The organism is Promicromonospora panici, assembly GCF_900608595.1.
In the GTDB taxonomy this organism is placed as follows: Bacteria; Actinomycetota; Actinomycetes; order Actinomycetales; family Cellulomonadaceae; genus Promicromonospora; species Promicromonospora panici.
On sequence record NZ_UWYY01000004.1, the window covers coordinates 228,836 to 284,078 of the forward strand.

At 70.6% G+C, this 55,243-nt stretch carries 60 protein-coding genes (2 of these 60 cut by a window edge); 19 read left to right on the forward strand and 41 right to left on the reverse strand.

From position 1 onward, the window contains the following. A protein-coding gene (locus tag EW117_RS06200) for a ClpP family protease (protein ID WP_129784756.1) crosses the window boundary here: on the forward strand, window positions 1-194 show its 3' end. The gene continues 394 nt to the left of window position 1, outside the view; the window shows 194 of its 588 coding nt (coding positions 395-588); the start codon falls outside the window, past its left edge; the stop codon is at window positions 192-194. A 61-nt stretch (window positions 195-255) separates the two neighbouring features. Here the strand turns inward: EW117_RS06200 and EW117_RS06205 are convergent, their stop codons facing one another. Next, window positions 256-642, reverse strand: a complete 387-nt coding sequence (locus EW117_RS06205) for a helix-turn-helix domain-containing protein (protein ID WP_129784758.1) — start codon at window positions 640-642, stop codon at window positions 256-258. Between the two features lie 224 nt (window positions 643-866). On the opposite strand from EW117_RS06205, the gene EW117_RS06210 reads away from it, so the two are divergent. Both EW117_RS06210 and EW117_RS06215 read left to right on the forward strand, forming a co-directional pair. Further along, window positions 867-1,604 carry a hypothetical protein gene (locus EW117_RS06210; RefSeq protein ID WP_129784760.1) on the forward strand — a complete coding sequence of 246 codons (738 nt, stop codon included), beginning with the start codon at window positions 867-869 and terminating at the stop codon, window positions 1,602-1,604. A 94-nt stretch (window positions 1,605-1,698) separates the two neighbouring features. Continuing rightward, window positions 1,699-2,841, forward strand: a complete 1,143-nt coding sequence (locus tag EW117_RS06215; RefSeq protein ID WP_242504112.1) for an ATP-binding cassette domain-containing protein — start codon at window positions 1,699-1,701, stop codon at window positions 2,839-2,841. Window positions 2,842-2,886: 45 nt separating this feature from the next. Here the strand turns inward: EW117_RS06215 and EW117_RS06220 are convergent, their stop codons facing one another. Next, window positions 2,887-3,702, reverse strand: a complete 816-nt coding sequence (locus tag EW117_RS06220) for a phosphotransferase enzyme family protein (protein ID WP_129784762.1) — start codon at window positions 3,700-3,702, stop codon at window positions 2,887-2,889. A gap of 42 nt (window positions 3,703-3,744) precedes the next feature. Beyond that, window positions 3,745-4,257, reverse strand: coding sequence for a histidine phosphatase family protein (locus EW117_RS06225; protein ID WP_129784764.1), 513 nt, complete (start codon window positions 4,255-4,257; stop codon window positions 3,745-3,747). Between the two features lie 179 nt (window positions 4,258-4,436). Here EW117_RS06225 and EW117_RS06230 point away from each other — a divergent pair, with 179 nt between their 5' ends. Then, window positions 4,437-5,609 (forward strand): UDP-N-acetylglucosamine--N-acetylmuramyl-(pentapeptide) pyrophosphoryl-undecaprenol N-acetylglucosamine transferase, encoded by a 1,173-nt coding sequence (locus EW117_RS06230; RefSeq protein WP_129784766.1) that lies wholly within the window; start codon window positions 4,437-4,439, stop codon window positions 5,607-5,609. A gap of 6 nt (window positions 5,610-5,615) precedes the next feature. Here the strand turns inward: EW117_RS06230 and uppS are convergent, their stop codons facing one another. The 3 genes from uppS to EW117_RS06245 form a co-directional block, all read right to left on the reverse strand. After that, on the reverse strand, window positions 5,616-6,386 hold the full coding sequence (uppS, locus tag EW117_RS06235; protein ID WP_129784768.1) for a polyprenyl diphosphate synthase: 771 nt from the start codon (window positions 6,384-6,386) through the stop codon (window positions 5,616-5,618). 2 nt (window positions 6,387-6,388) lie between these two features. After that, complete coding sequence (gene cysS, locus EW117_RS06240; protein ID WP_165362518.1) at window positions 6,389-7,777, reverse strand: cysteine--tRNA ligase; 1,389 nt, start codon at window positions 7,775-7,777, stop codon at window positions 6,389-6,391. Window positions 7,778-7,944: 167 nt separating this feature from the next. Beyond that, window positions 7,945-8,874, reverse strand: a complete 930-nt coding sequence (locus EW117_RS06245; protein ID WP_165362520.1) for a GNAT family N-acetyltransferase — start codon at window positions 8,872-8,874, stop codon at window positions 7,945-7,947. A gap of 151 nt (window positions 8,875-9,025) precedes the next feature. On the opposite strand from EW117_RS06245, the gene EW117_RS06250 reads away from it, so the two are divergent. Further along, window positions 9,026-9,382, forward strand: coding sequence for a VOC family protein (locus EW117_RS06250; RefSeq protein ID WP_129784774.1), 357 nt, complete (start codon window positions 9,026-9,028; stop codon window positions 9,380-9,382). A gap of 81 nt (window positions 9,383-9,463) precedes the next feature. Here EW117_RS06250 and EW117_RS06255 read toward each other — a convergent pair whose 3' ends face one another. Beyond that, window positions 9,464-10,543, reverse strand: coding sequence for an HAD family hydrolase (locus EW117_RS06255; RefSeq protein WP_207211770.1), 1,080 nt, complete (start codon window positions 10,541-10,543; stop codon window positions 9,464-9,466). A 10-nt stretch (window positions 10,544-10,553) separates the two neighbouring features. Here EW117_RS06255 and EW117_RS29320 point away from each other — a divergent pair, with 10 nt between their 5' ends. Further along, complete coding sequence (locus EW117_RS29320; RefSeq protein ID WP_165362522.1) at window positions 10,554-10,694, forward strand: hypothetical protein; 141 nt, start codon at window positions 10,554-10,556, stop codon at window positions 10,692-10,694. Window positions 10,695-10,729: 35 nt separating this feature from the next. Next, the gene (gene def, locus EW117_RS06260; protein WP_129784778.1) at window positions 10,730-11,296 is read left to right on the forward strand and encodes a peptide deformylase; all 567 of its coding nucleotides are present in this window, start codon (window positions 10,730-10,732) and stop codon (window positions 11,294-11,296) included. Between the two features lie 723 nt (window positions 11,297-12,019). On the opposite strand, the gene EW117_RS06265 is transcribed toward def, so the two are convergent. Continuing rightward, complete coding sequence (locus tag EW117_RS06265; protein ID WP_129784780.1) at window positions 12,020-13,204, reverse strand: epoxide hydrolase family protein; 1,185 nt, start codon at window positions 13,202-13,204, stop codon at window positions 12,020-12,022. An 82-nt stretch (window positions 13,205-13,286) separates the two neighbouring features. Here EW117_RS06265 and EW117_RS06270 point away from each other — a divergent pair, with 82 nt between their 5' ends. Continuing rightward, entirely contained in the window at window positions 13,287-13,868 is a 582-nt protein-coding gene (locus EW117_RS06270; RefSeq protein ID WP_129784782.1) for a CGNR zinc finger domain-containing protein, read from the forward strand. Between the two features lie 25 nt (window positions 13,869-13,893). On the opposite strand, the gene EW117_RS06275 is transcribed toward EW117_RS06270, so the two are convergent. Next, window positions 13,894-14,277, reverse strand: a complete 384-nt coding sequence (locus EW117_RS06275; protein ID WP_129784784.1) for a VOC family protein — start codon at window positions 14,275-14,277, stop codon at window positions 13,894-13,896. 77 nt (window positions 14,278-14,354) lie between these two features. After that, window positions 14,355-14,732, reverse strand: coding sequence for a hypothetical protein (locus EW117_RS06280; protein WP_129784786.1), 378 nt, complete (start codon window positions 14,730-14,732; stop codon window positions 14,355-14,357). Window positions 14,733-14,852: 120 nt separating this feature from the next. On the opposite strand from EW117_RS06280, the gene EW117_RS06285 reads away from it, so the two are divergent. Further along, the gene (locus EW117_RS06285) at window positions 14,853-15,428 is read left to right on the forward strand and encodes a shikimate kinase (protein ID WP_129784788.1); all 576 of its coding nucleotides are present in this window, start codon (window positions 14,853-14,855) and stop codon (window positions 15,426-15,428) included. A 128-nt stretch (window positions 15,429-15,556) separates the two neighbouring features. On the opposite strand, the gene EW117_RS06290 is transcribed toward EW117_RS06285, so the two are convergent. Together EW117_RS06290 and EW117_RS06295 are read right to left on the reverse strand one after the other, a co-directional pair. Further along, a complete protein-coding gene (locus tag EW117_RS06290; protein ID WP_129784790.1) occupies window positions 15,557-16,789 on the reverse strand; it encodes a hypothetical protein in 1,233 nt (410 codons plus the stop codon). Between the two features lie 17 nt (window positions 16,790-16,806). Continuing rightward, window positions 16,807-18,111: a hypothetical protein gene (locus tag EW117_RS06295; RefSeq protein WP_129784792.1), complete on the reverse strand. Its 1,305-nt coding sequence runs from the start codon at window positions 18,109-18,111 to the stop codon at window positions 16,807-16,809. A 422-nt stretch (window positions 18,112-18,533) separates the two neighbouring features. On the opposite strand from EW117_RS06295, the gene EW117_RS06300 reads away from it, so the two are divergent. From EW117_RS06300 to EW117_RS29675, 3 genes are read left to right on the forward strand one after another with little or no spacing between them, the layout of a single operon-like run. Further along, entirely contained in the window at window positions 18,534-19,217 is a 684-nt protein-coding gene (locus EW117_RS06300; protein ID WP_129784794.1) for a YceI family protein, read from the forward strand. 49 nt (window positions 19,218-19,266) lie between these two features. Further along, entirely contained in the window at window positions 19,267-19,767 is a 501-nt protein-coding gene (locus EW117_RS06305; protein WP_129784796.1) for a sigma-70 family RNA polymerase sigma factor, read from the forward strand. Next, complete coding sequence (locus EW117_RS29675) at window positions 19,764-20,612, forward strand: anti-sigma factor family protein (protein WP_129784798.1); 849 nt, start codon at window positions 19,764-19,766, stop codon at window positions 20,610-20,612. Before EW117_RS06305 ends, EW117_RS29675 begins: the two co-directional genes overlap by 4 nt. Here EW117_RS29675 and EW117_RS06315 read toward each other — a convergent pair. From EW117_RS06315 to EW117_RS06325, 3 genes are all read right to left on the reverse strand, one after another. After that, window positions 20,607-21,116, reverse strand: a complete 510-nt coding sequence (locus tag EW117_RS06315; RefSeq protein ID WP_165362523.1) for a nitroreductase/quinone reductase family protein — start codon at window positions 21,114-21,116, stop codon at window positions 20,607-20,609. The two genes, EW117_RS29675 and EW117_RS06315, sit on opposite strands and share 6 nt — an antisense overlap. A gap of 94 nt (window positions 21,117-21,210) precedes the next feature. After that, window positions 21,211-21,582, reverse strand: a complete 372-nt coding sequence (locus EW117_RS06320; protein WP_129784802.1) for a hypothetical protein — start codon at window positions 21,580-21,582, stop codon at window positions 21,211-21,213. A gap of 225 nt (window positions 21,583-21,807) precedes the next feature. Next, window positions 21,808-22,641 (reverse strand): SDR family NAD(P)-dependent oxidoreductase, encoded by an 834-nt coding sequence (locus tag EW117_RS06325; protein ID WP_129784804.1) that lies wholly within the window; start codon window positions 22,639-22,641, stop codon window positions 21,808-21,810. 66 nt (window positions 22,642-22,707) lie between these two features. On the opposite strand from EW117_RS06325, the gene EW117_RS06330 reads away from it, so the two are divergent. Then, a complete protein-coding gene (locus EW117_RS06330; RefSeq protein WP_129784806.1) occupies window positions 22,708-23,292 on the forward strand; it encodes a TetR/AcrR family transcriptional regulator in 585 nt (194 codons plus the stop codon). Window positions 23,293-23,296: 4 nt separating this feature from the next. Here EW117_RS06330 and EW117_RS06335 read toward each other — a convergent pair whose 3' ends face one another. The 9 genes from EW117_RS06335 to EW117_RS06375 form a co-directional block, all read right to left on the reverse strand. After that, window positions 23,297-24,835, reverse strand: coding sequence for a sulfatase family protein (locus EW117_RS06335; protein ID WP_129784808.1), 1,539 nt, complete (start codon window positions 24,833-24,835; stop codon window positions 23,297-23,299). Window positions 24,836-24,839: 4 nt separating this feature from the next. After that, window positions 24,840-25,814 (reverse strand): aliphatic sulfonate ABC transporter substrate-binding protein, encoded by a 975-nt coding sequence (locus EW117_RS06340; RefSeq protein WP_129784810.1) that lies wholly within the window; start codon window positions 25,812-25,814, stop codon window positions 24,840-24,842. Between the two features lie 103 nt (window positions 25,815-25,917). Further along, window positions 25,918-26,727 carry an ABC transporter ATP-binding protein gene (locus tag EW117_RS06345; protein ID WP_207211771.1) on the reverse strand — a complete coding sequence of 270 codons (810 nt, stop codon included), beginning with the start codon at window positions 26,725-26,727 and terminating at the stop codon, window positions 25,918-25,920. Beyond that, window positions 26,724-27,536, reverse strand: a complete 813-nt coding sequence (locus EW117_RS06350) for an ABC transporter permease (RefSeq protein ID WP_129784812.1) — start codon at window positions 27,534-27,536, stop codon at window positions 26,724-26,726. Before EW117_RS06350 ends, EW117_RS06345 begins: the two co-directional genes overlap by 4 nt. After that, a complete protein-coding gene (locus tag EW117_RS06355) occupies window positions 27,533-28,747 on the reverse strand; it encodes an ROK family transcriptional regulator (protein ID WP_129784814.1) in 1,215 nt (404 codons plus the stop codon). The genes EW117_RS06350 and EW117_RS06355 overlap by 4 nt, the downstream gene beginning before the upstream one ends. 113 nt (window positions 28,748-28,860) lie before the next feature. Further along, window positions 28,861-31,170, reverse strand: coding sequence for a glycoside hydrolase family 43 protein (locus EW117_RS06360; RefSeq protein ID WP_207211772.1), 2,310 nt, complete (start codon window positions 31,168-31,170; stop codon window positions 28,861-28,863). Between the two features lie 234 nt (window positions 31,171-31,404). Next, window positions 31,405-32,241, reverse strand: a complete 837-nt coding sequence (locus EW117_RS06365) for a carbohydrate ABC transporter permease (RefSeq protein ID WP_129784816.1) — start codon at window positions 32,239-32,241, stop codon at window positions 31,405-31,407. A 2-nt stretch (window positions 32,242-32,243) separates the two neighbouring features. Next, a complete protein-coding gene (locus tag EW117_RS06370) occupies window positions 32,244-33,191 on the reverse strand; it encodes a carbohydrate ABC transporter permease (protein ID WP_129784818.1) in 948 nt (315 codons plus the stop codon). Next, complete coding sequence (locus EW117_RS06375; RefSeq protein ID WP_479725107.1) at window positions 33,188-34,537, reverse strand: ABC transporter substrate-binding protein; 1,350 nt, start codon at window positions 34,535-34,537, stop codon at window positions 33,188-33,190. The genes EW117_RS06370 and EW117_RS06375 overlap by 4 nt, the downstream gene beginning before the upstream one ends. Window positions 34,538-34,724: 187 nt before the next feature. Here EW117_RS06375 and EW117_RS06380 point away from each other — a divergent pair, with 187 nt between their 5' ends. Continuing rightward, window positions 34,725-35,657: a sugar-binding transcriptional regulator gene (locus tag EW117_RS06380; RefSeq protein WP_129784822.1), complete on the forward strand. Its 933-nt coding sequence runs from the start codon at window positions 34,725-34,727 to the stop codon at window positions 35,655-35,657. 28 nt (window positions 35,658-35,685) lie between these two features. On the opposite strand, the gene EW117_RS06385 is transcribed toward EW117_RS06380, so the two are convergent. Continuing rightward, entirely contained in the window at window positions 35,686-37,182 is a 1,497-nt protein-coding gene (locus tag EW117_RS06385) for a mannitol dehydrogenase family protein (protein WP_129784824.1), read from the reverse strand. Between the two features lie 68 nt (window positions 37,183-37,250). Next, window positions 37,251-38,129, reverse strand: coding sequence for an SDR family NAD(P)-dependent oxidoreductase (locus tag EW117_RS06390; RefSeq protein ID WP_129784950.1), 879 nt, complete (start codon window positions 38,127-38,129; stop codon window positions 37,251-37,253). On the opposite strand from EW117_RS06390, the gene EW117_RS06395 reads away from it, so the two are divergent. Next, window positions 38,106-38,486 (forward strand): hypothetical protein, encoded by a 381-nt coding sequence (locus EW117_RS06395; RefSeq protein ID WP_242504113.1) that lies wholly within the window; start codon window positions 38,106-38,108, stop codon window positions 38,484-38,486. The two genes, EW117_RS06390 and EW117_RS06395, sit on opposite strands and share 24 nt — an antisense overlap. A 35-nt stretch (window positions 38,487-38,521) precedes the next feature. On the opposite strand, the gene katG is transcribed toward EW117_RS06395, so the two are convergent. Genes katG through EW117_RS06410 form a run of 3 tightly spaced genes read right to left on the reverse strand, consistent with a single transcriptional unit; the run spans window position 38,522 to window position 42,219 of the window. Next, entirely contained in the window at window positions 38,522-40,753 is a 2,232-nt protein-coding gene (gene katG, locus EW117_RS06400) for a catalase/peroxidase HPI (protein WP_129784826.1), read from the reverse strand. Between the two features lie 45 nt (window positions 40,754-40,798). Further along, complete coding sequence (locus EW117_RS06405; RefSeq protein WP_207211778.1) at window positions 40,799-41,206, reverse strand: Fur family transcriptional regulator; 408 nt, start codon at window positions 41,204-41,206, stop codon at window positions 40,799-40,801. A gap of 29 nt (window positions 41,207-41,235) precedes the next feature. Then, window positions 41,236-42,219, reverse strand: coding sequence for a helix-turn-helix transcriptional regulator (locus tag EW117_RS06410; protein WP_129784831.1), 984 nt, complete (start codon window positions 42,217-42,219; stop codon window positions 41,236-41,238). Between the two features lie 92 nt (window positions 42,220-42,311). Between EW117_RS06410 and EW117_RS06415 the strand changes: the two genes are divergently transcribed. Further along, window positions 42,312-43,490 (forward strand): epoxide hydrolase family protein, encoded by a 1,179-nt coding sequence (locus tag EW117_RS06415; RefSeq protein ID WP_422890348.1) that lies wholly within the window; start codon window positions 42,312-42,314, stop codon window positions 43,488-43,490. Window positions 43,491-43,559: 69 nt separating this feature from the next. On the opposite strand, the gene aztD is transcribed toward EW117_RS06415, so the two are convergent. The 4 genes from aztD to EW117_RS06430 form a co-directional block, all read right to left on the reverse strand. Further along, window positions 43,560-44,837, reverse strand: coding sequence for a zinc metallochaperone AztD (aztD, locus tag EW117_RS06420; RefSeq protein WP_129784954.1), 1,278 nt, complete (start codon window positions 44,835-44,837; stop codon window positions 43,560-43,562). Between the two features lie 137 nt (window positions 44,838-44,974). After that, window positions 44,975-45,301, reverse strand: coding sequence for an alpha/beta fold hydrolase (locus tag EW117_RS30080; RefSeq protein ID WP_242504127.1), 327 nt, complete (start codon window positions 45,299-45,301; stop codon window positions 44,975-44,977). Continuing rightward, window positions 45,186-45,620, reverse strand: a complete 435-nt coding sequence (locus EW117_RS06425; RefSeq protein WP_242504125.1) for an alpha/beta fold hydrolase — start codon at window positions 45,618-45,620, stop codon at window positions 45,186-45,188. Before EW117_RS06425 ends, EW117_RS30080 begins: the two co-directional genes overlap by 116 nt. A gap of 25 nt (window positions 45,621-45,645) precedes the next feature. After that, a complete protein-coding gene (locus EW117_RS06430; protein ID WP_129784833.1) occupies window positions 45,646-46,050 on the reverse strand; it encodes a (R)-mandelonitrile lyase in 405 nt (134 codons plus the stop codon). A gap of 126 nt (window positions 46,051-46,176) precedes the next feature. Between EW117_RS06430 and EW117_RS06435 the strand changes: the two genes are divergently transcribed. Beyond that, window positions 46,177-46,560 (forward strand): VOC family protein, encoded by a 384-nt coding sequence (locus EW117_RS06435; protein ID WP_129784835.1) that lies wholly within the window; start codon window positions 46,177-46,179, stop codon window positions 46,558-46,560. A 47-nt stretch (window positions 46,561-46,607) separates the two neighbouring features. Here the strand turns inward: EW117_RS06435 and EW117_RS06440 are convergent, their stop codons facing one another. Next, window positions 46,608-47,075, reverse strand: a complete 468-nt coding sequence (locus tag EW117_RS06440) for a MarR family winged helix-turn-helix transcriptional regulator (protein WP_129784837.1) — start codon at window positions 47,073-47,075, stop codon at window positions 46,608-46,610. Between the two features lie 117 nt (window positions 47,076-47,192). Here EW117_RS06440 and EW117_RS06445 point away from each other — a divergent pair, with 117 nt between their 5' ends. Then, window positions 47,193-48,647 (forward strand): MFS transporter, encoded by a 1,455-nt coding sequence (locus tag EW117_RS06445; RefSeq protein ID WP_165362525.1) that lies wholly within the window; start codon window positions 47,193-47,195, stop codon window positions 48,645-48,647. Window positions 48,648-48,703: 56 nt separating this feature from the next. Here EW117_RS06445 and EW117_RS30620 read toward each other — a convergent pair whose 3' ends face one another. The 5 genes from EW117_RS30620 to EW117_RS06465 all read right to left on the reverse strand — a co-directional run bounded on the left by EW117_RS30620 (window position 48,704) and on the right by EW117_RS06465 (window position 52,920). Further along, the gene (locus EW117_RS30620; RefSeq protein ID WP_340641072.1) at window positions 48,704-49,813 is read right to left on the reverse strand and encodes an HNH endonuclease; all 1,110 of its coding nucleotides are present in this window, start codon (window positions 49,811-49,813) and stop codon (window positions 48,704-48,706) included. Then, entirely contained in the window at window positions 49,774-50,205 is a 432-nt protein-coding gene (locus tag EW117_RS30625; protein WP_340641073.1) for a hypothetical protein, read from the reverse strand. Before EW117_RS30625 ends, EW117_RS30620 begins: the two co-directional genes overlap by 40 nt. Before the next feature lie 169 nt (window positions 50,206-50,374). Beyond that, on the reverse strand, window positions 50,375-51,568 hold the full coding sequence (locus EW117_RS06455; RefSeq protein WP_165362526.1) for a sulfotransferase family protein: 1,194 nt from the start codon (window positions 51,566-51,568) through the stop codon (window positions 50,375-50,377). Between the two features lie 87 nt (window positions 51,569-51,655). Continuing rightward, window positions 51,656-52,183, reverse strand: coding sequence for an RBBP9/YdeN family alpha/beta hydrolase (locus EW117_RS06460; RefSeq protein WP_242504126.1), 528 nt, complete (start codon window positions 52,181-52,183; stop codon window positions 51,656-51,658). Between the two features lie 5 nt (window positions 52,184-52,188). After that, window positions 52,189-52,920, reverse strand: coding sequence for a glutamine amidotransferase-related protein (locus EW117_RS06465; protein WP_129784845.1), 732 nt, complete (start codon window positions 52,918-52,920; stop codon window positions 52,189-52,191). A gap of 104 nt (window positions 52,921-53,024) precedes the next feature. Here EW117_RS06465 and EW117_RS06470 point away from each other — a divergent pair, with 104 nt between their 5' ends. Then, the gene (locus EW117_RS06470; protein WP_129784847.1) at window positions 53,025-53,879 is read left to right on the forward strand and encodes a LysR family transcriptional regulator; all 855 of its coding nucleotides are present in this window, start codon (window positions 53,025-53,027) and stop codon (window positions 53,877-53,879) included. Window positions 53,880-53,894: 15 nt separating this feature from the next. On the opposite strand, the gene EW117_RS06475 is transcribed toward EW117_RS06470, so the two are convergent. Both EW117_RS06475 and EW117_RS06480 read right to left on the reverse strand, forming a co-directional pair. Continuing rightward, window positions 53,895-54,524: a GyrI-like domain-containing protein gene (locus tag EW117_RS06475; protein WP_129784849.1), complete on the reverse strand. Its 630-nt coding sequence runs from the start codon at window positions 54,522-54,524 to the stop codon at window positions 53,895-53,897. A 64-nt stretch (window positions 54,525-54,588) separates the two neighbouring features. Then, window positions 54,589-55,243 carry the final stretch of a phosphoribosyltransferase family protein gene (locus tag EW117_RS06480; protein WP_129784851.1) on the reverse strand. It continues 695 nt past the right edge of the window, so the window shows 655 of its 1,350 coding nt (coding positions 696-1,350); its start codon lies beyond the right edge, outside the window; it ends in the stop codon at window positions 54,589-54,591.

The window sequence follows — 55,243 nt, forward strand, 5'->3', positions numbered from 1 at the left end:
GGGGCGCGATCCCGGACCTGATCCTGCAGGCCGACGAGGTCGTCCGCATCCGTGCCGACATGGAGACCGCGCTCTCCCAGCACACGGGCCAGACCGTCGAGACGCTCCGGGCCGACACCGACCGCGACCGGATCTTCACCGCCAGTGCCGCGCGCGAGTACGGACTCCTGGACCACGTGATCGACCAGCGGTGACACGGCTGGCCCGGGACACGGTCCCGGGTCAGCGGGTAGGGCGGGCAGGCCGCCCCCGAGATCACGCCGCCAGCGCGAACACCGCCTGGCAGGTCGGCGTCCGCACGGATTCGCGCACGGGGATGGCCTGGCGGACGACGATCAGCCGATCGGCGACCGCGACGACCAGATCGACCAGCGTGATGTCGAGCGCACCGGTGATCGCCGCGATCATCTCGCTCGACGGCTCCTTCACACCGCGCTCGATCTCCGAGAGGTACTGCGGCGAGATCCCGGCGCGGCGGGCGGTCTGGTCCAGGGTCTCGCCGCGGAGATGACGCAGGTGTCGCAGGCGTTCACCGACCATGTGCCGCCACAGCGGCTCTCGTCTCGTCGGCGTCGACGGGGTGCCTGGCCCTTCGGGCACCCCGTCGCGCCCTGGGCGCTGGGGCGGAGCGGTCTGGGTCATGTACCTGAGCGTAGAACTGACCCTTCGGCCGACGTCGGCGCTTCTGCTGACAGCAGCAGACCGGGCCCGGTCGAGCCACGACGACGCGCACCGAGCACCCGTGGCATGGCACGCCGTCGGAAGCCGATCGCGTCCTGACGGCGTTCTCCCTGCAAGAGCGGACGGGAGCGGCACACATTCCGGGCAGACGCCGCGAGCGACGCGGCCCACGCCGAGGAGCCGAGATGCGACGGAGCAGGTTGACGCAGGGCTGGACGGTCGCCCTGGTGGTGCTGATCGGTGGTTGCGCCCAGACGAGTGCAGCAGGTGGGGCGCCCGATGAATCCGGCGAGTACCTGTGCCAGGGCACACCGGTCCCGGCAGCGGTCCTGACCGACGGCGCCACCGCCGACCAGCTCGGCGACGAGGCCGCCGCGGCGCTGGAGGGGGCGAGTGTCCCCGACATCGAGCCGGAGCAGTGGCGCGTGCTGACCGAGACCAGCACAGAGGTCTACCTGATCCGGGAGCTGCCGGAGCCGCGCGACAGCGACGGCGAGCGGCGCACGCACGAGCTCCTGGGTGCCGGTTGGGTGGACGAGACCGAAGAGGGCGGCGAGGGCTGGCAGCTCCTGCGGCACGGCGACTGCGCCCTGCGCTACGACCTGGGCGGGCTCGGCGACGCGATAGTGGCACTCGACCCCGACAATCCGCCGGACGCCGCATCCTCGCAGGTGCACCTGCTCATCACGGAGATCGAGTGCGCAGGTGGTAAGCCGGCCGACGGCCGAGTCACGCTGGAGCGACTGGCCCAGCTCGAGGATCGGGTGGAGCTCGTGATCGGCGTCGAGACGCCGGAGGGCGACCAGACCTGCCCCTCCAACCCGCCGACGCCATTCACGGTCGAGCTGGACGAGCCGCTCGGCGACCGGACCTTGCTGGACGTCGCCGTCTACCCGGAGCGGGAACTGGCCGCGAAAGGGTAGTGTCTCCCGTCACAAACTTTCCCTCGCTCGAGGCGTTCCTGCCAGGATCTACGGCATGGCCAGCGACGGTGCATGGCAGCGGATGTGATGCTTCGTGCCCCTTCGTGAGTGGCTGGACAGGACACCCGAGACGTGGTCTGCCCCGACATCCCGTGACCTGACTAGCCCGTTCCGCCTCCTCTTCTGGCTCACCCGATCGCAGTCCCGACGGATCGCGCTGGGCGCGGTGCTGGGCACCTCGTGGATGGTCGGCCTGGCGGTGCCGCCGTGGGTGCTGTCCCGCGTGGTGGATGACGGGCTTGTCGCGGACAACACGGCTGCCCTTGTCAGGTGGGCGCTGGTCCTGCTGGCCGTCAGCGTCCTGAACGCGCTGCTGGCGATCGGCCGGCATCGCACCATGACCAAGATCCGGATGGACGCGTCGTTCCGCTCGGTCCGGGCGACGGTGCGGCACACGTCCCGGCTGGGAGCCTCTCTGGCACGTCGTGTCAGCGCGGGCGAGGTCGTGACGGTCGGCATCTCCGACGTCCAGATCGTTGCGCAGGCGTTGACCGTCACGGGGCCCGGCGTGGGCGCGGTGGTCGCCTACGCCGTCGTCGCGGTCGTGCTGTTCACGTCCGGTGCGGGAAAGTCAACGCTCGCGCGCCTGCTCGCCGGGCTCGACCGCCCACACACCGGGTCCGTGACGATCGGCGGTACACCGGTTGCCGACCTGCCGCCCGACCTCCTGCGCGAGCACGTCGTGCTGATCACCCAGGATCATCATGTCTTCCACGACACCGTGCGCGACAACCTGCGCATCGCACGTCCGAAGGCGACAGACGGCGAGATGCGCGCCGCGCTGGACGCCGTCGGTGCCGCGTGGCTGGCCGACCTACCGGGCGGGCTGGACACGGAGGTCGGCCACGACATCAACCTCGACGGCGCCGGTGCCCAGCAGCTCTCCCTGGCGCGCGTCGCCCTCGCGAATCCCCACACTCTGATCCTGGACGAGGCCACCGCACAGCTCGACCCCCGAACCGCGCGACGAACGGAGCAATCGCTGGCGGCTGTCCTTCGAGGCCGGACGGTCATCGCGATCGCGCACCGCCTGCAGACAGCGCACGACGCCGACCGGATCGCCGTGATGGAGGCCGGCGAGCTCGTCGAGCTCGGCACCCATGAGGAACTTGTCAGCGCTGGACGCACCTACGGCAAGCTCTGGCGGACGTGGCATTCCGGATCAGAGGCTCCGTAGTCCAGGCACGGCGTCTACGAGGCCGAGGCGCCGCCGCGACTGGGTTCAGGGCGGCCACGCATCGATGTGCTTGGCGATGATGCCCTGCACCTCGTCGAGCTCCTCGGCGGGGAGAGGGTGCGCGGCCTGGTACGAGTCGATGAACGCGTCGCGCGCGTCCGGCGGTGTGGGCACCCAGTTGTGGTAGCGCGTACCCAGCAGAGCGGCAGCCTTGGCGAGGTCGTCGACGCGCCGCTCGTACCGGGCCTCCTCCAGGTCGAGCACCGCGGAGATCCGGCCGCTCGCCCAGAGGATGTTGGCGGAGCGAAAGTCGTTGCCCACCAGCTGCGTGCCGGATCGCGGAGGCTCGGCCGTCGGGACGACGTCGGGGTAGGCAGCGAGCTCGGTGTGCAGGGTCGCGAGCATCTCCCCGGCCGCCCTGACCTGCGCGACGTCGGCCACGTCGAGCAGGTCGCCGGGCACGACGTTCTGCAGGCCGAGGGAGAACCCGTCGAGCTCCAGCTGGAGGCGCCCGTCCCGCGCGGGCTGCGGTGCCGACACCGGGAGGCCGCGCTCGTCGAGCCAGCGGGTGAGCCGGGCGATCGCGGCGAGGCGTCCAAAGACCGGCGTGTGCACCGACCACTTCGCGATCATCCGCCGCTCGCCCACGGTGATCCAGGCCATGATGTTGCCGCCGCTGATGACCAGCCGTTCGCACGAGCTCAACGCCAGGCCCCAGTGCTGAGCGAGGACGTCGGACAGCCAGCCGTCAACCGCCGTCGGCGACTCGAAGCGGAATCGCCGGGCCAGCGCCTCGGCCGGATCGGTGGGCTCCCACAGCATGCTCAACGACGGCGCGCTCGGCGCGAGAGGCTCAGGCATGGCCACGACCCAACCACGCCAGGCTGCGGAACACCAGGGCCTTTACTCCAGGGTGATCACGTCCGGCATCGCTAGGGCCAGCCACCGATCCAGGTCTGGCTCAGCCCCGGTGAGCGCAGCGGCAAGGAGCGTCCACGCCGTCCCGAGCCCGACCAGGACGACGTCGCGCCCAGGATGTTCCGCCAAGATCCTCCGCGCCGCGGCGACTACCCGCGACCGCGTCCGGATGAGCGGCTCCCACCCTGGGCGGGCCTCGGAGTGCGGACTCGCGAACGCTTCGCGGACCGCCTGCCTGAAGTCCGGAACCCAGGCCGTGCCGTGGCGGTCGTGCTCCCTCAGGTCCTCCACCACCGGCACCTCCCGCCCGGCCAGGAGGAACGCGGTGCGTGCCGCCTTCGGCTCGGGCGAGGTGAACCAGACAACGTCGTCAGGCCACGGCGCCCGCGCCGCGAAGTCGGTCACCAGGTGCTCGTGCTCCGGGTCCAGGACCCACGTCGAGGCCGGAACAGCCGGGTCGAGGATCGGACGCCCATGGCGGACCAAGTAGGGAGCCACCGCGCAAGGCTACTCAGCAGCTGAGCACAGCTTCCGCACGCTCGGCCGACGCCGGGAGACTGAGCCCGAATGTCGCGAGAACGCCAGGCGGACCACACCACAGCCGCGAAGCCGCCGACCCTCACAAATCGCCTACAGTTGGCCTCGCGCCCCCACCCACGCCGTCCTGGGAGATCTACGTGAGTTCACACCCGCGCGAGTTCCGCCTGCTCGTCACCGGTGGAGGGACCGGCGGACATACCTATCCGGCGCTCACGACTCTCCGCGCCCTCCAGGCCAGGCTGGCCGAGGCGGGCACCGCCGTCAGCGTCCTCTGGGCGGGCACGGCGAAGGGCCTGGAGGCCACAGTCACCGCGTCCGAGGGCATCCGTTTCGTGCCGGTCGCCACGGGCAAGCTCCGCCGGTCGAGCAACCCGCTGGGCATGCTGACGGCCGCCAACATGAAGGACATGGCGCGGGTGCCGCTCGGCGTCGCGCAGGCCAGGTCGATCGTGGCCGAGTTCAAGCCCGACGTGATCCTCTCGACCGGCGGCTATGTCGCGGTCCCGATCGGGATCGCGGCGGGCATGCTGCGCCGTCCGCTCGTGGTGCACGAGCAGACCGTGCGGCTGGGCCTGGCCAACCGCCTCCTGGCCAAGCGCGCGACCCGCGTCGCGGTGTCCTCGTCATCCACCCTCGAGCTGCTGCCCGAGGCCGTGCGCGAGCGGACCGTCGTGACCGGCAACCCGGTACGCGCCGAGGTGATGGCCGGCGAGCCGCTCAAGGCTGTCGACGCGCTCGGCCTGGACTCGTTCGACCCGGACCTCCCGGTCCTGTACGTGACGGGCGGGGCGCAGGGGTCGGTCCAGATCAACACGCTCGTCACCGAGGCGCTGCCGTGGCTGCTCCAGCGCGCGAACGTGATCCACCAGTGCGGGCCGAACAACCTCCAGGACATGTTCGACAGCACCGCCACCCTCCCGGCCGAGCTGGCGGCCCGCTACCGCGTCATGGGTTTTGTCGGCGCGGAGCTGCCGGACGTGCTCGCGCTGGCCGACGTCGTCGTCTCCCGTAGCGGCGCCGGGACCATCGCGGAGCTGACGGCGCTGGGCAAGCCATCGGTCCTGGTCCCGCTGCCGTCGGCGGCCGGGAACGAGCAGGCGCACAACGCGCGCCGGCTCCAGGACCTGGGAGCGGCCGTCGCCCTGGAGGGCGACGTCGCCGAGGCGGACCTCCGCGAGGCGATCGGCCCCCTGCTGTCCGACGCCGGACGGCGCGAGCGGATGTCCGGCCGTGCCCGCCAGCACGGGCGCCCCGACGCCGCCGAGCGGCTGGTCGACGTGCTGCTGGAGGCCGCGCGGCCGGCCAAATAGTGGAGGTCAGCGGAGACTCGTCCGGCGCCGTCCGTAGGTGCGCAGTGCGCGCAGCAGGTCCAGCTCACGAAAGCCCGGCCAGTACACGTCGCAGAAGATGAGCTCGGCACGAACCGAGCGCCAGGGGAAGCAGCCCGACAGCCGGCGTTCGCCGCTGGTCCGGATGATCAGGTCGATGTCGTCGTCGGGCGCGGAGACGCGTGCGTCGATCGCCTCGGGTTCGAGTGTGCGCGCCACGTCGCCCGCCGAGTCGCCGCGATCGGCTGCGTCCCACAGCACCTGGCGGACGGCGTCGACCACATCGCCGTACGGGTCGTAGCCGACGGCGAGCGTGAGTCGGCGTGGCCGTCCTCGCGTGGCGCCTACCGCTTCCTTGAGCGCACGCGCGGTCGCATCCGGCACGAGGTCGAGGTTCCCGGCGACGTGCAGCTCCCAGAGTCCGTCCGGACGTCGGAGCCGGTCGGGGATCAGCGTCTCCAGCAGGTGGAAAAGGAAACTGACCTGCGCGTCATCCCGCTTGGCGATGTTGTCGGCCGAGAGCACGTAGACGCTCACCGCGTCGATCCCGGCCTGGGCGCACCAGGTCAGGACCCGGTCGAGGTGCTCGGCTCCTGCTCGATGGCCGAACCGGATGTCGTCGACGCCGACGCTGCGTGCCCAGCGCCGGTTTCCGTCCATGATCAGGCCCAGGTGGGCTGGGGTCGGCAAGCCCTTGAGCTCGCGACGCAGACGCGCGACGAGGAGGCGCTCGATCGGGATGCGGAACCTGTGGGTCATGGTCATTCTCCTGGATCGGAGTCCTTGGCCAGCCACCAGCGAGTGCCGTCCGCAGAGTCCTCGATCACCACTCCCTTGCTGATTAGCGCATTGCGGATCTGGTCCGCGCCCGCGAAGTCGCGTGCGCTGCGTAGTTCGGCGCGACGCGCGAGCGCGGCCTCGATCTCGGCATCGTCGACCGTGTGGACGTCGAGGTCGAACGCGTCGAACAGGTCGTTCACGCGCCGAAGAAGATGCTCCGCAGACGGTCCCGGTGACAGATCGCTGCGGTTCAGCTCGCGGATGTACTCGAAGAGTGCGGCCAGGGCGGCGGGAGTATCAAGATCGTCGTCAAGGCGTTCGAGGATGGTCGCCCACGTGGCGTCCGCGGCGTCGACTGCCGCGGCCGACTCGTCCACGGACTCGTCGACCTGGCGGGCGAAGTTCTCCACCCTGCGGCGTGCGCCGCGTGCTTGGTCCAGCACCGTCGCGGAGAGCTCCATCGACGAGCGGTAGTGCTGGGACAGGAACGCGTACCGCAGTGTCCGGTAGTCAGTCATCGCCAGCGCGTCACGGACCGTGAGGAAGTTGCCCGAGCTCTTCGACATCTTCGCGCCGTCGACCCGGAGCAGACCGGTGTGCACCCAGTGGCGCACGAGCGGCTCCTTGCCCGACGCCGCTTCCATCTGGGCGACCTCCGCCTCGTGGTGCGGAAAGATCAGGTCGACCGCTCCCCCGTGCAGATCGTACTGAGGGCCGAACAGGGCCTCGGTGATCGCGGTGTCCTCGATGTGCCACCCGGGACGACCGGGACCCAGCGGCGAGTCCCAGAACGGCTCGCCCGGCTTACGAGCCTTCCAGAGCGCGAAGTCACCACGGTTGCGCTTGGCGTCGTTCTCGTCGATTCGGGCGACGGAGTCCTCCTCGGCGACCTCCGTCCGTCCGGACAGCTTTCCGTAGCCGGGGAACGTGGACAGGTCGAAGTACCACCCGTCGTCGAGCTGGTAGGCATGCCCACGGTCGACGAGCGTCCGGACCTGCGCGACGATCTCGTCGATGTGGTCGTGGGCGCGAGCGTAGACGTCGACGCTCGTGTTCCCGAGCGCGGCCATGTCCTGCTGGTAGGCGTCCTCGAACTCTGCGGCGAGGTCACGCGGATCGCGGCCCGACTCGGCGGCCCGCCGGATGATCTTGTCGTCGACGTCGGTGATGTTCTGCGCGTACGTCACCTCGAGACCGCGAGCCCGGAGGTAGCGGGCGAGGAAGTCGAACTGGGTATAGGTCTTCGCGTGCCCGACGTGCGCGAGGTCGTACACGGTGGGTCCACAGACGAACATCCGCACGACACCCGGCGTCATCGGCTCAAGCGGCTCGACGCGTCTTGTCAGAGTGTTGTACAAGCTGATCGCCATGCGTTGTCTCCAGACCTTTCTTGTGGGGCGAGGAAGGGCTCGACGAGCCTGCGAGACAAGGGGCGCATACCGTCCAACGCTCGCGATCCTCGGCGCTCGCATCTTCCCAGACCAGCGGCACGCCGTCGTGTCATGGTGAACGGCTGCTCCGGGCACGCGGCCGGACGCTATGCGAGGGAGAGGCCGAACTCACGGCGGTTGACGAAGTTGTCGAAGCCGTTCGTGGCGAAGGCGCGGGCAATGCCGGTGTTGGCGGCATCGCAGTCGCCGACGATGGATGTGGCGCCGGCCGCAGCGAGGACGGCGACGCCGCGGGCGACCACGGCGGTGGCGTATCCGCGGCGGCGGTGTTCGGGGACAACACCGACGTGGCCGATGACGGCTGCACTCGGATTGCGTGCCGGCATGCTGACGGCGGCAGGGCTGCCGTCGGGGGCGAATCCGATCTCGTACCACTCGTCGCGGTGGTCGAACTTCGCCATCAGGTCGAAGATCCATTCGCCTGCGCCGCGCGTGCCGTACTTGGTGACGCCGTCGGCGAGGTCGGTGTCGGCGGTGCCCTCCATCGTGCGTCCCAGCACGTCCACGAAGGTCTCGTTGCCGATCTCCGGAAGTGGCCGGAAGGTGAGCCGGTCGTCTTGCGGGAGTACCGGTGAATCGGTGGTCCACCGCCAGCGCATCCCGTCCCGCAGGAGCCGGAATCCGGCGGCGCGCAGTGCCGCCTCCTGCTCGGCCGGGTGGAACTGGAACCGCGGTGCGCTCGGTGGCGAGTCCAGCGCGTACTCCAGCTCGATGGCGCCCAGATCACGGGCTCTCGCGGCGACGAGCCCGAGCATCTCCCGGCCAGCGGCGGGCTCCTGCCAGTCCGTCTCCAGCAATGCGATCGACGCCGGTACGTCCGCGCCAGGCAGGGCGTAGAGCGCAGCGCTGCCGAGTTGCCTGCCGTCGCGCTCGGCGATGAAGCACCATTCGGGCCGGACGCTGCCGGCTTCGAGCTGGCTGTCCACATACGCCCGCAGGCTGGCCGCCTTCTCCGCGGTCTCACCCTCGCTGAGCAGGTCCTTCTCATCCGAGCTGATGCTGCGCAGGGTCGTCATGAGGGCTCCTCGTCGGCGGCGGACGGCCCAGCGAAGCAGTGCCATCCGCGACGAGTCAACCGAGTTCTGTGCGATCGCGCAGCGCGACCGGCAGCTCGGTTCTGCCGACAAGGACCGATGACTTTCATCCGGGAGACCCGTCTACTGCTGCATGAGTGAATTCCTTTCCGATGGTCTCGAGCTGTTCGCGGTCAGCTGCGTGGGTGACTATGCGGCCACGTATCCCTGGTGGGAGTCCTTGCTCGGCACACCGCCGTCGTTCAAGGCCACACCGACCGAGGCCGTGTGGGAGGTCGCCCCGCACCGCTGGATCGTGCTCGAAGAACGCCCCGAACGCGCCGGCAACGCGACGCACACGCTCTACGTGGGCGACCTCGATGCCCGAGTCGCGGCGATCTCCGCCCGCGGCATCGAGCCGAGTGATCACGAGACGTATGGCGACGTCCGCAAGGTGATCTTCCGCGACCCCGAGGGGAACGAGATCGGCTTTGGCGGCAACCCTGCGTGACAGGTTCTGATCTGCCCCGCGCGGCGGCGCGAGTGCTTGATATGGCTTCGACACGGTTTGAGGCTGGCCGAGGCTGAGGCGTCAGCGTGCGAGCGGCAGCTCGAACCCGGCAGGGCCGTCGTCCGTGAGGCTCGCCCGCCAATGGGCCCGACGGCGACCTTCGTCGCCTCGTGGATAGTTGAGCCCGGCCTCCCTCACAGCCGACTCGATCCCGCGCATCGTGACCCCGGCCCCTGCCGGGACCGGAGCATGCCGAATCCAGGAGCACTCACTCAGGACCCACACCTCGGTGCGGCTCAGACCCGTCGTCGGTCCGTGCCAGACCCGCACCACGACGGAGTGGCTGGGTGCCGTTCGGACGGCGATAGCCAGCTGGGCCGCGAGACGCGACATCGACGACGGATCGACCTCGGCAGGGAGCAATGAGTGCAGGACAGCGACGGCGCCATGCTGGTCGATCGTGCCCGTGACCTCGTCCGCGGCCTGCCGCACGAGCTCCGGGGCGTGACCCATCGCCACTCCACGTTCGGCCCAGCCCAGCATCTCCAGATCGTTGGCGCCGTCGCCCACGGCAACCGTAGCCTCGGACGCGATGCCGAGGCGCGTTCGCAGTCGTTCGAGGGCCGTGGCCTTGCTCGTCCCGGGCGCACTCGCGTCAATCCAGTCGGGTCCGGCGGGCGTGACCGTAGCGCCCGCCGTGGCCAGTGCATCAATGTGCCGATCCAGGCCAGGGGCGTGTATTGCGACCCTTGTCGCTGGTGCGGCGCACAAGTCGGCGACTGAGACCTTCTTCTGCTCGCCGTTGAGCAATCCGGGATCGAACAGCGCGTTGACGCGCCAGCCCCAGCCGACTTCTTCGACGCCGACTCGTGCGCCAGGCACCAGTGCCAGTGCCCGGTGGATCACCAGGCCGGGAGCGAACCGGCGGGCATCGTCGATGACGTAGCCCGACGGGACGTCGGCGTCCAGGCGCACGGTCATGGTGCCGTTCGAGGACGCCGCGAATCCCTGAGTCAGCCCAAGTCTGATGGCAATCGGCATCAGGCCGACCAAGGATCGACCGGTCGCCAGGACAACCTCGTGTCCCGCGGCCCGCACGAGGTCCAGCGCGTCGACCGTCCCCGCAGGGACCGGCGCGCTGCAGGTCATCGTGGACCCCACGGGGCGCACCATGGCGGGAAAATGGGTCGGGTTCGACAGCGAGTTTCAGGTGGACTCCGGGCCCTGGACCCTCGACCTCGTCGACGCCGCCACGGACGAAGCGACACTTGAGCGGTACAACAGGAGCCCCGTGGAGCCGGACGCCGATTGAGGCTCTCTCGACCGCCCGACAAGAACGGACCACGCATGCCCCTTCCCTGCAGCGACAGCTCCTGGATCGACGGAGCCGTCGACGACGACGTCGTCACGATCGGCGACCCACGGCTCAAGGCTCCCACTGCGGCGATCGACGCCGGGGAAGCAGCCGAGCTGCTGGGAATCCTGGTCACGCGCCTGCGGGAGCTCAACGGCGCCGGCCTGGCCGCGCCACAGATCGGCGTCTCGGTCAGGGCCGCGATCGTCGAGGTCCGCAGGACCGACGTCTTCCCGGACCGGCCCGAGACGGGCCTGATCCAACTGCTCAACCCCGTCATCATCGAGCGTTCCGACGAGACGACACTGGACTGGGAGGGCTGCTTCAGCGTGCCCGGCTACTTGGGACTGGTCCCCCGAGCCGAGGGCGTCACCGTCGGGTACACGACCGAGACCGGCGAGACGGCTACCAGGAAATTCGAGGGCTACACCGCCCGCGTCGTCCAGCATGAGATCGACCATCTCGACGGCCTCGCGTACCTCGACCGCATGCCCGACATGACCACCCTCACCACAGCCCAGAACTACCTCGACCACCACCGTCCGAAGTCAGGCCGGTAACACCCTGCACCTGAGCCTCGTGTGCCCTCCCGGCAACACGAGCTGACTCGTGTTCAGCAGGCTTCGGCAGAGCCATAACCCCTGGGGTTACGGCTCTGTCCGGGCCTGCTGAACCGGAGTCAGCCCACAGCCACCGCGGCGGCGCTCAGTCCGCAACGGGATCTGCGCGTTGCACTTTCCTCCGCGGCCACGACGTCGTCTGCGGGTTTCCGTGCATGTCGTCGAAGGACACCGTCGCCCGCATCGCACGGGTGACCCAGACATCGGCGTCGAACCGAGCTCGAATGGTGCCGTCCAGGAACGGGTCGACCCGCCCAGGAGAACCGTCTGCGCGAGGTCCAGAGTCATCGCGGGCTCGTCGGCGGTCCCGTCATGGCGCAGGCGCTGCACGGGACGGTCGAAGTGGAGCGTGCACAGGACGTTGTCGATCGGCATCCGGCCAGGGTTCGTCAGCGTGACCTCGAGGACCCACGCCGCGGACCCGTCAGCATCCGCCTTGTGCGGCGCGACCGTCGGTTCCCACATGACCGAGACGGCCTGGGTCTCCAGACGCTTGACCTCGCGCTGCTGCCGGACCAGCTCGCGAACCTGCCAGCCGGCGAACACGGCCGCTGCGACCGTCGCCACCGCAACGAAGAGGTCGGCCACTCCCTGGGCATCAAACACGGCCTCATCCTGGCACTACGCCTTACCGCGCAGGCGTCTGACCAGGAGAGTTCACCCTCAGGCTTCCGCACTGCCGGTTGCGGCCAGGACTGCCGCGAGGCCCTCCTGCAGGTCCTTGACGAAGTACTCGGGAACCTCCAGCGACGGGAAGTGACCGCCCTTCGCGGGCAGAGTCCATCGGACGATCTGCCGGTACCGCTCCTGCGCCCAGGGGCGCGGACACTTCTCGACGTCGCGGGGATACATCGTGAGTGCCGATGGGACGTCGACCCGAAGGTCGGGGTCCAGCGAGTTGTGGCTCTCGTAGTAGATGCGGGCCGCGGACGCGCCGGTCCGAGTGAGCCAGTACAGGGTGACGTCGTCGAGAACACGGTCTCTGGAGATCGTCTCGAACGGGCTGTCCTCGGTGTCCGACCACTCGGCGAACTTGTCGAGGATCCAGGCGAGAAGTCCGACCGGCGAGTCGACGAGCGAGTAGCCGATGGTCTGCGGCCGGGTCGCCTGCTGCTTCGCGTATGCCCCACGGCGGCGCCAGAAGTCGCGAGTTTCCTCAGCCCACTCACGCTCGACCGCCGTCAGCCCGTCCATCGTCAGCCCGGGCGGTCCCTCCGCGAACGTCGTGTGGATGCCGAGCACGTGCTCGGGGAACCTGCCGGCGAGGACCGTGGTGATGTTGCCGCCCCAGTCGCCGCCGTGGGCCGCGAACTTGCTGTATCCGAGCCGTCCCATCAGTTCCACCCAGGCGGCCGCGATCTTCTCGGTTCCCCACCCGGTGGTCACGGGCTTGTCGCTGTAACCAAAGCCCGGCAGTGACGGGACCACGACGTGGAACGCCGGTGCGTCCGCGTCTTTCGGATCTGCCAGCTCGTCCACGACGTCGATGAATCGAACGATGCTGTCCGGCCAGCCGTGCGTCAGGAGCAGAGGGGTGGCGTCCGCGCGGGTGGACCGGCGGTGCAGGAAGTGAATTCCCAGACCGTCGATGGTGGTGCGGAACTGGCCGATCTGGTTGAGGCGCGTCTCGAACGGCCGCCAGTCGTAGTCGGTGCGCCAGTAGTTCACGACGTCGACGACGTCGGCGAGAGGAACTCCCTGCTCCCATCGACGAGGGTCGGGCGCGGCACGGTAGACCGTCTCGGCTTCCGGCAGCCGTGCTGCGGCCAGTCGCGCGCGGAGGTCGTCGAAATCGGCGTCGGATGCGTGCGCTTCGAATGCCTGCACGTTGCTGGTCTGTGTGGACATGAGACCTCCCGGGCATCGGTGAACCGTCTATGACGGTTCTAGCAGACGTCGAGACGAGGGCGCAACCGGCTATGGTGGTTCCATGCCCGCTCAGTTTCCTGAATTTCGCCTCGGCAAGGTGCTGGCCACCAGCTTCACGGCGACCCTGACGGAGCGACGTGGCGACGCTCTGGAACGCATTCCCACGCCGAGCCGACTCGTGGACTGGCTGGCGGTGAGCGGCCTCGCCGTGGAGTCCTGCACCGCTGCCCAGCACGAGCGCGCCCGAGAGCTGAGGGAATCCATTCACGCCGCCGCGACAGCGGCCGCGCTCGGAGAGCCCCTCCCCGCGTCGGCTGTCGCGGTCATCAATGACTACAGCGCTCAGGGTCGGGCCGCGGCTGTCCTGACGCCCGAGGGCAATCGGCAATGGCGGCTGAGCTCGGCTTCCTCCGTAGAGGACGCCCTGGGCGTCATCGCCGCCGACGCGATCAGCATCATCGCGGGCGAACGCGACGGAAGGCTGGCCTTGTGCGCATCGCCGACCTGCCAGGCCGCCTTCTTCGACACCAGCCGAAGCCGCAGCCGACGATGGTGCGACATGGGCACGTGCGGCAATCGTGAGAAGAAGGCACGCTTTAACGCCCACAAGCAGGAAGTTCGCGCATCAGCGAAGCAGTCATAACGACGGCGTTCGCCGGCATTCACGCTCAGGAAGACATCGCTGCGCGCTCGGCCGCACCTTGGAGAACGCAGAATTCATTGCCTTCCGGGTCGGCGAGGACGACCCAGCCGCCACCGTCCGGTCCCCGGTGATCGGCCACTTGGGTGGCTCCGAGATCCATCAGCCGCCCGACCTCTTCTTCGCGGGTGGTCTCCGGACGGAGACACATGTGAAGCCGGTTCTTGATGGTCTTGGGTTCCGGCACCTGGTTGAAGAAGAGGACCGGGCCGCCGGGCAGCATCACTTCGGTCTCATGATCACCGGGTTTGTCCTCCGGATGCATCGCGGCGTCGAACACCTGACTCCAGAACCGAGCGAGCTCGTAGGCGTTCGCACTGTCGATCGCCACGTTCTGCAACATCGAGACCATGCGTGAGAGCGTGCCCGACGCTCCTCCAGGGCCGCAACCAGAATTCGGCCCTCCTGAACGACGATCAGAAACAGGCCCTAGTGCACCCAGCGTTCGTACTGTACGAAGAACCGCGCGGCCCCCGCCTCCACATCGATCACCCCGGCACACGCCCGCCGAAGGTCGAGCAGACCTCGGAAGGTGCACTCCCGACCGTCGGGCAGCGTCTCGGCCGCCAGCTCCTCGCCGGACATCCCGGCTGGGCCTTGAGCCGTCAGCTCCAGCCAGCAGCCGCCGGACGCGCAGCCCATGTCCTCGGCGGTCACGCGGGCGCCGTCGGGCAGCGCAGGGAGGGCCGACGCCGGAGGCATGGCCGACTCGTCCAGCGCCAGCGCCAACGGGGGCAGTACCAGGCCCACCGCCGCGACGACCGCGAGCGCCGCAACTCCCCTGACCACCGTTCGGGCTCGCGTCATGGGCGGACCCTACCGAAACCCCTCGAGGGCCGAGCCGGCCAGGACGCCGGAGCGTCTCCCCTCCTGCCAAGGGTCAATGGGTGATACTGGCGGACATTTCGCCCAGCTCAAGGAGCGCTCATGATTCTGGTTGGTCCGCTAGCGGCAGGGAAGTCCACGCTCGGCGCTCTCGTCGCGGAGCGCCTCGGGCACCCTTTCGTCGACATCGACGACATCGCCTGGTCCTACTGCGCCGAGGTTGGCTGGTCCCTGGACCGGCTCCTCGAACGCGACAAAGCCGTGGGATGGGCTGCCGCGGAACGCGAGTGGGAGCCGGCCCGCGTGCACGCCGTGGAGCGCACTGTGGCGGAGCACCCGGAGGCGGTCATCGCCCTGGGCGCCGGCTACACGAGCTTCACCACGCCCGACTACGCCGAGCAGGTGCGCCGGGCGCTGGCACCGATCCCCGACGTCGTTCACCTGGTGCCCAGCCCTGACCCGGCCCGTTCGGTCGTGGTGCTGCGCGAGCGTGCGGTCGCGAGCAGGGGGAAGGACTGGATCATCGACGGCCAGGACTGGATCGCTCGGTGGGTCGCCGACCCACTCGCCGCCGAGGTCGCCGCAGCCACCGTCTTCACCGACGGGATCAGCCCGGAGCAGTCGGCCGAGCAGCTCGTGCAGCTCCGCGAATGTCTGCTCGCGGAGCTGGCCGCTTAACCGGCGTCACCAGCGCCCGCCGGACCTGACCGGCCACACGACGCGGGTGACGGTGTCGCCGGTGGCGGCCTTGGTCCCGGACCAACGTCGCATGGAGGTCACCTCGGGCCGAAGCTGCAGGTCAGGTCTCACCGGTCGTAGAACTCCATCCTCCAGTCGATGGTCCAGTTGCCCGGCTCGTACTCCAGCACGATCGGGCCGCTCGTCCCGCCCACGATCTGGTACGGCGTGGTCTGGAGCGCGGTGTCGGGACCGCCGGAGATGTTCAGGATGCCGTCGAACTTGTCGAGAGTGGCGAACGCGGAGAACGGGCCGCCGCAGACCTCGGTGGTCTCGCCGACGTCGGTCCGGACCGCCATCGCGACGTAGGACCGTCCGCCCGGGACCATGCCTACGCCGAACCAGGGACTCTCGGGGCACTCGTCCGGGCCGTCCGACGACCACATCAGGACCCGGGACCCCCAGCTCGTTCCCACCGAGCGAGAGTAGAACCGGTGCTCCTCGCCGACCAGCCCGGCCCAGACCAGCCGAGTGCGGGAGTCGCTCGCGGCGAGCTCGGCCCGGCTGCTGGTGCGGAACTGGTAGGTCGGCATCGTGGTGCTGCTCGCCTGGCGCCAGAGCTTGTTGCGGGCGAGCAGCGTCTCCCGCCCCTCACCCTCGGTCACGAGCCTGAGCCGCGGCCTCGGGTGCTCCACGGTGCCGATCGGCACCGACGGCGACCAGGTGGTGGCCCCGGGCTGGATCACGGTGCGCCGGATCTCCGCCGTCGTCCCCTTCGGCACGGCCCAGACCACGGTGACCTTGCCCGCGTTGTTGATGGCCACGTCCCGGGGCACGTCGATCAGGACCGACGGGACGCGGTTGGTGACCCAGGAGCCGCCTCGTTCCAGGCGGCTCAGGTACGACCGTCCGCCCGGAGCGCTCCACAGCAGGGCGGCGTCGCCGTCCTTGTTGCCAACGAGCTTCGACGTCCCGATCTCCTGCGCAGTGATCGTCACGGGGTCGTCCCAGCCCGTCCCGTTGAACACGTAGGACGCGTTCCCGGCAACCGCCATCGCGTAGTCACCCGGGCTGCCCGCGATCACGCCGCCCGTGGTGACGGGTGGTATCTCGAGACGTTCCCACTCGAGCCACCGGCCGCGCTCCAGCCACGAATGGTCCTCCTCGCCAGGCTCGGGGAGGCTCAGGCTGTACACCCGGCCCGCACCGGAGACGGCGACGTCACGATGGACGTTCCCCTCTGGGGCTCGCCAGCCGAACGCCGGGTCTCCCGGGTCGGCCGACGCCGCCGTCGTACCGGCGACGAGCGATGTGGCAAGGACACCGGCCGCGATACACGCGGCCACGACTGTTCGACGCACGACGACTCCAGGTGGGTTCAACGGTTGAAGAACTGCATCGAGTACCGGCCGTCCGGCTGGTCCTCGCTGATCGGGTCGGCGTGGTCGTCCCAGTTCTTGAACTCCACGACGACGGGGCCGGCGGCCGCGGCCGCGACCTGGAACTCGTCACCGACGGCGAAGTAGCCGAGCGGCTGCTCGTTGAGGACGCTGTCTCTGCGATCGACGACGAGGAACGACGCGATGTCCGGGCACACGCCGTCGCTGTCGACACCTCGTTCGATGCCTGCCGCGACATACGACCGGCCGCCGGGGACCATGCCGATCCCGAGTGCGATGGCGCCGATCCCCGCGCCGGTGCGGCATTGGGACGGCGGCAGGGCGTGCGACCAGAGGGTGGTCTGCGGGCGCCGACCGCTGTCCTCGAATCGCACCGAGCGGATCGAGTAGCCGGTCTCGGTCGCGACGGGCCAGACGACGCGCGTCGTCGACTCACCCGTGGCGAGGAGCCCGCGAATGCCGATGCGCATCTGGTACTCGTGCGGTTCGCTCGTGTGCGGCTGCCGCCAGACGCGGTTGCGCGCGATGATCGTCTCGCGGCCTCTGCCATCCGAGTCGATAGCGAGGTGCAGCTGGGTGTTCTCTCCGGTGCGGTTCACCGTCCCGACCAGCTGGCGCCTGCCCTCCGAGGTGGTACCCGCACGCACGCTCGTCCGGACGATGCGCGAGTAGTAGTCGGTTGGCGTCGAGAACCCCACCGCCCAGACCGCCGTCGTCTTGCCCTGCTCGTTGATGACGACGTCGGCGGGGTAGTCCGTGTACACATATCTGAGCTCCTGCACGACCCACTCGCCGCCGTGCGGGAGACGCGCCAGCATCGTCCTCCGCGGGTCGGACAGCTTCAGGACCACCGCGACATCACCCGCGGAGTTGGCGTCCATGGTCGCCTCGCGGACCTCGCCGTCGTAGAACGTGGCGATGTCGCTCCACGCCTCACCGTCGTGAACGCGGTACCGGGCGGGCCCGTCCACGGTGAACCTGACGTCCACGGCGTAGCCGTCAGCGCCCGTCGCCAGGCCGGCCCAGCTGGCGCCTTCGGTCTCGGTCCGGACCCAGTCGTTCCGGTACCCGTGCTCCAGATAGGAGATCGGCTTGTACCCCGGCTCCGAGTTCGCGTCGACGAAGACCCGGCCGGACGGCGCGACGGAGACCTCCCGATGCGCCTCCTCGGGCCTCGGCTCCCAGCCGGGCAGCGGGTCGCCAGGCGCGGCCGACGCCGGTGGCGCGACCGCCCCCGCGACGAGAAATCCTGCCGCGAGAAGCACGACTACAGACCGACGCATGAATGCCTCCAGGAGTCAGCGTCACGTGCCGCTGACACCCGGGGCCGGAGGCGTCGTCGCCCGAGGCCGGGGTGCGCGCGGCCTGCTTCGATGGTGGCACGGCCCCGCGGAGCCCGCGCGCCCATTCACCCTGGTCCGGACCGTTTCACCCCATGTGTTGACGGCTCGCGCGTGAACCTCGGCGTCCGCTGGCTTGGCAGCAACTTCGGTCACATGTCATCGCGCGCAGATGAGATCGGTCGCCGACTTCGGTCCCATGCACCACCAGCAACCGACCGAAGTCACCGAGCCCCGTCACGCGCACCACCAGCACGCACCCCTCGGACCCCACTTCGAACCCGGATTGAACCGATCTCCCCATTCACCCGTAGTGAGGGGCAGAGGCCGGCAACGGGTCGGCCTGCGAACGAGAGGGGCGGAGCGTGCGCAGAGGGACAAAGGTGGCGGTCGGTATCGGTGCGGCGGTAGTCGTGGTCGGTGGGGCGGCAGCAATCTGGGGACCGGGCCTGTACGCGGACTGGGCCAACAGCGCGGCGGCGGAGGAGCCCACGCTCGAGCAGTCGGCGGTTCCGCTGCCCGACGCCGAGGCGGCCGCCGGCACCTGGACCGTCGGCGACGGGTCGTTCGCCGGGTACCGCGTCGACGAGGTGCTGAACGGCGAGGACGTGACGGTCACGGGTCGTACCGAGGAGGTGACCGGCTCGGTCACGGTCGCGGACGGCTCGATCACCGACGCCGCCATCGAGGTCGACATCGCGAGCGTGGCGACCGACGAGGCCCCCCGCGACGCGTACTTCCGCGACACGGCGATGCAGGTCGGCGAGTTCCCGACGGCGACCTTCGAGCTCACTGAGCCGGCGCCGATCGAGGAGGGCGCCACCGCCGTCGAGCTGACGGGCGACCTCACCATCCACGGCGTCACGCAGACCGCCACCGTCGAGGCCGAGGTCGCGGGAGACGCGACCAGCGGCGACCCCGTGCAGGTCATCGGCAGCGTTCCGATCACGTTCGCCGACTTCGGCGTCGAAGCGCCGTCGCTGGGCTTCGTGACGGTGGAGGATGAGGGCAGCATCGAGTTCTCGCTGCAGCTCCAGCCCGGGCAGTAACGGGGCGACGCGAGCGGCGGCGGGACCATGACCAGGAGAGGATCTGCCTGTGGGCGCCGAGGATGAGCTCCTCGCAGCGGTGCACGACACACATGCCGGTGCGCTGTACCGGTACGTCGTGCGCCGCACGGGCGACGAGGAGGAGGCGCGCGACGTCGTGCAGGAGACCCTGCTACGCGCGTGGCGGCACCCCGAGGTGCTCGAACGGTCCGAGGAGCACGTGCGCGCCTGGCTGTTCACGGTCGCCCGGAACCTCGTCGTCGACCACCTGCGCAGCGCCCGCCGCAACCGCGAGCACACCGGTCACGTGCCCGACCGCGAGGAGCGTGACGCGACCCAGGCCGTCCTCGACTCCTGGCTCGTCGCCGACGCGCTGGTGTCACTGTCGCCGGCGCACCGGGCGGTGGTCGTGGGCGCGTACTACGGCGGCCGCTCGGTCGCCGAGCTCGCCACCGAGCTGGGCATCGCGCCCGGGACGGTGAAGTCGCGGCTGCACTACGGGCTGCGTGCGCTGCGCCTGGCGCTGCAGGAGAAAGGAGTCACATCATGATCCCGGCGTCTGAGGCAGGACACGGCGGCGACTACTACGCCGAGTGGGACGCGGCGTACGTGCTCGGCGCCCTGAGCCCGAGCGACCGTCGCGCCTATGAGCGGCACCTGGCCGACTGCGACGCGTGCCGCGCCGCCGTGGCCGAGCTCGCCGGCATGCCCGGCCTGCTCGGCACGCTCAGCCCGGCACATGCGGAGGCACTCGTCGCGGAGGCACCCGGAGCGGCGGAGCTGCCCGACGGCGGTCCGGCCGGCCCGTCCGGCGTCGGCCGGGATGGCGACTCCCGTGGCGACACCGGTGCCGAGCTCGCGCCGGTGATCCCGCTCGCGAGCCTCGCCCACGCGGCCCGCAGGTCCCGGTTCCGACGCCGGACGCTGGGCGCCGTGGCCGCGAGCGCCCTGGTCATCGCGGGGACGATCGGCGGTTCCGTGCTGACCGACCGTGGTGTGTTCGGCTCGCCGGACGGTGCGGGCACGACGCCGCCGTCGGCTGCCGTCGTGGATGCCCGGACGATCCAGCTGCGCCCCGTGGCCGGGGCGGACATGCGTGCCCAGCTGGTCGCCACGCCCACCGACTACGGGACGAAGCTGGAGTGGCGCTGCCACTATCCGCCCAGGCCCGGGCAGCAGGGGTCCGATGGCGGCTACGTGCCGCCGGAGCCGATCAGGTACGAGCTCGTACTGGTCGGCCGGGACGGTGCGCGCACCGTCGCGGCGACGTGGACGTGGTCGGGCGGTACGTCGCCGGGCCTGGACGCGTCGTCGGCGCTGCCGCTGACCGATATGGACCGGATCGAGATCACTCTCGACGGGCAGGAGGAAGCGCTCGCCACGGCGACGCTATGAGTGCACGTGCGGCTCGGGGTGCGGTTCGGGCCGCGGTTCCAGGATCACGACCGCCGTCTCGACCGAGCGGAGCGCGGCGTAGCCGTCGAGGTTCGCGTCGATCTCCTGCCACCTGGCCCACAGCCGCTCCCGCTCCTCGCCCCGGGCGGCCCTGGCGGTGACGAACCGGGATCCGTCGGCCAGGTCCACGGTGGCCTCGGGATGTGCCTGGAGATTGAGCCACCAGGCCGGTTCGCCGTCGGCCCAGCCGTTCATCGCCAGGGTGATGAGGTTCGGGCCGTCCTCGACGTAGGCCAGGATCACGCTGTGCTCGCATCCGGTGCGGCGGCCCGTCGTGATCACGCGCAGGGTGCCCCAGCTGCGTGCCCTCGGACGACGGAGGCCCACCCGGCCCGCCGTGACCCGGTACAGACCGCGATGCAGCGCCCACGCGGTGCGGACGAACCAGCGCGGTGGGACCCGCGGCGCTGCCTCGCGCTCGGCTGACTTGTGTTCGTTCGACACGCTGACCCTCCGGGCTCGGATCGAGCCGCCTGCCAGTGCTCCACCCTCGCAGGCAAGCCTTCACCACCAGGATAGAAACCTCGCCCGGATGCGGCTATAGCCGAGCGACCAGGAAGCTCAGCACCGAAAGTACGAGGCACAACGGTGCCATGGTGTACCGCTCCGGCTTGCTCCGGGATATTCCGTTCATCCCGATGCCGAGCACGAAGTAGGCGAACACCACCCACATGGCCACCGCGGGGAACGCCCCCGGAAACACGTCGGTCAGCCCGGCGCGATCGAGCCCGACCAGCGCGATGAGCGCGTAGATGAGAATCGAGATTCCGCTGCCGACGCGCAGGCGGGCGGGCAGGACCCGGTGCTGACCGCCCCAGGCGAAGTGCCCGATCGGCGCGCCGAGGATCAGCGCGATCTGGAAGACCGCCAGCACGGCGAGCAGGACGGCGAGAAGCAGCGCGGCGGTCACATTCGGGAGTGTAGGGGCGCGCTGGTGCGGGCAGGAGGAAAGTACGGCGGGTTCACCCGGTGGCCCGCAGCACGGACAGCTTGCCGTGGAGCGGTGCCGAGCCGTTGTTCACCGTGCCGTTCCCGAAGTCGCCGTGCGACTTGGCCCAGACGTGCTGGTTGTGAGCGCGATCTTGGCGCCTACGCGCCCGTTCTAGGCGCAACGATCACGCCCACAACCAAGCGGTCAGTGGTTCTCGGGGACCGTGATCGTGCCCGGGTCCGCGATGACGGCCACCCCCATCCGGCCGCCGTCGACGTCGAGCACCGTGCCGTGCACGAACTTCGCGTCGTCGGAGGCGAGGTAGACCACAGCGGCGCCGATGGCGTCCGGGTGGCCCGGTCCGCCCGCAGGTGTGCCGAGCGTGATGCCGCCCGCGAAGTCGACGGACGGGTCGAGCTCCGGCGGGCGGATGACCCCCGGTGACACCGCGTTGACGCGCACGCCCTGCGGGCCGAGCTCGGCCGCCCAGGCACGGGTGAGCGTCTCGAGCGCGCCCTTGGTCGAGGCGTACAGGCCGCCCACGGGCAGCGCCAGCCGAGCGGCCCACGAGCCGAGGTTGATGATCGCGCCGCCGCCGTCCGCGACCATGTGGGGCGCCACGGCCTGGGTGAGGAAGAAGGGCGCCTTGACGTTCACGGCGTAGTAGCTGTCGAACGTCTCGGAGTCCGTGTCGGCCAGCACCGTGGCCGAGTAGATCCCGGCGTTGTTGACCAGGATGTCGATACGCCCGCCGAGCACGTCGGCCGCCGCGCCTGCGAGGGCATGGCTCGCCTCCGGGCTGCCGTCCAGGTCGGACGCGACGAAGTCGGCCTTGCCGCCCCGCTCGCGGATGCCGGCCACCACCTCTTCGCCGCGCCGCACGTTCCGCCCGGAGACGACGACGTGCGCCCCCTCCGCCGCGAGCGCCTGCACGATCGACCGGCCGATGTTTCTGGTGGATCCGGTCACGAGGGCGGTCCGGTCCTGAAGCCGCCGCCCGTAGCCCGGCTGAGCGTGCTGAGTCGTCTGCTGTGTCATGCGTCGGACGTTAGGAACCAAATTTTGGACTAGCAAGTCCAGAAAAACGCTCGTACTGTCGGAGCCGTGAAGCTCACGCCGAAGGGCCAGGCGACCCGTCAGCGCATCATCGAGGGCGCCGCCGAGTACCTGCGCAGCAACGATCCGGGCGCCGTCACGCTCGACGACGTCCGTGCCGTCACCCACACCAGCAAGGGGCAGCTCTTCCACTACTTCCCGGACGGCAAGGAGGAGCTGCTGCTCGCTGTCGCGCGACACGAGGCCGGCCGGGTGCTCACCGACCAGGAGCCGCACCTCAGCGCGCTCGACACGTGGGAGTCGTGGTCGGCGTGGCGCGGCACGCTCCTGGCCCGGTATCGCGCGCAGGGCCGGTACTGCCCGCTCGGCGCGCTGATGGACCAGGTGTCGAGCACTCCCGGCGCGGCCTCGGTCGTGTCCGAGCTGCTGGGCCAGTGGCAGGGGCGGGTCAGCACCGGGGTCGTCACTATGCAGGGCAACGGCCTGGTCAGCACGGACCTGGACGCCGACCGGATCGCCGGGGCCTTCGTGGCCGGCATCCAGGGCGGCGTCCAGGTATTACGCGCCACGGGCAGCACGGACCAGCTGGAGGCGCTGCTCGACCTGATGATCGACTATCTCCGCCGCCCCTGACCCCTTACTTCGCCGCGTACGTCGTCTCGTCGAGACCCGACTGGGTCGGGTCGTGGTCCACCTCGCCGACGTCGTACATCGTCGTCATCCAGTGGTAGAAGTTGTCGCCGCGTTCGCGGAGCAGCCGGTACAGCCGCCCCATCATGCGCCGCTGGACGTCCGCCAGCCCCGGCTCGTCGTAGACGTTGGCCAGCTCGTCCGGGTCGGTCAGCAGGTCGTACAGCTCGTTCACGGAGTCCGGGTTGACCACCAGCTTGTACCGGTCGTCCCGCAGCATGCGCTGCGGGTACGGGAAGTGGTGCCCGTGGAACTCGCACACGATGTCCTGCTGCCACGGCACGTCCTCCCCCCGGGCCAGCGGCAGCAGGCTGCGCGAGTCCACCGCCGGCTCGGGGTCGATCCCGGCCAGCTCCAGGATCGTGGCCGTGCAGTCCAGCAGGCTCACGAACTCGGTGCGCACCTGGCCCGCCGGTCCACCCGGCACCCGGAGCAGGCCCGGCGTGCGGTAGATGTCCTCGTACATCGCTGGGCCTTTGTCGTGCAGGCGGTGCGCCCCGGTGAACTCGCCGTGGTCGCACGTGAAGAACACCGCCGTGTCGTCGACCAGACCCAGCCGCTCCAAAGCGTCCATGACCCGGCCGATCTGCTGGTCGATCAGCGTCACGTACCCCCAGTAGACGGCGATCAGCTTGCGCGTCACCTCGATGGGCATCGTGTCGAACGTCCAGTGCGCGCTGTAGTTCGCCTGGACCGGCGGCTTGCCCTCGAAGGTCTCGGCGATCGAGGCCGGCAGCTCGACGTCGGCCGGGTCGAACATGTCGAAGTACTCGTCCGGCACGATGTACGGCAGGTGCGGCCCGAAGAAGCTGAGCTCCAGGAAGAACGGCCGCGCTCCCGACCGGTACTCGTCCGCGTAGCGCTCCAGCAGCTCTATCGTCCGGGTCGCCAGGTAGTGCTCGAACGTGGCCTCCACGGGCTGGTGCAGCCGCGCCGCGAGAAGGTTGCCCGGACCGCCGTTGGGCAGCGTGCCGCGCACCCTGTCGCTGATCTCGTACGGCGGCAGGTCGTGTTCACGCAGGTAGGCCAGGTAGTCCTCGTTCTCCACGGGGTTGTGCCACCCCGGCAGGTCCGGGCCGTCGAACCCGAAGTGACCGGCGTTCTTCACCGTCCCGGTGTGCCACTTGCCCACGAGCCCGGTGTTGTACCCGTGCTCGCGCAGCGCCTCGACGAAGGTGAACGTGCCGTCGGCCAGGTCCTCCTGATAGCCCACGTTGCGCTCGTGGTTCGCCAGCACCTGGTGCCGGAACGGCGCCTGCCCGGTGAGCAGGCTCGCACGTGACGGCGTGCAGATCGCCGTCGGCGTGTACCACCGGTCGAACCGTGTGCCGGTGCGGGCCAGCTCGTCGAGCACCGGCGTGGACGCGTGCGGGTTGCCGTAGGTGCCGAGCGTGTCGGCCCGGTGCTGGTCGGTCATCAGGAACAGGACGTTCCGCCGCGGCGTCGCCCCGGTCTCGGCGCCCGGATCGGTCGGTGCGTCTGCCACCGGGTCACTCACCCGCCTTGACGAACTGGTCGCCGGTGTAGAACTCGCTCGGCTCCACGGGCTCCTCGAGCTGCCCGGCCCCGACGAAGTAGTCCTGCATGCCGGTCAGCCACGTGTCGACCGTGCCGTCCTGCGTGAGCTCGTCGATCTCCTCGACCGTCAGGACCTGCACGTTGGCGGCGTCCGCCTCGACGTCGGCCACGTCGAGCTTGTTGAAGTCGGCGGTGAGCTGGATCGTCTCGTCCATGTGCTCCGACCGGTAGGTCATGGCCTCACGCAGCACCTTGAGCACGGCGTCCACCTTCTCGGGGTCCTCGGCGACGACGTCGTTGCCGGCCACGAACGCCGTCGGGAAGGCGACGGTCTCCTCGAAGTCGGTGTTGTCGGCGAGCTCGACCAGGTCGGGCACCTGCTCCTTGACGGTCGCGAGCGACGGGTACCAGAACCCCGCGGCGTCGACCTGGCCTGACGACAGCGCCGCCACGATGGCCGGCGGCTCCATGGGCACGAGCTCGACGTCGTCCTTGGTCATCCCCACCTCCTCCAGCGCGAGGGTGAGGATCATGTCGCCCGACGTACCCTCCGGCACGGCGACCGTCTTTCCCTCCAGGTCCTCGACGGACTCGATGCCGGGCTGCGCGACGACGCGGTCGGCCCGGCCGAGCGTGTTCAGCGCGACGATCTTCGCCTGGCCCGACGCGGGCAGCCAGAACGCGCCCGGGCCGATGTACCCGAAGTCGAGGTCGCCGGTGCCGAGCGCCTGGATCTGCAGCGGCCCGTTCGTGAACGACGACGTCATGGCGTCGATGCCGTGCTTCTCCCACAGCCCCTGGTCCTCGGCGATGGCCAGCAGGCTGGTGCCGTTGAAGTCGGGGATGTAGCCGAAGTTGACCTCGATGGTGCCGCCGTCGCTCCCGCCGGCGGCGTCGCCGGAGGAGCAGGCGCCGACCGACAGCACGAGGGCGAGGCCGGCGAGCATCGCACCAAAGCCTCTCTTGGAAAATGGCAGAGCCCTGGAAATTCGCATGGGGGTGTCCTTAGTAATGGTTCGGGGTACGGCGGGGAAGCTGGTGGACGGCGGGCTAGCGCCCGGCCGGCTGGTGGTAGACGGCGCGCCACACGCGGTTGCGCAGCTCGCCGAACTCGGGGCTCAGGCGCACCTCCTCGGTGCGCGGGTAGGGCAGGTCGACGTCGATCACCTCGTGGATGCGGCCCGGCCGGGCCGCCATGACCACCACGCGGCCGGCGAGGAACACCGCCTCGTCGACGTCGTGCGTGATGAACAGGACCGTGCGCTTCTCGCTGCTCCAGGTCTCGAGCAGCTGCTCCTGCAGGCGCACTCGCGTCAGGGCGTCGAGCGCGCCGAACGGCTCGTCCATGAGCAGGATCGACGGGTTGACGGCGTAGGCGCGGGCGATGGCGCAGCGCTGCTTCATGCCGCCCGACAGCGTCTTGGGCAGCGCGTCGGCGAACTGCTCCAGGCCGACCAGGCGCACGTAGTGCTCGGCGCGCTCGCGCCGCTCGGCGGCGGGCAGTCCCGCGACCTTGAGCCCGAACTCGACGTTCTTGCGCACGGTCAGCCAGGGGAACAGCGCGTACTGCTGGAAGATGACGCCGCGCTCCGGCCCGGGGCCGGTCACGCCGGCGCCGTCCACGAGCACCTCGCCCGACGTCGGCGTCTCGAGGCCCGCGACGATGTTCATCAGGGTGGACTTGCCGCAGCCCGAGGGGCCGACCACAGTCACGAACTCGTTGTCGGCGACGTCGAGCGAGACGCCGTCGAGAGCGACGAACTCCTCGTCCTTGAGCGCGAACGTCTTGCGGGTGTCGCGCACCGAGATCTTCGCGGCGTCCGTCATGGTCCTGGGGGTCTCCTGCGTGGTGGTGGTCATCGTCGCTCCTGCCATCCGGTGAGCTTGGTCTCCGCCGCGAGCAGCAAGCGGTCCATCACCAGGCCGAGGACGCCGATGACGACGATGCTGACGAAGATCGTCGCGAGGTCGTAGTAGGTCTGGGCCTGCTGCATGCGGGACCCGAGGCCCGCCTGCGCGGCGAGCAGCTCGGCGGCCACGAGGGTGGCCCATGCCGACCCGAGGCCCACCCGCATGCCGACGAGGATGAACGGCGAGGACGCCGGCACGACGACGCGGAGGAAGATCGTGCCGTCCTTCGCGCCGAGCACGCGGGCCGCGTTGATGAGCGTCCGGTCGACGCTCACGACACCCTGGTACGTCGAGATGACGCACGCCAGGAACGCCGCAAGGAAGATGACGAACACCTTGGGCAGCTCGCCGATGCCCATCAGCACCAGCACCAGCGGCAGCAGCGCCAGCGGCGGGATGGTGCGGAAGAACTGGATCCACGGCTCGAACAGGCCCCGGGCCGGCGTGTACCAGCCCATGAGGAACCCGACCGGGATAGCGGCGGCCGAGCCGAGCAGGAACCCGGCCAGGACGCGGCCGAGGCTCGCCGTCAGGTCCTCCATCAGGGTGCCGTCGGCGGCCAGCTCGACCGCCTTGGCCAGCACCTCCGGCGGGGTCGGGAGCTGGAGCCCGCTGAGGGCCAGGAGCCACCAGATCCCGATGCCGCCCACCACCGAGACGGTGTTCAGGACGAGCAGGGTGGTTCTCTTCCCCGTGCGACGCCGGGGTGGTGACCCGTTCTTCGCCGCGGTGGGGGTCGACACGGTCGACGTTGTCACAGGACTCTCCTCGGTACGTCAGTGGTCTCGGGCACGGGGTATCCGGCCAGCAGGGGGGAAAGGTGGAAGGCTGCGGCGAGCGCGCCGAGCGCGCCGTCGGTATCGCGCAGGCGCCCGGCGCGCACGACCAGCGACTCGCCGGTGGGCAGCGGGTGCAGCTCGTAGTGCAGGGTGGCCGCCGCCTGCTCGACGATCACCGGCGCGACGCGCGTGATCTCGCCACCGATCACGATCTCGGCCGGGTCGAGGGTCAGGGCCGCCATGCCGAGCACGCGCCCCACGGTCGCGCCGACGTCGCGCAGCACGCCCTCGACCACCGGGTCGCTGGTGGCGACCACCGCCGCGAGGTCGTCCAGGGACTCGACCTCGACGCCCTTGGCGCGGCACGCGGCGAGCACGGCCGGCGCCGACGCGACGGTCTCCAGGCAGCCGCGCTTGCCGCAGCGGCACTTGGTTCCGGCGGGGTCCACGGAGACGTGGCCGAGCTCGCCCGCGAACCCGTGCGCCCCCGTGCCGATCCGGCCGCGGACGACGAGGCCGCCGCCCACGCCGTCCGACAGCCGCACGTACAGGAGGTCGCTCGCGCTCTCGGGCTGCGACACGGCCTCCGCGAGCGCCGCCAGACGCGTGTTGTTGTCGACGACGACGGGCGCGCCGAACCGCTCGGCGAACGCCGCGTGGACGCCGTCGGGAGCGGAGCGGCGAGCCCACGACACCTGCTTGGCGTCGGGCCGCCGGCCGCCGTAGGGCCCGACGACGCCGATGCCGACCGCCTGGAGCTCGCCGAAGTGCAGGCCGTGCTCGCGGGCGAGCCGGTCGATGAGCTCGAACGCGAGGTCGAGCCGCTCGGACCAGGTGGTGTCGTCGTCGTAGTGCTCGACGCCGGAGGCGACCGTCTCGCGGGTGGCGTCGGCGACCGCGGCGCGGACGCGCCGGTGGCCGAAGTCGACGCCGAGGTACTGGCCCGAACCGGGGTCGAGGGCGAGCCGTTCGGCGGGCCGGCCGCTGCCCCGGCGGGTTGCGGCGTCGGTGTCGAGCACGACGATGGCCCCGCGCCGCAGGAGCTCGGCGGTGGTCTCGGAGAGGGTGGTCCGCGAGAGGCCTACGCGCCGGGCGAGCTCGGCACGGCTCAGCGGACCGTCGCGCAGCGCACCGAGGACGCGGCCCTCGTGGGTGCGGCGTGCGGTGCTGCCGGGTGTCGTCGTCGACATGCTGTGACCATAAGGACCCCCGAATTTTTCCGTCAACGACCCGGCAAAAAACACCCTGAATTTCGCCGAACCCCAACCAAAATCTCACCCCCTTTCGTTGGGTGGGCGGGCGGTCAGGGCATGTCGTAGGTGCGGACGTAGTCGAAGGTCGCCGTCGCGCCGGGGGTGTTCATCGCCACCAGGCCGATGCGCAGGTCCTTGTCGTTCGGCAGGGTCCAGACGCCGCCCCACTGCCAGGTCTCCCCGTCCGTGCTCGACGCCATGCGGACCTCGTGCTCGCCGTTCGCAACGTCCTCGTGGGCGTAGAGCCGCAGCCAGGTGGTGCGGGCGGGGGCGGCGCCCCACATGGGCGAGGCGTGCACCGCCGTCGGCGGCGTGGTGGTGGGGCGCGGGCCCTCCTTGGTGAACTCCACCTGCTGCGCGACGCTCCCCGGCTTCCGCGCGAGCCCGACCTGGGAGTGCACCAGCTTCACGAACTGGTCGTCGTCGCCGTACAGGACCAGGCCGGCCTGCTTGTTCACGCCGACGCCGTCGAGCTCCAGCTTCGTCTCGACCAGGTAGTCGCCCTCGGGCGCGTCGCGCGTGAGCACGGACGCCGTGTTGCTGCCGAGGTGCAGCTCGGCGGCCTGGGTCGGCCAGGTGAACGCGCCGTCCTCCTGGCGGACGCCGTCGGCGGGGCCGCGCACCCAGGACCAGCCCGAGCCGTCGTCACCGGGCGCGACGTCGCCGTCGAACTCGTCCGAGCTGTCCGGCAGCAGCTCGCCGGGCTCCGGGTCGGCGACACGTTCGGTCACCGGCTCGGCCGCGGTGGCGAGGCTGACGTTGTCGGCGTCGGCCGTACCGCGCGCGGTCACGCCGACGGGGACGCGGGTACCGAGGGTGCCGGTGGCCGCAACCGAGCCGGACCCGGGCGCCCGGATATCCAGGGTCACCGTGCCGAGCGGATCCTTGATGTTGTCCGCGGAGACGGTGGCCGTGAAGGTGCCGGAGGCCGCGTCCCGGTCGAGGGTCACGACGTTCCAGTCCTCGTACGGGAAGGTCTCCGGCAGGTCCGTTGCCGTCCGCAGGGCGCGGGGACCCCGGCCCACCTCGACCTGCAGCTCACCCGCGCGACGGTCGACCCAGGCGATGGCGCGGCCTGCACCCTCCCCGAGCGCGAGGCCGGCTGCGCCGTCGGCCCCGGTGACCCGCAGGTCGGCCTGGGCGCGCAGGTCGCCGTCGGCACGCGCGGCGCTGACCAGGGACGACTCGTCGAGGCGCACGTACGAGCCGGCGTCGGGATCCTCGGTGAGGGCGACTTCGCCGTCCGCCGTGAAGCCGTCGAGGGAACCGTCGGCGAAGGTGGTGCCGACCGCGCCCGAGGTGACCGGGGCAGGTTGCGGGCCCGACGACGGCCCGGCGCCGGCGTTGACGACCGGCCAACCACCGATCCAGTCCAGCCGGTCGATCATGAGCGGGCGCTTCGACAGCCTCAGCACGCCGTTGCGGGTGTCGACCGGCGGGAAGTCGGGGTCGTCCGTCGGGATCGCGTGGTAGGCCATCCAGTCCTGACCGGCCAGGTCCGTGAGCACCGCGTGGTGGCCCGGGCCGGCGAACCCGTTGCCGTTCGATGTCAGGACGTAACCGCCCTTGGACGACTCGGCCATGAGGTCGACGCCGTCGTCATCCAGGAACGGGCCGCGCGGGCTCTCGCTGCGGCCGACCTTGACCGTGTAGCCGCTGAACGCGCCCTCGCAGCAGCCCGCGTCGGAGTACATGAGGTAGTAGAGGTCGTCGTGCCGCACGACGAAGGCACCCTCCATGCGGCGCCCCTGCGCGACCTGGGTCACGGGACCGGTGAGCTCGGTGGCGTCGGGGCTCAGCTCCGAGACGCAGACGACGTCGTAGCTGCCCCAGTACAGGTAGAGGGTGCCGTCGTCGTCGGTGAACAGCGCCTGGTCGATGTTGCCGGTCGGGCAGCCCGCGACCGGGGCGGACGGGACCAGCAGCTCGTCGCGGTGCGTCCACGGCCCGGTAGGCGTCGGCGCGGTGGCCACCGCGAGGCCGCCCGTGGACAGGCCGTACGTCAGCACGTATTCGCCGTCGAGGTAGCGGATGTCAGGTGCCCAGGCGCGGGAGTTGTCGCGCCAGGTGCCCGGGACGTCGTCGGCGTCGATCACGTCGCCCGCGTACTCCCAGTGCGCCAGGTCCTCGGAGCGCAGGATCGGCAGGATGCGCTCCCCTGTCTCGCCCCGGCTGTTGAACACTGGGTTCTGCGTGCCGTACGCATACCAGGCGCCGTCCTTGCCGCGGATCACCGCGGGGTCCGGGAACGTGTCGGTGACCCCGGCGGAGACGGGGTTGGTGTAGGTGGTGGCGTCGGCGGCGTCCGCCAGCTGGGCCGGGACCATCGCCGAGGCGAGCACGGCCGCGGCCGCCGCCACAACCCATCCGGTCCGGCGTGAACTACCCGATCTCCATCGATCTGATCCACGGCGCATGCGCCCATCGAACGAACGCGGAGTTCTTCCGGCAAGTACCCGACAAAAAACATCGGAAACTCCGCAGCACCTGGGTCCGGAACACGTGCGCCCGGGGAAGGTAACGGAGAGCTAGCACTGCTCCCTGTCCGTTACCCCTCCCCGGGCGGCCGTGCTCCCCCGGCACGCCCCACCGTCCTACTTGATCGCGCCCATCGACAGCCCCCGCACGAGCTGCTTCTGCGCGATCCACCCCGCCAGAATGACCGGGAGGGACGCCAGCAACGCTGCCGCGCAGAGCCTGGCGAGGAACAGGCCCTCGCTCGTCATGGTCGACACGATGAGCACCGGCACGGTCGCCGCGCGCGACGCCGTGAGGTTGAGCGCGAAGAAGAACTCGTTCCACGCGAAGATCACGCAGATGAGCGCGGTCGCCGCGATCCCGGGCGCCACCATCGGGATGAGCACGGACCGCAGGGTCCGCATCAGCCCGGCGCCGTCGACGGACGCCGCCTCCAGCACCTCGCCCGGCACCTCCAGGAAGAACGACCGCATCATCCACACCGCGATCGGCAGGTTCATCGCCGTGTACAGGACCACGAGGGTCCAGATGTTGTCGAGCACCCTGAGCTGCCCGGCCACCACGTAGATCGGCACGATGACGGCAACGACCGGCAGCATCTTGGTGGAGATGAAGAAGAACAGCACGTCGCTGACCTTCTCCACCGGCCGGATCGACAGCGCGTACGCCGCCGGGATCCCGAGGAGCAGCACCAGCACGGTGGACACCCCGGTGGCGATCGCGGAGTTGCCCACATAGGCCGCGGACCCGCCCTCGATCACGGCGCGGAACTGGTCGAGCGTCGGTGTGAAGAACCACGTGGGCGGGTCGGACGCGGCCTGGTTCTCCTGCTTGAACGCCGTCATCGCCATCCAGAGGACGGGGAAGAAGAACCCGATGGCCAGCAGCCAGGTCAGCGTCGTCAGGGCACCACCCGTGGTTCGACGGCGGTACGCGCGCGTGACGTCGGACATGCTCACTCCTTGACCTCGAAGCTGCGGAAGATGAGGCGCAGCGCGGCGGAGGCCACGATGATCGTGGCGATCACGACGACGACGCCCATGGCGGCGGCCTGCCCGATGTCGAACCCGAGGAACGCGCGCTGGTAGATGTAGAACGGCAGGTTGGCGCTGGCGGTACCGGGACCGCCCGCCGTCATGAGATAGATCTGGTCGAACGTGTTGACCACGTAGATGATCCCGAGCAGCACGCCCAGCTCGATGTACCGCCGCAGGTGCGGCAGCGTGATCGACTGGAAGGTGCGCCACGGCCCGGCGCCGTCGACGGAGGCGGCCTCCAGCACGTCCTTCGGCTGGGCCTGCAGCCCGGCGAGCACGAGCAGCATCATGAACGGCGTCCACTGCCAGACCAGGGCCATCAGGATCGCGACGATCGGGTAGGTCGAGGTCCAGTCGACCGCCTCGATGCCGAACAGGCCGAGCGCCCAGTTGAACAGGCCGTACGTCGGGTTCAGCATCGCCACCGACCACAGCACCGACGTCGCCACCGGCATCACCAGGAACGGCGTGATGAGCATGGTGCGGGCCACACCACGCCCGAAGAACGGGCGGTCCAGGAGCAGCGCGAGCACGATCCCGAGGACCATCGCCACCAGGACGCAGCCGAGGGTGATGACCACGGAGTTCCAGGCGGTCTGGCGGAACGTCGAGTCGACGGCGATGTCGACGTAGTTCGACAGCCCCACGAACAGGTCCTCACCGGGCCGCAGCAGGTTCTGCGAGCGCAGGGAGTACCAGATCGTCACCAGGAACGGCAGCTGCGTGACGATGACGGTGAAGATCAGCGCGGGGAGCAGCGGGCCGCGCCGGCGCCAGCCCTCCGCGCGGCTCACCGCACGCGCGGACGCCTCGCGGCGGGCGGCGCGGCGCGAGCCTTCGAGCCGGTCGATGGTCGAGGTGCTCATTGCCCCTCCTGGGCCCGGTAGGTCTCCGCCACGGTTTCGGCGTAGCGCTGGGACTGTGCGATCGCCTCGTCCACGGAGACCTGGCCGGCGATCGCCGCGGACATCTGCTGCCCCACGCGGGTGCCGAGGTCCTGGAACTCCGGGATCCCGACGAACTGGATGCCCGGATAGGGCACCTCGTGGGTCATGGCGGACTCCTGGGTGGCCCCGTTCATCGACTCGAGGGTCGCGTCGGCGTAGGCCTGTGACACCTCGGCGTACTCCGGGATCTCGTAGGTGGACAGCCGGCTGCCGGGCGGCACCCGCTCCCAGCCGAGCTCCTGGCCCACCAGCTCGATGTACTCCTTGTTCGTCATCCAGGACACGAAGTCCCAGGCGGCGTCCTTGTGGTCGCTCGTGGACGGGATCGCCAGGGACCAGCTGTAGAGCCAGCCCGCGGAGTCCGTCTCGGCGACGGGCGCCGGCACGTAGCCGACGTTGCCCGCCACGGTCGACGACGCGGGGTCCTCGACCGAGGAGACCATGGAAGTCGCGTCGTACCACATGGCCGACTGGCCCTGGGCGAAGCGCGTAAGGCAGTCGCCGAAGCCCGACGTCGCGGCGCCCGGCTGCCCGTACGTGCGCAGCGTGTCGATGTAGGTCTCGATCGCCTCGCGGCTCTCCGGGGAGTCAAGCGTCGCGTTCCACTCGGAGTCGAACCAGCCGCCGCCGAACGTGTTCATCACGGTGGTCATGGGGGCCATGTCCTCGCCCCAGCCGGCCAGGCCGCGCAGGCAGATGCCGGAGAAGTCCTGCGCCGGGTCGTGCAGCTCGCCGGCCAGCTCGCGCACGTCGTCCCACGTCGGGTTGGCGGGCATCTCGAGGCCCGCTTCCTCGAACACGTCGGTGCGGTAGGCCAGGAACGACGACTCCCCGTAGAACGGCACGGAGTACATGTCGCCGTCGTACGAGAGGGCCTCGCGGACGCTGGGGACGAAGTCCTCGGCGTCGTACCCGTCGGTGCGCTCGATGTACGGCTGCAGATCCTCGATCCAGCCGTTCTCGGCCCACATGGGCGTCTCGTAGTTGGAGATCATGACGACGTCGAACTCGCCGCCGCCGGTCGCGACCGAGGCCGTGATCTTGGCGCGGGCCTCGTTCTCGGGCAGCGACACGAACCGCACGTCCACGCCCGGGTGGGCGGCGCGGAACTCGTCCTGCAGCGAGATCGCGTCCTGCATCTGCGGGTTGGACACGATGGCCACGACTATCTGCTCGCCCTCACCACCGCCTACCGCGCCTGCTCCGGCACAGCCGGAGAGGGCCAGCGCGACGGCGGCCGTCGCGGCCGCCAGCGTCGCTCTCACCGAAGTACCCCTCGGAGGTCGGAACATCCTCGTCCTCTCCTCGGCACGGCATCCGCGCCGCGCTCATCTGAGAATATGACTTGCTCATCTGCATCCGCAGCGTAGTTCGGTATGCTCAGGTGAGCAAGGCCCACCCAGACAAGTCGCTCAGATGTTCCCGCTGACGCCTGCGGGAGTGAGGACGCAGGTGACCCAGAACGACTCGAACCTCATGGTCGAGGTGAGTACCGACTACTACCTCGACGGCAAGTCGAAGGTGGAGATCGCGCGCGACCGCGGCATCTCCCGCTTCCAGGTCGCGCGCCTGCTCACGCAGGCCCGTGACCAGGGCGTGGTCCGCATCGAGATCACGCCGCCCCGGGTCGACGGCGAGCGCGGCGCGCGCCTCGCGGCCCGGCTCGGACTGCGTGAGGTCCTCATCGCGGCCAGCGGCGAGGACGCCACGTCCACCCGCGAGAACGTCGCGGTCGAGCTCGCCCATGCGGCCCGGGAGCACATCACCGAGGGCGCGACCGTCGGCGTCTCGTGGTCGCGCACCGTCGAGGCCGCCGTCCGGCACTTCGGCCAGCTCCCCCACTGCGACGTCGTCCAGCTCGTGGGGGCGCTGCCCGTGGAGGGCAGCGGCAACTCCCTCGCGCTGATCAACACGTTCGAACAGATGCCCGGCGTGCGCACGTGGCCCGTCTGGTCGCCGCTCCTGGTGGCCGACGCCGCTACCGCCGCCGGCATGCGCCGGCAGCCGGAGATAGCCGACGCCCTGGCTCGGGCCGACCAGCTGGACGTCGCCATCGTCGCGATCGGCCACTGGTCCGAGCGCACCTCCACCGTGTTCCCGCAGATCAGCGTCGAGGAGCAGCAGGCAGCCACCGAGGCCGGGGCCATCGCCGAGTGCTCGGGCCGCCTGTTCGACGCCGAGGGGCGCCCCGTCCGGACGAGTCTCGACGAGCGCGTGGTGGGCGTGACGCTCGAACAGCTTGCCGCCACGCCTCAGGTGATCGCGATCGGCTACGGCGCCGCCGTCGCGCGCGGCCTGGTGGCTGCGGTGAACGGCGGAGTAGCCAACACTCTGGTGATAGACGACGCGGCGGCAACGGCCCTGGAGTCCCTCGCCCCGGCCTAACCCTGTGCTGTGGGCGCACAACCAAGGTTCAGGAGCGGGAGACCAGGGCCTCTACCGTCGCTCGGGCGCCCTTCTCGTGCAGCGACTCGAGCGCCCACGTGTACGCCGCGGTGAACCGCTCGTCGTCGACCAGGTCGCCGAACACCTCGCGGTCACGCAGGAACGCGAGCGGGTCGGACCGCTGGGCGAGCGCCGCCCGGTGCAGCCGGTCGGCGAGGCGGTCGACGATGGTGATGGGCTCGCCGGCCTCGTCGACCCCCTCGTCGTACCGCGCCCAGGAGGCGACGACGAGCGCCGCGTGCTCGATCGGCCCGCCGCTCGCCAGGTGGTGCCGGACCACGGGCAGCAGCCACTTCGGGATGCGGTCCGACGACTCGGCGCACAGCCGCGCGAGGGTGTCGGCGACGTGCGGGTTGGCGAAGCGTTCGATCAGCGTGCGCTTGTACAGGCCCAGGTCGATACCGGGCACGGGCTCCAGCGTCGGCGTGCCCTCGTCGTTCATGTAGCCGAGCAGGAACCGGGCAAACACGTCCTGCCCCGCCACCTCGTGCGCGTACCGGTACCCGGACAGGTAGCCCACGTAGCACAGCGCCTGGTGGCTCGCGTTGAGCAGGCGCAGCTTCATCAGCTCGTACGGCTCGACGTCGGACACCACCTGCACGCCGGCGTCCTCGAACGGCGGCCGGCCCGTGGGGAAGCTGTCCTCCAGGGCCCACTGCTCGAACGGCTCGGCGACCACGGGCCAGGCGTCGTCGACGCCGAACCGCTCGGCGACCATCGCACGGTCGGCGTCGGTGGTGACCGGCGTGATCCGGTCGACCATGGAGCTGGGGAACGCGACCTCGTCCTCGATCCAGCCGGCGAGGTCGGCGTCCTTGGCGCGGGCGAAGGTGGTGAACGCACGCCGTGCGACCTCGCCGTTGCCCTGGATGTTGTCGCAGCTCATCACCGTGAACGGCGGCACGCCCCGCTCCCGCCGACGCCGCAGGGCCTCGGTGACCAGCCCGAACGTCGTCGCGGGGACGGCGCCGTCGGTCAGGTCCGCGGCGACCGCTGGGTCGGCCAGGTCGAACTCGCCGGTCACGTGGTGGATGTTGTACCCGCCCTCGGTGACCGTGAGCGAGACGATGCGCACCTCGGGCGAGGCCATCTTCTCGAGCACCGCCTCCGGGTCCTCGGGGGCCAGGAGGTACTCCTTGATGGACCCGATCACGCGCGCCGTCAGGCGCCCGTCCGGATGCTTGAGCACCAGGGTGTAGAGGCCGTCCTGGGCGGCCAGGGCGTCACGCATCCGAGCGTCACCCGGCAGGACGCCGACGCCGCAGACCGCCCAGTCCAGGGCCTTGCCCTCGGCCATGAGCCGGTCGAGGTACATCGCCTGGTGCGCGCGGTGGAAGCCACCCACCCCGAGATGAACGATCCCGGTGGTCAGTCGGGCCCGGTCGTAGGTGGGAACCGTGAGGTCCGCGCCGCTCGGCGCGGACGCCGCCAGGCCGCCCACGGTCTCCTCGTCGAGTGCCGTCATCGTGCTCCTCCGCCGCCCTTCAGACTCCGTTGAACCAGCGTCAGGCTAACAGATGAGCGAGCGAGTGGTCACAGATGAGCGGGTGGCACCTCCACCGGAAACGGCTCCCCGAAGTCCGCGGACCGGCTCACGGCGGCCCACCTCTGGTCCGACTCCAGGAGCCGGCGGTCCTGCGCGACCGACATCTCGGTCGCGTTGACGCCGAGCGGCAGGTTGGTGGACAGGTCGTCCCGCTTGGCCAGCGCGACGAGGATCTGGGCGGCCCGGTCGGGATCACCGGCCGCACCGGCGCCGGCCTGGCGCATTTGGGAGTTCATGGCGCCGACGGTCGACTCGTACTCGGCGGGCACGTCGCGGACCCTCATGGAGGCGCCGGCCCAGTCGGTGGCGAACCCGCTCGGTTCCACCACGAGCACCTTGACGCGGAACGGCGCCGTCTCGACGCGGAGCATTCGGCTGAAGCCGTCGATGGCGAACTTCGCTGCCTGGTACGACGCGATGCCCGGCGAGCCGCCGACCCGCCCGCCCGTCGACGAGAACTGGATCACCAGGCCTCCACCCTGCCCGCGGAGCAACGGGATCGCCGCCTTGGAGACGTTGTAGACGCCCCAGAAGTTGGTCTCGAACTGGGTGCGGAAGTCGGCGTCGTCGGTCGTCTCGATCGGTGACACGTTGGCGTAGCCCGCGTTGTTGACGATCACGTCGAGCCGCCCGAACCGGGCGGCCGCCTCGGCGAGGGCGGCACGGGCCGCCGTCTGGTCGGTGACGTCGAGCCGGAGCGGGAGCACCCGGTCGCCGCCATACTCGGCCACGAGGTCGTCGAGCTGTTCGGGCCGCCGCGCGGTGGCGACGACCCGGTCGCCGGCGGCGAGCGCGGCGCGGACGAGGGAGCGGCCGACGCCGCGACGCTCGCGGCCCGCCCGATGTTCTGCGACCTGCTCGCACAGACGCCGCTGAACCTGGAACGGAACGTGTCGCTGGAGCGGGTCCGGGAGTTCAAGCTCACGACCCGCGACGGGCTGGGCCAGATCGTGCCGGCCGTCCGCGCGGCCTTGCCCGGCCTGACGGAACAGGATGGCGTGGACCTGGTGGCCGCGGCGACGTCCCTGGCCCGGGACATTCCATCAGACCGCCACCCCGGCGCCCGAGGTCGCAGCCCTCTACCGGTCGGATCCGCGGCTCTCACACGCCCTGGTCGACGTCGAGCCGCGGCTGGCCCGGATCCTCGCGTCGATGCTGCGCGGGCTGCGGAGATAGGTCAGCCCAGGGCCGGCGTCCGAAAGGACCCCTGGCGCCGACCGTAGCCGACGCCAGAGGACCAGTCGTTCGTGCTCAGCCGTCAGGCGACGTCGAACCGGTCGAGGTCCATGACCTTCGCCCATGCCTGGACGAAGTCCCGCGCGAACTTCTCCTTGGCGTCGTCGCTCGCGTACACCTCGGCCAGCGCGCGCAGCTCGGAGTTCGAGCCGAACACCAGGTCGGCCCGGCTGCCGGTCCACCTGGCCGCGCCGGTCTCGTCACGCGCCTCGAAGGTCTCCTGGTCCTCGGACGTGGCCGTCCACGTGGTGCCCAGGTCGAGGAGGTTGACGAAGAAGTCGTTCGTCAGCGCGCCCGGGTTATCGGTGAGTACGCCCAGCGAGGACCCGTCGAAGTTGGCGCCCAGCACGCGCAGGCCACCGACCAGGACCGTCATCTCGGGCGCGCTCAGGTTCAGCAGGTTCGCCCGGTCGAGGAGCAGGTACTCCGTGGGCAGGCGGTTGCCCTTGCCGACGTAGTTCCGGAACCCGTCCGCGGCGGGCTCCAGCCACGCGAACGACTCGACGTCGGTCTGCTCCTGGGTGGCGTCCACACGCCCGGGCGTGAACGGCACCTCGACGTCCAGGCCTGCCGCCTTCGCGGCCTGCTCGACGCCGACACCGCCGGCCAGCACGATCACGTCCGCCAAGGAAACCGGGATCGAAGAGGATGCGTTGAAGCTCTCCTGGACGCCCTCCAGCGCGCGCAGCACGGGTGCCAGCTCTTCGGGGTTGTTGACCGCCCAGTTCTTCTGCGGCTCCAGGCGGATGCGGGCGCCGTTCGCGCCACCCCGCTTGTCGCTGCCCCGGAACGACGCCGCCGACGCCCACGCCGTGGACACGAGCTGCGCGACGGTCAGGCCGGAGCCGGCGATCAGGCCCTTGAGCGTCGCGATCTCCGCCTCGCCGATCACCTCGGCGGGCGCGGCGGGCAGCGGGTCCTGCCAGAGCAAGGTCTCCTCGGGGACCTCAGGGCCGAGGTAGCGAACCTTGGGGCCCATGTCGCGGTGGGTCAGCTTGTACCAGGCGCGCGCGAACGCGTCCTGGAACTGCTCGGGGTTCTCGTAGAAGCGGCGCGAGATCTGCTCGTAGACCGGATCCACCTTCAGTGCGAGGTCGGTGGTGAGCATCGTCGGAGCGTGGCTCTTCGACGGGTCGTGCGCGTCGGGGATGGTCCCCGCGCCCGCGCCGTCCTTCGCGACCCACTGGTTCGCACCGGCCGGGCTCTGCGTGAGCTCGTACTCGTGCTCGAACAGGTTGTGGAAGAACCCGTTGCCCCACTGCGTCGGCGTGCTGGTCCAGGTGACCTCGAGCCCGCTCGTGATCGTGTCGCCGCCGCGGCCGGCGCCGAAGGCGTTCTTCCAGCCGAGCCCCTGCTCCTCGATGCCCGCCCCCTCGGGCTCGGGGCCGACGTTGCTGTCGGGCCCGGCACCGTGGGTCTTGCCGAAGGTGTGCCCGCCGGCGATCAGCGCGACGGTCTCCTCGTCGTTCATCGCCATGCGGCGGAACGTCTCCCGGATGTCCCGGGCGGCCAGCAGCGGGTCCGGGTTGCCGTTCGGCCCCTCGGGGTTCACGTAGATGAGGCCCATCTGCACGGCGGCGAGCGGGTTCTCCAGCTCGCGCTCGCCGCTGTACCGCTCGTCGTCGAGCCACCCGGTCTCGGGGCCCCAGTACACGTCCTCGTCCGGCTCCCAGACGTCCGCCCGGCCGCCGGCGAAACCGAAGGTCGTGAAGCCCATCGACTCCAGGGCGACGTTCCCGGTGAGGATCATCAGGTCGGCCCAGGAGAGCTTCTGGCCGTACTTCTTCTTCACCGGCCACAGCAGGCGCCGCGCCTTGTCGAGGTTCCCGTTGTCCGGCCAGCTGTTCAGCGGGGCGAAGCGCTGCTGGCCCGCACCGCCACCGCCGCGGCCGTCGTGCGTGCGGTAGGTGCCCGCGCTGTGCCAGGCCATACGGATCATGAGCGGCCCGTAGTGGCCGAAGTCCGCCGGCCACCAGTCCTGCGAGGTGGTGAGAACGTCGGCGATGTCCTGCTTCACCGCGGCCAGGTCGAGGCTCGCGAACTCCTGGGCGTAGTCGAAGTCCGCACCCAGCGGGTTCGCCACGGCGGGGTTCTTGGCGAGGATCTTCACGTTGAGCCGGTTCGGCCACCACTGCCGGTTGCCGCCGCCCTCCGTGGGGTGCGGCGCACGCGCACCGGCACCGTGCACGACCGGGCAGCCGCCGGCCGCCGCTTCCTCGTTCGTCTGGTAGACGTTTCCCTGGTTCTCGGACATGAATTCCTTCCGGACGTGCGGCTCGCGTCGATCACGAGCCGGCGATCACGAGCTGTTGGCGGTGGTGGAACATTCGGGGCACAGGCCCCAGTAGGTGACCTCGGCCTCGTCGATCGAGAAGCCATGGTCGTCGGACGCCGACAGGCAGGCCGCCTCGCCGACCGCGCAGTCGACGTCGGCGATGACTCCGCAGGACCGGCATACGACGTGGTGGTGGTTGTCGCCCACCCGGGTCTCGTAGCGGGCGACGGAACCCGACGGCTGGATGCGCCGCAGCAGGCCGGCTGTCGTCAGCGCGTGGAGCGCGTCGTACACGGTCTGCTGGGACACGTCGGGCAGCCCCGCGCGCACCGAACCGAGGACCGAGCCCGTGTCGGCATGCGGCTGGTCGTGCGTCGCGATCAGCACCGCGACACGAGGGCGGGTCACCCGCAGACCCACCCCCCGCAGCATCTGCTGTGCCTCCGCAGCCGTGACCACGGTCACACCCTGGCGCGGTTTCTGGAATCAGTCAACTCTTCGGCCACCGCCGCCGCGTACCGCCGGGACAGCGTCCGCAGGTGCTCGACCAGCTCCACCGGCTCCCGCACCGTGAAGTCGAGCCCGAGCATGCCGATCCACACGGCCACCGTCTCCAGGCTGTCCCCGCCGGTGACCAGCACGCTCGTCCCTTCGTCGAGCGGCTCGACGGTGCCCACGGCCGGATTGATGCGCCCGAGCACCTCGTCGGCCGGCGCGTGCACCCGGACCCGGGCGTGCACAGCCCAGCCCGTCCGGGCCACCTCGCGGACCACGAACTTGGTCAGGTCGAACGGCGGCTCGGCGGGCACGAACCGCCGTCCGCCCGGGGTGCGGAGCTCCAGCCAGTCCACGCGGAACGGCTCCCACTCCCCCGACCTCACGTCGCGCCCCACGAGGTACCACCGGCGCTGCCAGGCCACGAGCCGGACCGGCTCGACCTCCCGCGGCTCGGAGCGGTACCAGCAGCGCAGCCCTTGATGGTCGCGGATCGCGGCGGCCAGCTCGGTGAGCAGCCCGGGGTCGACGGCGGGATCCTCCACGTTGCTGTCCGTGTTCACCGGCCCGGCGCTCGTGGCATCGCGCAGTGCGGCGACCTGGCGGCGCAGCCGGTCGGGCAGCACCTGCTCCAGCTTGCCGAGCGCCCGGGCGCTGCTCTCCTCGATCCCGCCGACGGCGGTGGCGGCCCGCAGCCCGACCGCGACGGCCACGGCCTCCTCGTCGTCGAGCAGGAGCGGGGGCAGCTTGCCGCCCACGCCCAGCCGGTAGCGGCCGCCCGGCCCGCGGACGCCGTCGACCGGGTAGCCCAGGTCACGCAGGCGTGCGATGTCGTTGCGCACGGTGCGGTCCGTGACGTCGAGCCGCGCCGCGAGCTCGGCGCCGGACCACTCGGCGCGGGACTGGAGCAGGCCCAGGAGGGCGAGCAGCCGCCCCGCCGTCGTACTCATCCGCGGCTCCTCACGACGCTGAAGGAAAGTTCCTCGAACCTCCTCAGAATAGAGGAAAGAACCGTTCCTGAACCCTCCGTAGTGTCGGTGACATGGAGACCACGGACACCACCACCGAGATGAGGATCAAAATGAGCACCGACGACATCCGCCCCTTCCGCATCGACATCCCGCAGGCCGACCTCGACGACCTGGCCGACCGCCTCGCGCGCACCCGGTTCGCCCCGGCCGCGCCCGGCGACTCCTGGGACTACGGGACGCCCGAGTCCTACCTCCGCAACGCGGTGGACCACTGGCGCACCGCGTTCGACTGGCGTGCGGTCGAGGAGCGCGCCAACGCGTTCCCGCAGTATCTGACCGAGATCGACGGGCAGACCGTGCACTTCCTGCACGTCCGCTCGGCCGAGCCGGGCGCGCGAGCCCTGGTCCTGACCCACACCTACCCGGGCTCGTTCCTCGACTTCCTCGACATGATCGGTCCGCTCACCAACCCCGTCGCGCACGGCGGCCGCGCGGAGGACGCCTTCCACGTCGTCGTCCCGTCGATCCCCGGCTTCGGCTTCAGCACCCCGCTGAGCGAGCCAGCCGACGGCGGAACCTGGACCATGGCCCGCGTCGCCCGCACCTGGGACACGCTGATGCGCCGGCTGGGCTACGAGTCCTACGGCACCCACGGCAGCGACGCCGGCACCCTGATCGGCCGCGAGCTCGCGATCATGGACCCCGAGGGCTTCCTCGGCGCGCACCTGCTGCAGCTCTTCTCGTTCCCGTCGGGTGCGGAGGGCGAGATGGACGGGTTCGGCCCCAAGGAGTTCGCCGCGCTGGCCCACATGCAGTGGTTCCAGAGCGTGGGCGGCTACAACGCCATGAACGCCTCCCGCCCGCAGACGATCGCCGCGGGGCTCAGCGACTCCCCCGTCGCGCAGCTGGCCTACAGCGAGCTGTTCGAGAACTTCGGCAACGGCACCAGCCTGGTCTCCCTCGACCAGGTGCTCGCCCAGGTCAGCCTCTACTGGCTCACGAACACGGCGGCCACGGCGGTGCGGTACCACTACACCGAGCAGCGCTCCGGCGCTGAGCCAGTGGTGAGCACGGGCCGGATCGGCGTCGCCGTCTTCGCCGACGACTTCCAGACGATCCGGTCGCTCGCCGAGCGCGACAACGCCCGCATCGAGCACTGGGCCGAGTACCCGAAGGGCGGCCACTTCGCGGCGCTGGAGGTCCCGGACCTGGTGGTCAAGGACATCCGCACGTTCTTCCCCCACCCCTGACCAGACGTTGAGTGCTGGACATTCGCCCTTCCCGGCTGTCGGGAAGGGCGAATTTCCAGCACTCGACGGTCAGTGAGTGTGGGCCTCCGTGCCCAGGACGCCGTTCAGCTCGTTCGGCGTGACGCCGAGGTCGGCCGACTTCCAGACCTCACCCGTCTCGACGTCCACGGCGTGGATCGAGTCGGTCGCCGGGTCCGTGACGTACACGGAGCCGTCCAGGGCGAGAATCGCGGGACGCGGGTCCTGCCACTCGATGGGCTCCTCCCACTCGTCGATCACTGGGATCGACTTCGTCAGCTTCGCCGACTCCGGGTCGATCACGTGCACCTGGCCGTCGGTGCCGAGCACGAGGGCCTCGCCGTCGTCACCCCGGGCGAGCGACCGGAAGGTGTAGGACGACGGGAGGTCGACGAGCTCGAGCTCCCCGTTCCGCGTGTCGATCAGCGAGACGCGCGTGGGCCGCTCCAGCTCGGCGTCCTTGTCCGTCTTGTAGTCGCCCAGCACGACCGGCGACGCCTCGGTGCCGGCCTGGTTGCCGATGCGGCCGTACTTGTCGGGCGCCTCCACCTTGGTGATCTCGCCGTCCGCATAGAGCAGCGCGCCGTTCTCGCAACCGATCAGCACTGCCTCGTCGGCCGCTATCGCCTCGCCGTGCACCCCGGGGCACTCGTCGGACGAGGCGATCTCCTCGTCGTCACCGTCCAGCACCCGGATCCCGGTCCGCGCGTCCTCGGTGCCCTCGGAGACGACCAGGGAGTCGTCGCTCAGCTCGACGGCGACACCGTGATGAGGCGACGGCGTCGTGTACTCCCGGGCCGTCGCGTCGGCGTCGGCCACGTGCTCCGAGTCGAGGACGCGAACCTCGCCCGTCCCGTCGTCGAACAGCGCGGTGCGGCCCTCGTGGACCACGACGTGACCGGGCTCGGCGGCGTCGTAGGCGACGTCGGTGAGCGTGGGCTCGGCGGTCCAGTAGTGGGAGTGGTCGCCATGGGCCTCGGCCCACGTACCCAGGTCGAGGGCGCGGAACTCTCCGGCGGTCGAGACGAGCAGGTGACGCTCGTCGCCGGCCGGGTTGAGCCGGTTGAAGCCCTCCAGCTCGAGGTCGCCGACGGGCTCGAGGCTCATGGCGTCCAGCACCAGCACTCCGCCGTCGTACGTGACGGCCACGCGCGGGGTGCGCGACTGCATCTCGGTGGCATCGGGCGCCGCATGCTCGTCGGCTCCGGCGGAGGCAGACTCCGAGGCCGCGTCGGAGGCGGGTTCACCTTCTGCCGCACAGGCGCTCAGCAGGACGAGGGACAGCGCAGCGCCGAGACCTGCGGCCGCACGGGTGGTGTGATTTCTCATCGTCTGGTGGGGCGGTCCGGTCGGGACCACCCACTCCTTCCTTCTAGAATGACAATCATTCTCGCTACCGGGGAAGAGTGAACCAGAGATGAGAACGATTCTCAAACAGTTGACACCCGGGACGCTCGCCCCGGACGTCAGCCCGCGTCGTGCCGCGCCAGGAACTCCACGATCCGCGCCGTGACCTGGTCCGGAATCTGGCCGCGCACGCCATGGCCCGTCCCTGGGTAGACCTCGACCTCGGCCCTCGGCAGGAGCCCGGCGAGGCGCCGCCGCGCCGCGACCGGTTCGGAGACCACCGACTCGCCGCCGTAGATCACCAGCAGCGGCGGGGCGAACGATGCCAGCTCAGCATCCTTCAGCGGCCGCGCCCATCCGCCCGCGAGCCGGTAGCGCTGACCGGCCTTGGCGTTCGCCCGCTCGACATCGGTCATGACGACGCCGGGCGTGAGCCACTCGGCCATCGCGCCAGCCCTCGTCCGTGGTGTTCGCGCCGAACCGGATCATCCTCAGCAGCGCCCGCCACGGAATCCGGGTCACCACGCCGTTGGGCTCGATCAGGGACACGCTCGCCACACGGTCAGCCGCATACAGGCCCACCAGGGTCGCGTGCCATGCGCCGGACGACTCCCCCAGCACGTGGACGCGGTCCAGACCGAGCCCGTCGAGCACGTCGGCGAACCAGGCCGCGTAGTCGGCGTCGCCATGCAGCGGCGCGGTCTGCACGCTGCACCCTGCGGCCCCGATGGTGTCCAGCGCGTAGACGGTGCGGTCCCGCGCCAGCCCTTCGACGACGGGGTGCCAGTGGCTAGCTCGGCAGGTCGTACTGCTCGTCGGTGACGTGCTCCAGCCACGTGGTCGTGGTGTCCGGGTCGTCGGCGTTGTCGAACATGGCCAGGTGCTCCATGAAGCTGTCCGACGCCGCGCCGTGCCAGTGCTCCTCGCCCGGCGGGCAGTAGGCGGTCTGGCCCGCGTGCAGCTCGACCCGGTCGCCGCCACGCGCCTGCACCCAGGCGATGCCCTGGGTCACGTGCAGCGTCTGGCCGAGGGCGTGCGAGTGCCACGCGGTGCGGGCGCCGGGGGCGAACCGGCCCTTGGCGACGATCATCCGCTGGCCATCGGTGCGCGGTGCGGCGATCGGATCTAGCCAGACGTCGCCGGTGAACCGCTCGGGCGGGTTCTTGACGGTCGGGGTGCGGGGGTCGATATCCATGATTCGACCGTAGGCACAGGACGGCGCCGCCGGCACGCCCTGCTGTGACGGGTAATGCCGGTGCCCCCCACGGCGGAGCGGGCCGGTCTACCCGCCCGACGGCCCCCGCGGACTACCGTTATCGGCATGGCGACCCTCAAGGACGTGGTGTTCGACTGCCGCCACCCCGCCTCCCTGGCGCGGTTCTGGGCAACGGTGATGGACGGCTACGACGTAGCGCCCTACGACGAGGAGGAGCTGGCGCGCCTGCGCGCCATCGGCGTCGACGACCCCGAGGACGACCCATCCGTCCTGATCGAGGCGCCCGGCGTCGTTCCACGGCTGTTCTTCAACCGTGTGCCGGAGCCCAAGACGGTGAAGAACCGCGTCCATCTCGACGTGCGCGCCGCCGATCGAGAGGCAGAGGTGGCGCGCCTGATCGCGGCGGGGGCCAGCGAGGTCGGCCGGCACGAGAACTGGGTGACGATGGCCGACCCCGAGGGCAACGAGTTCTGCGTCTTTCCTGAGTAGGGCGCGGCCGGCCGCAGCGGGGCACGGGAGAGCATGCCCCCGTCGCCCTACTCGCCCCGGAGGTCCTGGACAGCGGCTTCCGCGCTCACCCTGCTGGCACTGACAAACCGCAAAATGGATTTCAGCTCGTCGCCGCTGAACGCGTTGAGGTCATCGCGGGTCCGCTTGGTCAGGCCCTCGTAGTAGCCACTGATCTTCTGCAGCCCTTCGGGCGTGGCCTCGAGGAGGGCCCGCCGCCGATCGCCGGGATCGGGAACCCGGCGCACGCAGTCCGCTGCCTCCAGCCGGTCGATGGACCGAGACACGGATCCGGGGGTGAGGGCCACGCGCTGCGCGACCGCGCCCGCGGTCGTCGGCCCGTTCTGGACGATCGCGTGCAGGCACTGGAAGTCGGTCGGCACGACACTCATACGATCAGCGATCAGACCGTTGAGATGGATCATCGTGTTCACCCAGTCGGGCATCACCTCGATGATCTGATCGGCGACCGCCCGCACCTTTGGCTCCTGCGCCATGACCTGCCCTCCGAGCACCGTGAAAGTCAGCCGGCGTTCTGCTATCGTGTGCGCCGCGCAATAATTGCGTCACGCACAGAGTGCGTGACGCACTCACTGTATCAGGGGAGCATCCGCATGCCCGAAACACCGCCGACGACCGCACCGATCTCCGGACAGACCCATCAGCCGATCCGCGGAAGGGCCCGAACCCTCGCACTCGTCGCGATCCTGCTGGCGAGCTTCATCGACCTCATGTACGTGACGCTGCTGAACGTCGTCCTGCCCTCGATCGAGCACGACCTGGCGGCGAGCCCGGCCCAGCTGCAGTGGATGCTCTCGGGTTACACCCTCGCGCTCGCCGTCGGCATCATCTCCGGAGCCCGGCTCGGCGACCTGTACGGACACAAGCGGGTGTTCGTCATCGGCCTCCTCGGCTTCACGGCGGCCTCCGCGCTGTGTGCCCTGGCCGGCACCGCCGACTGGCTGGTCCTCGCACGAGTCGTACAGGGACTCTTCGCGGCCGCCATGCTGCCGCAGGTGCTGACCCAGATCCAAGTCATGTACGAGCCTGGCGAACGCGGTGGTCCGATCGCAGCGTTCTCCTCGCTCTCTGGTATCGCCGCCACCGTCGGTCCTGTGCTCGGGCCGGCCCTGATGACGTGGGACCTCGGCGGCCTGGGCTGGCGACTCGTGTTCTGGCTCAACGTGCCCGTCGGGATCTTCTGCGCCTTCGCAGCGCTCCGCTATCTGCCCCACAGCCGCGTACCAGGCACCCCGCGGCTGGATCTTGCCGGCGTCGCCCTGTCCGCGGTGGGCCTGTTCCTGGTGATCTACCCGCTCATCACCGCATCGGACGCCGGGGCCTCGTCGGCAGGGACGGGCGGCTCGCTCGTCGTTGGCGTGATCGTCCTGGCCCTCTTCGTGTGGCATCAGCGCCGGCGCAAGCAGACGGGGAAGAGCCCTGTGCTGGAGGTCTCGCTGTTCCGCTTCCGTTCGCTCAGCGGAGGGCTCACGGTGCAGACGCTGTTCTTCGTACCCGTCATGGGCTTCTTCCTCGTCTTCATGCTGTTCCTCCAGGGCGGGCTGGGCCTTACCCCCATGCAGGCCGGACTCACCATGCTTCCGTGGTCGGTCATGGTCACCGTGTTCGCCATGCTCTCCGCGGTTGTACTCCTCCCCCGGATCGGACGGGTCACGGTGCAGCTCGGGCTGATCGTGCTCGGCATCGCCTTCGCTCTGATCGCACACGGCGGGACGACGAGCTCGGACGCCGTCACCTGGTGGCCACTGCTGGCCGGGGTCGGAGGGGCAGGCATGGGCATGGTCGTGGCTCCACTGGCGCAGCTCACCCTCAGCGATGTCCCCGTCGAGGACGCGGGCTCCGGATCCGCCCTGTTCAACACCTTCACGCAGCTCGCGGCATCCATCGGGGTCGCCGTCATCGGGCTCGTGTTCTTCACCGAGATCGCGGATGCCGGTCCCGCGGGCGCCGCTATGGCGCGCTCGCTGTGGCTGGGGATCATCCTCCTGGCCGTCGCACTGGCGGCGACGTTCCTGCTACCGCGGCGCCCCACCCCGCCGCAGACCTGACCGCACGCCTGTGGCCGCCACGGCGGATGTGCCGTGGCGGTCTCAGGCTTGCCGGATCAGGTCCAGGCCAGGTCGGCGCGCGAAGGGCGCGCTCGTGCCCGACGCCGACGCGGCCGCCCTCTGGGACGCGCGATCGCCCCTGGCGCTGCCAGGCAGCTCAGAGTGCCGCGCTCATCGCGGGCCTGGCCCCTACGGACCGGGCGTGGCGGCTCTGGCAGCACCGACAGGTACTCGTGCCCGGTCGGCGTTACGGTGGCCACGACATGCCGGCCGTCGGCAGCCGGGTGATCCGGCGGCAGCACGGCCTGCGACCAGCCGGGCGCCTGCTTGGCGTGATTGCAGCGCACGCACAGGCCCTGCCCGTTGGCCAGGCTCGTGGGCCCGCCGTCGCCGTGCGGAACGACATGGTCGGCATGCCGCACGGGCGCATCGCAGTACTGAGTGGCACACACGCCCTGCTGCCGAGCCCGCAGCAGGTTCAGGATGCCGTCCGGGAAGAACCGCGAGGTGCTCGTCGTAGCCAGCAGCCGCCCCTGCGGATCCACGTAGATCGCGCGCAGCCATGCGGTGTCCGCGTCCATACCCGCCGCGACCAGCTCTCGAGCCACCTGCGCGGGCACGGCGCCGACTCCGGCGGCGGAACCCTCCAGGAGCACTCCCGGTGCCGGCCCACCGGCGAGCAACGTCTCGTCCGACACCAACAGGTTCACCGTGACCGGCACCTGGTCGGCCTCCTCCCGGCCGGTGACTCGCTCGATCAGCGCGTCGGCCATGATCTGCCCGCCGGACCGCGGGTCACCTGTGCCCTTCACGGCGTCAGCGTGGGCCTTGAGCTGGGCGTAGGCCTGGATGCCCTGCTTCATCGGGACCAGCGCGGTCAGGTACACCATCAGGTTCGGCGCCGGGCGGACGCTCACGCACCGCTCGCTCTCAGCCTTTGCCAGGCGCTTCACGCATGCGTGCACGTCGAGCCTCGACGCCAGCTCCTTGACTCGTGCGGTCAGCCGCTTGCCACCCAGCCCGTTCAGCGACTCCAGGTCGCCGCACACCTGCTCGTCGATCAGCGCGCGATGCTCCGCGCTCAGGTGCGACGTTTCCCGGACCATGATCCTGGCCCGCCACTCGCTCAACGCCCCGGCGCGCAGCGCCTCGAACGTCCACGGCATCTGCTGGACCCACACCCGGGCGTCCCCCAGGAACGAGGCACCGGCATTCGGCGACTGCCCATCGCCGCCCCAACCTGGGACGGCACTCCACGCCCGCGGCGCTCCTTGCGGATCCCCTGCTTCTCCTCCGACGCCCTGGTCGCCTCGTCCAGCGCCACGGCGACCCGCGCCTGAACGGCAGCCGCCGTGTGCTTGACCTTCTCCACCTCGCCCAGCAGATCTACCCACGCCGTTAGCGTCTCCTTCGACACCGCAGCCGCCGTGTCGGTGGCTCCGGGCAGAATGCCCTCGGCAAGCACGTCGCGCAGCCCAGCCACGACCTGCGCGTCCAGCACTGGCCGGCCGCCGTCGGCCGCACCACCGCCGCCGGGCAGCGCAGCTGAGGCAGACATCCCGCATTCCTCACCACCAACACTCGTCAACCCTGTCATGACATTATCTTATCGAACAACAGTCCGTTCGATCGGCCCGAACTCCTAATCTGTGGATAGACCAGAGCGGGCACCAGCCAGGCCTGGACAACCCGCACCACGCGGATGTCGAAGGGTGGCCCAACGCCGGTCAGACCGCGCAGTACTTCTCCGAGTAGTCGCCGAACGCCGCCCCGACCCCGGCCGCCGTCAGCCCGTACCGGGACAGCTCGTACTCGTGCGAACGCCCCGCACCGGCACGCGCCAGGACGGCGTCGAGGTTTCCGGCGTCACGATCGGTCCAGGTCGCGCCGATCCGGTCGTAGAGCTCCGGCATGCGTGCGTGCGGTTCCGCGGCGAGCCAGGCATACGGGACATCGACGAACCGCACGCCCTGAGCCGCGGCCCGCGCCGCACGCGCCTGCTCGACGGCCGATGCCTGGAGCTCCAGCCACGTCCGGCCGATGGCGTGCGGGTCGGGGCGCCGGACGTGGAGAGCTTGGGTGGTCTCCACCATGGAGCACACGGACCCGATCGCCGCGGCCGGGTCCCGGTGCGTCCACACGATCGTCGCACCGGGGAACACCGCCAGGATCTCCGGAAGATGAGCGAGGTGCATGGGCGACTTGAGGATCCACCGCCTGCGTGCGCGGCCGTACTGGAGAACCTGGACGGCGCGCCTGAGGTACACGTAGTCCGGGAGATAGTCCCGGTCGCGCTGCCAGTGGTTGTAGTCGGGCATGTCGGCCCGGGCCAGGTGCGAGCTCCCGTGGGGCAGCAGGTAGTTGCACTCGTCCGGCTTCTCGGCGTCGAGCGGGTGGATCACCCGGAACGCGGGGGCCAGCCGCATGAAGGCGCGAGCCATCTTCCGCGTGTCCTCGATGTGGGCCCGCGCGGCGCCCTCGCCGCGGTCGATGTCGGTGAACAGCAGCTCCCACAGGGCGGGGCCGCGATGGCCCGCCGAACCGGCGAGGATGTTGTGCGCCAGGGTCGTCGCCGTCCTCGGCAGGCCCGTGATGATCACGGGGTCCTCGATCGGCTCGTCCTCGATCTCAGGGGTCTGGCGGATCAGGCGGTCTATCCGGAGCCGGTTCTCCAGCCGAACGCCGATGTCGGAGACCACGCTCTGCCAGCCCATCGGGCTCAGCCCCGGGCACGAGGCGAACGAGTGCAGGAGGAAGCGGAGGTCGTCGACGAACTCCAGGGCCGTCGCCGCATCAGCCCTCGTCTTCCGCTCTGCCTTGGCGACGAGCGCGTCGAACGTGCGGTCAGGTGTCCGCATCCCGGCGGTCGTCGGTCGCAGCAGTACATTCAGCGCGCTCGTGACGAGCGAGGTGCGTCGCACGGCGACTCCTCCGGGGAGAGCGGCCAAGCGGGCCGGTTTGGACTTTTTGTCCACCATAGGTCGGCCAGAACGCTCGGTCGAGGAATCTCATCCGGAGCGCTGGACGAGCCCGCGCAGGATCTCCCGCCCCGCCGGCCAGGCGCCCAGGCCGCTCGTGTCGTTCACATGACCGGCCGCGCCGATCCCGACGGTTTCGGCACCCCACCCGGCGGCAATGTCTCTAGTCCAGCCGGCGGTCGCATACGGGTCGTCCTCCGAGACGACGATGGTGACCGGGACCGGCAGCCGACGTCGGTCGACCCCGAAGCCGCCCGCCGTGGCCGCCGCCGGGAACGCGGGGCCCGACGGGTCCGGGACGGCCACGAGCAACGCGCCGCCGACCACCCCGGTCCCGCGCCCGGCGAGCCACGAGGCAGCGGTGAGGCAGCCGAGGCTGTGCGCCACGAGGAACACCGGCCCCTCCCCGTCCGACACGACGCGGCCCAGCGCGTCGGCCCAGTCCCGGGCGTCGGGCTCCTCCCAGGAGGCGGGCCGGAACCTGGTGGCGGGCAGCTCCGGCTCCCAGTACGTCTGCCAGTGTTCCGCCCCGGAGCCGCCGTAGCCCGGCACTGTCACGTACCTCAACGGCCGGCCCTGGCCTCGACGCGCATGGTGCGGCGCAGGGCCGCCCGCTCGCGGGCCGCAGCCACGAACGCGTCGATGACGGGATGCGGCTGCGCGTCCGCCAGCTCGGGCTGGAACGCCGTGCCCAGCCAGAACGCGTCCCCGGGCAGCTCGACGACTCGCGGCTCGCCCTCGGGGCTGGATCCCGACACGACGAGACCCGCCGCCACCAGAGGTTCGGCATCCACCGCGGTCAGCCCGAACGAGCAGTGGAAGCGCTCGAAGCTCTGCTCACCGAGCGCTGCGGCCGCCCGGCTGCCGGGCACGACGTTGACCTGCCCGCTACGGCCCTTGAGCGAGCACGACAGCTCGGTGATGAGCGCCGTCGATTCCGGGATACCGCCCGCCTCGCCCGCGGCCGAGCTCTCCGCGTGCTGCGCCGCGAGGCCGACGACGTGGCGCGCGAACTCCAGCACCATGTGCTGGTAGCCGCCGCACGTGCCGAGCAGCGGCGTCCCGCCCGTCCGCGCGGCGCGGATCGTCTCGACGACCCGCTCCTCGTCCGCGTACGGGGAACCGGGGACCACCCAGACGCCGTCGAACGCCGTCGCCTCGGCGGGGACGAGGTCCGCGGTCGTGAGCCAGTGCAGGTCGACGTCGGCATACCGGGGGGCGATCTGCGGGATCCGTTCGTGGGCCCGGACCGCCGTCGAGCGGTCCCCGACCAGTGCGATGCGTGTGGGGTTCATGCGCTCATGCTGGGCCGCCACAACGCATCACGTCCAACGATGAATGGCGATGCGTGGATCGGGATCACTTATACCCGGACGCTCGGGCGGGAGATACTCGCCCCGTGGACACCCGCGCCCTGCTCAGCCTGGCCACGGTCGCCGAGACCGGTTCGTTCTCCCGCGCCGCGAGCGCCCTGGGGTTCACCCAGTCGGCGGTCTCCCAGCACGTCGCCGGCCTCGAGCGGACGGCGGGGACGCCGCTCCTCACCCGGCGCCCGACGGTGGCCCCGACGTCGGCCGGACGGGAGTTCCTCCGGCACGCCCGGCAGATCCTGGCGCACGAGCAGGCCGCACGGGCGGCCGTGGCCCGGGTCACCGGGCGCGACCAGGACACGCCGGTCTCGGTGGCGGTCACGCCGGCCACCGAGCATCTGCTTCCGGTGGCCGGCCGGCTCGCCGCTGTCATGGTGGACGACGCCGCCGCGGCCGCCGCCGCCCTCACGTCCGGCCGCGCCGACGTGGCCGTCGTCGACGGCGTCGCCGCACCGCGCGACCCGTTGCCCGGCTCGGGTCCGGATCTCGTCGTCCGGGTGGTGGCGGAGGCACCGATCGGCGTACTCCTGCCGGTCGGCCACCCGCTGGCGGGACGGCCGGGTCTCGACCTGGCCTCCCTCACCGACGCGCGGTGGCTCGACACGGCACGGACCACCTGCTCGACGTCGGAACTGTCGTCAGCGGCCCGGCTGGGCCTGCGGCTGGGCGCCGCCTACAGCGGGACCTCGGCGGGCACGGTGGCAGTGCTCGTCCGCGCGGGCCATGGCCTGCACGCCGCACCGGCGGACCTCGTCCCGCCCGACGGCCTCGCGATCGTGCCGCTCACGGCCCCGCGGCTGGTGCACCGGACCGAGGTGCGCGTCCACGCGTCACCGCGGGCTGCGGTGCTCGCACTGGCCGACGCCGTGGGGGCGGCCCGCTGAGCGGCGCGGGTCGGTCTACGAGGACGCCGGACCGGCGACCGGCTGCCGGAGGATGGTCCGCTGCTTCTCGGGCGCGACCTTGCGGAAGTCGCTGAGGTAGATCTCGTGGTGCCTGCCGGTCCTGCGCAGCCCGTTGTCCGGGATGAACTCGTCGTGCATGCGAGCGAGCGCGTCCGCCTCCGCGTCGAAGGAGCCGACGTGCAGCGTCTGCACGGACAGCCCCTCGGACAGCGGCTCCAGACGGACGTCGTCGAGGCGAGCAGGCTTGCGCTTCCCCCGGACCTGCTCCACGGCGGCTGCGAAGATCCCCTGGTCGATCCAGTCCGGCTGCATGACCATCAGGGTCCAGTCCCACCGCGACTTGTCGCGCGCCACCGTGAAGGAGTCCATGTCCTCGGCCCACCACAGCCCTTCCAGGGGCATGACGACGTAGTCGCGGCCCAGCTCGCGCTTGCTGGCGAACTTCAGCGTGTAAGCCACGGGGTAGAGCGCCTCGACGGCCTCGGCGAAGTTCGGCGAGGTGTTCGGATCCCCGTGCCCGTCGACCATGAGGTACTGCAGGTCGGGGACGTCGACCACGCGAAACTTGCCCTTCTTCGCCTGGTAGGCGTCGAGACTCTTCTTGAGATCGGTCTTGTCTGCCATCGGCCACCTGGGCTCGGCCCGCGAGCCACACCTCTCTGCGTTCGGGAGGCCCACAGGCTATCGGTCACGGTGCGGTCGTGATGTCCGCCGCGGTGCGGGTGAGGTGCTGGACGAACCAGTCCCGGGCGAGCGCGGCGACCTGCCCCAGCGCACCCGGCTCCTCGAACAGGTGGGTCGCGCCGGGCACGACGGCGAGCTCGCACCCTCGGCGCACGGCCGCCTGAGCGCCCCGGTTGAGCTCCAGGACGGTCTCGTCCCGGCCGCCCACGATCAGCAGCGTCGGGGCGGCGACGTCGCCGAGCCGCGGCCCGGCCAGGTCGGGCCTGCCGCCGCGCGACACGACTGCGCGGACGTCGACCCGCGGGTCGGCCGCCGCCCAGAGCGCCGCGCCGGCGCCGGTACTGGCCCCGAAGTACCCCACAGGAAGCGCGGTGGCATCGGCCCGGGTGCCGAGCCACCGGGTGACCTCGACGAGGCGGTGGGCGAGCAGCTCGACGTCGAACACCTTGGTGCGGTCCAGCTCTTCCTGGGGCGTGAGCAGGTCGAAGAGCAGCGTCCCCAGCCTGGCCCGGTTGAGCTCATCGGCGACGTAGCGGTTGCGGGGGCTGTGCCGGCTGCTCCCGCTGCCGTGGGCGAACACGACGACGCCGACCGGGTCCTCGGGGATCGTGAGGTGTCCCGCGAGCCGCATCCGGTCTACGGGCACCTCGACGTCCTCG

Bases quoted from the DNA above. Each gene is read 5' to 3' on its own strand.
- EW117_RS06205 (WP_129784758.1), bottom strand. From the start codon at position 642: ATGACCCAGACCGCTCCGCCCCAGCGCCCAGGGCGCGACGGGGTGCCC.
- EW117_RS06210 (WP_129784760.1), top strand. From the start codon at position 867: ATGCGACGGAGCAGGTTGACGCAGGGCTGGACGGTCGCCCTGGTGGTG.
- EW117_RS06220 (WP_129784762.1), bottom strand. From the start codon at position 3,702: ATGCCTGAGCCTCTCGCGCCGAGCGCGCCGTCGTTGAGCATGCTGTGG.
- uppS (WP_129784768.1), bottom strand. From the start codon at position 6,386: ATGACCCACAGGTTCCGCATCCCGATCGAGCGCCTCCTCGTCGCGCGT.
- cysS (WP_165362518.1), bottom strand. From the start codon at position 7,777: ATGGCGATCAGCTTGTACAACACTCTGACAAGACGCGTCGAGCCGCTT.
- EW117_RS06245 (WP_165362520.1), bottom strand. From the start codon at position 8,874: ATGACGACCCTGCGCAGCATCAGCTCGGATGAGAAGGACCTGCTCAGC.
- EW117_RS06250 (WP_129784774.1), top strand. From the start codon at position 9,026: ATGAGTGAATTCCTTTCCGATGGTCTCGAGCTGTTCGCGGTCAGCTGC.
- EW117_RS29320 (WP_165362522.1), top strand. From the start codon at position 10,554: ATGGCGGGAAAATGGGTCGGGTTCGACAGCGAGTTTCAGGTGGACTCC.
- def (WP_129784778.1), top strand. From the start codon at position 10,730: ATGCCCCTTCCCTGCAGCGACAGCTCCTGGATCGACGGAGCCGTCGAC.
- EW117_RS06265 (WP_129784780.1), bottom strand. From the start codon at position 13,204: ATGTCCACACAGACCAGCAACGTGCAGGCATTCGAAGCGCACGCATCC.
- EW117_RS06270 (WP_129784782.1), top strand. From the start codon at position 13,287: ATGCCCGCTCAGTTTCCTGAATTTCGCCTCGGCAAGGTGCTGGCCACC.
- EW117_RS06275 (WP_129784784.1), bottom strand. From the start codon at position 14,277: ATGGTCTCGATGTTGCAGAACGTGGCGATCGACAGTGCGAACGCCTAC.
- EW117_RS06280 (WP_129784786.1), bottom strand. From the start codon at position 14,732: ATGACGCGAGCCCGAACGGTGGTCAGGGGAGTTGCGGCGCTCGCGGTC.
- EW117_RS06285 (WP_129784788.1), top strand. From the start codon at position 14,853: ATGATTCTGGTTGGTCCGCTAGCGGCAGGGAAGTCCACGCTCGGCGCT.
- EW117_RS06295 (WP_129784792.1), bottom strand. From the start codon at position 18,111: ATGCGTCGGTCTGTAGTCGTGCTTCTCGCGGCAGGATTTCTCGTCGCG.
- EW117_RS29675 (WP_129784798.1), top strand. From the start codon at position 19,764: ATGATCCCGGCGTCTGAGGCAGGACACGGCGGCGACTACTACGCCGAG.
- EW117_RS06325 (WP_129784804.1), bottom strand. From the start codon at position 22,641: ATGACACAGCAGACGACTCAGCACGCTCAGCCGGGCTACGGGCGGCGG.
- EW117_RS06340 (WP_129784810.1), bottom strand. From the start codon at position 25,814: ATGCTCGCCGGCCTCGCCCTCGTGCTGTCGGTCGGCGCCTGCTCCTCC.
- EW117_RS06345 (WP_207211771.1), bottom strand. From the start codon at position 26,727: ATGACCACCACCACGCAGGAGACCCCCAGGACCATGACGGACGCCGCG.
- EW117_RS06355 (WP_129784814.1), bottom strand. From the start codon at position 28,747: ATGTCGACGACGACACCCGGCAGCACCGCACGCCGCACCCACGAGGGC.
- EW117_RS06365 (WP_129784816.1), bottom strand. From the start codon at position 32,241: ATGTCCGACGTCACGCGCGCGTACCGCCGTCGAACCACGGGTGGTGCC.
- EW117_RS06370 (WP_129784818.1), bottom strand. From the start codon at position 33,191: ATGAGCACCTCGACCATCGACCGGCTCGAAGGCTCGCGCCGCGCCGCC.
- EW117_RS06385 (WP_129784824.1), bottom strand. From the start codon at position 37,182: ATGACGGCACTCGACGAGGAGACCGTGGGCGGCCTGGCGGCGTCCGCG.
- EW117_RS06395 (WP_242504113.1), top strand. From the start codon at position 38,106: ATGTTCTGCGACCTGCTCGCACAGACGCCGCTGAACCTGGAACGGAAC.
- katG (WP_129784826.1), bottom strand. From the start codon at position 40,753: ATGTCCGAGAACCAGGGAAACGTCTACCAGACGAACGAGGAAGCGGCG.
- EW117_RS06405 (WP_207211778.1), bottom strand. From the start codon at position 41,206: ATGCTGCGGGGGGTGGGTCTGCGGGTGACCCGCCCTCGTGTCGCGGTG.
- EW117_RS06410 (WP_129784831.1), bottom strand. From the start codon at position 42,219: ATGAGTACGACGGCGGGGCGGCTGCTCGCCCTCCTGGGCCTGCTCCAG.
- EW117_RS06415 (WP_422890348.1), top strand. From the start codon at position 42,312: ATGGAGACCACGGACACCACCACCGAGATGAGGATCAAAATGAGCACC.
- aztD (WP_129784954.1), bottom strand. From the start codon at position 44,837: ATGAGAAATCACACCACCCGTGCGGCCGCAGGTCTCGGCGCTGCGCTG.
- EW117_RS30080 (WP_242504127.1), bottom strand. From the start codon at position 45,301: ATGGCCGAGTGGCTCACGCCCGGCGTCGTCATGACCGATGTCGAGCGG.
- EW117_RS06430 (WP_129784833.1), bottom strand. From the start codon at position 46,050: ATGGATATCGACCCCCGCACCCCGACCGTCAAGAACCCGCCCGAGCGG.
- EW117_RS06435 (WP_129784835.1), top strand. From the start codon at position 46,177: ATGGCGACCCTCAAGGACGTGGTGTTCGACTGCCGCCACCCCGCCTCC.
- EW117_RS06440 (WP_129784837.1), bottom strand. From the start codon at position 47,075: ATGGCGCAGGAGCCAAAGGTGCGGGCGGTCGCCGATCAGATCATCGAG.
- EW117_RS06445 (WP_165362525.1), top strand. From the start codon at position 47,193: ATGCCCGAAACACCGCCGACGACCGCACCGATCTCCGGACAGACCCAT.
- EW117_RS30620 (WP_340641072.1), bottom strand. From the start codon at position 49,813: ATGCCGTGGACGTTCGAGGCGCTGCGCGCCGGGGCGTTGAGCGAGTGG.
- EW117_RS30625 (WP_340641073.1), bottom strand. From the start codon at position 50,205: ATGTCTGCCTCAGCTGCGCTGCCCGGCGGCGGTGGTGCGGCCGACGGC.
- EW117_RS06465 (WP_129784845.1), bottom strand. From the start codon at position 52,920: ATGAACCCCACACGCATCGCACTGGTCGGGGACCGCTCGACGGCGGTC.
- EW117_RS06475 (WP_129784849.1), bottom strand. From the start codon at position 54,524: ATGGCAGACAAGACCGATCTCAAGAAGAGTCTCGACGCCTACCAGGCG.